This window comes from Bradyrhizobium sp. ma5 (genome assembly GCF_042258955.1).
GTDB lineage: Bacteria > Pseudomonadota > Alphaproteobacteria > Rhizobiales > Xanthobacteraceae > Bradyrhizobium.
In genome coordinates this window covers 5,439,765-5,495,371 of the sequence record NZ_CP170156.1, presented here as the reverse complement: position 1 = coordinate 5,495,371, position 55,607 = coordinate 5,439,765, and the positions used below count along the sequence as shown (strand labels likewise).

General features: G+C 61.1%; 55 protein-coding genes, 2 tRNA genes and 1 pseudogene (2 of these 58 cut by a window edge). 29 read left to right on the top strand and 29 right to left on the bottom strand.

All coding sequences use genetic code 11. The features are described 5' to 3' along the window. The 3 genes from ACE103_RS25690 to ACE103_RS25680 form a co-directional block, all read left to right on the top strand. Nucleotides 1-110, top strand: partial view of a hypothetical protein gene (locus ACE103_RS25690; protein WP_223976563.1) — the final stretch only. It extends 331 nt beyond the left edge of the window; the window shows 110 of its 441 coding nt (coding positions 332-441); its start codon lies off the left edge, out of view; the stop codon is at nt 108-110. Nucleotides 111-387: 277 nt separating this feature from the next. Next, nucleotides 388-1,104 carry an outer membrane protein gene (locus tag ACE103_RS25685; RefSeq protein WP_375775364.1) on the top strand — a complete coding sequence of 239 codons (717 nt, stop codon included), beginning with the start codon at nt 388-390 and terminating at the stop codon, nt 1,102-1,104. Nucleotides 1,105-1,300: 196 nt separating this feature from the next. Further along, on the top strand, nt 1,301-1,540 hold the full coding sequence (locus ACE103_RS25680) for a DUF6719 family protein (protein ID WP_050402822.1): 240 nt from the start codon (nt 1,301-1,303) through the stop codon (nt 1,538-1,540). Nucleotides 1,541-1,603: 63 nt separating this feature from the next. On the opposite strand, the gene ACE103_RS25675 is transcribed toward ACE103_RS25680, so the two are convergent. Next, nucleotides 1,604-1,855: a hypothetical protein gene (locus ACE103_RS25675; protein ID WP_375775363.1), complete on the bottom strand. Its 252-nt coding sequence runs from the start codon at nt 1,853-1,855 to the stop codon at nt 1,604-1,606. Between the two features lie 502 nt (nt 1,856-2,357). On the opposite strand from ACE103_RS25675, the gene ACE103_RS25670 reads away from it, so the two are divergent. The 3 genes from ACE103_RS25670 to ACE103_RS25660 all read left to right on the top strand — a co-directional run bounded on the left by ACE103_RS25670 (nt 2,358) and on the right by ACE103_RS25660 (nt 4,862). After that, nucleotides 2,358-2,726: a hypothetical protein gene (locus tag ACE103_RS25670; RefSeq protein ID WP_375775362.1), complete on the top strand. Its 369-nt coding sequence runs from the start codon at nt 2,358-2,360 to the stop codon at nt 2,724-2,726. Then, nucleotides 2,723-3,571, top strand: a complete 849-nt coding sequence (locus tag ACE103_RS25665; RefSeq protein WP_375775361.1) for an alpha/beta fold hydrolase — start codon at nt 2,723-2,725, stop codon at nt 3,569-3,571. The genes ACE103_RS25670 and ACE103_RS25665 overlap by 4 nt, the downstream gene beginning before the upstream one ends. Nucleotides 3,572-3,704: 133 nt before the next feature. After that, nucleotides 3,705-4,862 carry a DUF2652 domain-containing protein gene (locus tag ACE103_RS25660; protein ID WP_375775360.1) on the top strand — a complete coding sequence of 386 codons (1,158 nt, stop codon included), beginning with the start codon at nt 3,705-3,707 and terminating at the stop codon, nt 4,860-4,862. A 32-nt stretch (nt 4,863-4,894) separates the two neighbouring features. Here ACE103_RS25660 and ACE103_RS25655 read toward each other — a convergent pair whose 3' ends face one another. The 4 genes from ACE103_RS25655 to ACE103_RS25640 form a co-directional block, all read right to left on the bottom strand. After that, nucleotides 4,895-5,440 (bottom strand): hypothetical protein, encoded by a 546-nt coding sequence (locus ACE103_RS25655; protein ID WP_375775359.1) that lies wholly within the window; start codon nt 5,438-5,440, stop codon nt 4,895-4,897. Between the two features lie 134 nt (nt 5,441-5,574). Next, nucleotides 5,575-5,805 carry a hypothetical protein gene (locus tag ACE103_RS25650; protein ID WP_223976577.1) on the bottom strand — a complete coding sequence of 77 codons (231 nt, stop codon included), beginning with the start codon at nt 5,803-5,805 and terminating at the stop codon, nt 5,575-5,577. 183 nt (nt 5,806-5,988) lie between these two features. Beyond that, nucleotides 5,989-6,168: a hypothetical protein gene (locus ACE103_RS25645; protein ID WP_212309788.1), complete on the bottom strand. Its 180-nt coding sequence runs from the start codon at nt 6,166-6,168 to the stop codon at nt 5,989-5,991. Nucleotides 6,169-6,254: 86 nt separating this feature from the next. After that, nucleotides 6,255-6,443 (bottom strand): hypothetical protein, encoded by a 189-nt coding sequence (locus tag ACE103_RS25640; RefSeq protein WP_212309787.1) that lies wholly within the window; start codon nt 6,441-6,443, stop codon nt 6,255-6,257. A 422-nt stretch (nt 6,444-6,865) separates the two neighbouring features. On the opposite strand from ACE103_RS25640, the gene ACE103_RS25635 reads away from it, so the two are divergent. Further along, nucleotides 6,866-7,150 (top strand): hypothetical protein, encoded by a 285-nt coding sequence (locus tag ACE103_RS25635; protein ID WP_375775358.1) that lies wholly within the window; start codon nt 6,866-6,868, stop codon nt 7,148-7,150. Nucleotides 7,151-7,161: 11 nt separating this feature from the next. On the opposite strand, the gene ACE103_RS25630 is transcribed toward ACE103_RS25635, so the two are convergent. The 4 genes from ACE103_RS25630 to ACE103_RS25615 form a co-directional block, all read right to left on the bottom strand. After that, nucleotides 7,162-7,344: a hypothetical protein gene (locus ACE103_RS25630; protein ID WP_375775357.1), complete on the bottom strand. Its 183-nt coding sequence runs from the start codon at nt 7,342-7,344 to the stop codon at nt 7,162-7,164. A gap of 103 nt (nt 7,345-7,447) precedes the next feature. Then, complete coding sequence (locus ACE103_RS25625; RefSeq protein WP_375775356.1) at nt 7,448-7,762, bottom strand: DUF5658 family protein; 315 nt, start codon at nt 7,760-7,762, stop codon at nt 7,448-7,450. A 239-nt stretch (nt 7,763-8,001) separates the two neighbouring features. After that, nucleotides 8,002-8,286: a tyrosine-type recombinase/integrase gene (locus ACE103_RS25620; protein WP_375775355.1), complete on the bottom strand. Its 285-nt coding sequence runs from the start codon at nt 8,284-8,286 to the stop codon at nt 8,002-8,004. A gap of 1,711 nt (nt 8,287-9,997) precedes the next feature. Further along, on the bottom strand, nt 9,998-10,261 hold the full coding sequence (locus ACE103_RS25615) for a hypothetical protein (protein ID WP_375775354.1): 264 nt from the start codon (nt 10,259-10,261) through the stop codon (nt 9,998-10,000). Nucleotides 10,262-10,759: 498 nt separating this feature from the next. Here ACE103_RS25615 and ACE103_RS25610 point away from each other — a divergent pair, with 498 nt between their 5' ends. Then, entirely contained in the window at nt 10,760-10,912 is a 153-nt protein-coding gene (locus tag ACE103_RS25610; RefSeq protein WP_375775353.1) for a zinc finger domain-containing protein, read from the top strand. On the opposite strand, the gene ACE103_RS25605 is transcribed toward ACE103_RS25610, so the two are convergent. The 5 genes from ACE103_RS25605 to ACE103_RS25585 form a co-directional block, all read right to left on the bottom strand. Further along, nucleotides 10,852-11,157, bottom strand: coding sequence for a hypothetical protein (locus ACE103_RS25605; protein WP_375781315.1), 306 nt, complete (start codon nt 11,155-11,157; stop codon nt 10,852-10,854). The genes ACE103_RS25610 and ACE103_RS25605 overlap by 61 nt on opposite strands. 114 nt (nt 11,158-11,271) lie before the next feature. Next, the gene (locus ACE103_RS25600) at nt 11,272-11,559 is read right to left on the bottom strand and encodes a hypothetical protein (RefSeq protein WP_375775352.1); all 288 of its coding nucleotides are present in this window, start codon (nt 11,557-11,559) and stop codon (nt 11,272-11,274) included. Nucleotides 11,560-11,592: 33 nt separating this feature from the next. Beyond that, a complete protein-coding gene (locus tag ACE103_RS25595) occupies nt 11,593-11,727 on the bottom strand; it encodes a hypothetical protein (protein WP_263010083.1) in 135 nt (44 codons plus the stop codon). A gap of 1,469 nt (nt 11,728-13,196) precedes the next feature. Next, nucleotides 13,197-13,271 (bottom strand) — tRNA-Thr (locus ACE103_RS25590). A 164-nt stretch (nt 13,272-13,435) separates the two neighbouring features. Beyond that, nucleotides 13,436-13,879 (bottom strand): hypothetical protein, encoded by a 444-nt coding sequence (locus ACE103_RS25585; protein ID WP_375775351.1) that lies wholly within the window; start codon nt 13,877-13,879, stop codon nt 13,436-13,438. Nucleotides 13,880-14,028: 149 nt separating this feature from the next. Here ACE103_RS25585 and ACE103_RS25580 point away from each other — a divergent pair, with 149 nt between their 5' ends. From ACE103_RS25580 to ACE103_RS25565, 4 genes are all read left to right on the top strand, one after another. Continuing rightward, entirely contained in the window at nt 14,029-14,664 is a 636-nt protein-coding gene (locus tag ACE103_RS25580) for a dienelactone hydrolase family protein (RefSeq protein ID WP_375775350.1), read from the top strand. Nucleotides 14,665-14,814: 150 nt separating this feature from the next. Next, nucleotides 14,815-15,510: an urease accessory protein gene (locus ACE103_RS25575; RefSeq protein WP_375775349.1), complete on the top strand. Its 696-nt coding sequence runs from the start codon at nt 14,815-14,817 to the stop codon at nt 15,508-15,510. A gap of 163 nt (nt 15,511-15,673) precedes the next feature. Then, nucleotides 15,674-16,147, top strand: a complete 474-nt coding sequence (locus ACE103_RS25570; protein ID WP_375775348.1) for a hypothetical protein — start codon at nt 15,674-15,676, stop codon at nt 16,145-16,147. Nucleotides 16,148-16,237: 90 nt separating this feature from the next. After that, nucleotides 16,238-16,681, top strand: a complete 444-nt coding sequence (locus ACE103_RS25565) for a hypothetical protein (protein WP_223976607.1) — start codon at nt 16,238-16,240, stop codon at nt 16,679-16,681. A gap of 60 nt (nt 16,682-16,741) precedes the next feature. Here ACE103_RS25565 and rlmB read toward each other — a convergent pair whose 3' ends face one another. Beyond that, nucleotides 16,742-17,566: a 23S rRNA (guanosine(2251)-2'-O)-methyltransferase RlmB gene (rlmB, locus tag ACE103_RS25560; protein WP_375775347.1), complete on the bottom strand. Its 825-nt coding sequence runs from the start codon at nt 17,564-17,566 to the stop codon at nt 16,742-16,744. A 194-nt stretch (nt 17,567-17,760) separates the two neighbouring features. Here rlmB and ACE103_RS25555 point away from each other — a divergent pair. Continuing rightward, nucleotides 17,761-17,846: transfer RNA gene (locus ACE103_RS25555), tRNA-Tyr, on the top strand. A gap of 22 nt (nt 17,847-17,868) precedes the next feature. Here the strand turns inward: ACE103_RS25555 and ACE103_RS25550 are convergent. The 5 genes and pseudogenes from ACE103_RS25550 to ACE103_RS25530 all read right to left on the bottom strand — a co-directional run bounded on the left by ACE103_RS25550 (nt 17,869) and on the right by ACE103_RS25530 (nt 24,280). Further along, nucleotides 17,869-18,948, bottom strand: a complete 1,080-nt coding sequence (locus ACE103_RS25550; RefSeq protein ID WP_375781178.1) for a tyrosine-type recombinase/integrase — start codon at nt 18,946-18,948, stop codon at nt 17,869-17,871. A gap of 186 nt (nt 18,949-19,134) precedes the next feature. After that, nucleotides 19,135-19,707: a hypothetical protein gene (locus tag ACE103_RS25545; RefSeq protein ID WP_375781314.1), complete on the bottom strand. Its 573-nt coding sequence runs from the start codon at nt 19,705-19,707 to the stop codon at nt 19,135-19,137. Nucleotides 19,708-19,860: 153 nt separating this feature from the next. Further along, nucleotides 19,861-19,962, bottom strand: a pseudogene (locus tag ACE103_RS25540) (hypothetical protein); the annotation flags it as partial. Between the two features lie 147 nt (nt 19,963-20,109). Beyond that, nucleotides 20,110-21,495, bottom strand: coding sequence for an AAA family ATPase (locus tag ACE103_RS25535; protein ID WP_375775346.1), 1,386 nt, complete (start codon nt 21,493-21,495; stop codon nt 20,110-20,112). A gap of 1,213 nt (nt 21,496-22,708) precedes the next feature. Continuing rightward, entirely contained in the window at nt 22,709-24,280 is a 1,572-nt protein-coding gene (locus ACE103_RS25530; RefSeq protein ID WP_375775345.1) for an anti-phage dCTP deaminase, read from the bottom strand. 551 nt (nt 24,281-24,831) lie between these two features. On the opposite strand from ACE103_RS25530, the gene ACE103_RS25525 reads away from it, so the two are divergent. From ACE103_RS25525 to ACE103_RS25515, 3 genes are all read left to right on the top strand, one after another. Then, nucleotides 24,832-25,455 carry a recombinase family protein gene (locus ACE103_RS25525; RefSeq protein ID WP_375775344.1) on the top strand — a complete coding sequence of 208 codons (624 nt, stop codon included), beginning with the start codon at nt 24,832-24,834 and terminating at the stop codon, nt 25,453-25,455. 112 nt (nt 25,456-25,567) lie between these two features. After that, entirely contained in the window at nt 25,568-26,080 is a 513-nt protein-coding gene (locus tag ACE103_RS25520; RefSeq protein WP_375775343.1) for a hypothetical protein, read from the top strand. Nucleotides 26,081-27,166: 1,086 nt separating this feature from the next. After that, complete coding sequence (locus tag ACE103_RS25515) at nt 27,167-36,103, top strand: Ig-like domain-containing protein (RefSeq protein WP_375775342.1); 8,937 nt, start codon at nt 27,167-27,169, stop codon at nt 36,101-36,103. Nucleotides 36,104-36,393: 290 nt separating this feature from the next. Here ACE103_RS25515 and ACE103_RS25510 read toward each other — a convergent pair whose 3' ends face one another. Next, the gene (locus tag ACE103_RS25510) at nt 36,394-36,534 is read right to left on the bottom strand and encodes a hypothetical protein (protein ID WP_375775341.1); all 141 of its coding nucleotides are present in this window, start codon (nt 36,532-36,534) and stop codon (nt 36,394-36,396) included. A gap of 490 nt (nt 36,535-37,024) precedes the next feature. Between ACE103_RS25510 and ACE103_RS25505 the strand changes: the two genes are divergently transcribed. Both ACE103_RS25505 and ACE103_RS25500 read left to right on the top strand, forming a co-directional pair. Further along, nucleotides 37,025-37,429 (top strand): hypothetical protein, encoded by a 405-nt coding sequence (locus ACE103_RS25505; protein ID WP_375775340.1) that lies wholly within the window; start codon nt 37,025-37,027, stop codon nt 37,427-37,429. Nucleotides 37,430-37,922: 493 nt separating this feature from the next. Then, nucleotides 37,923-38,105, top strand: a complete 183-nt coding sequence (locus ACE103_RS25500) for a hypothetical protein (RefSeq protein ID WP_375775339.1) — start codon at nt 37,923-37,925, stop codon at nt 38,103-38,105. 386 nt (nt 38,106-38,491) lie between these two features. Here ACE103_RS25500 and ACE103_RS25495 read toward each other — a convergent pair whose 3' ends face one another. Together ACE103_RS25495 and ACE103_RS25490 are read right to left on the bottom strand one after the other, a co-directional pair. Then, nucleotides 38,492-38,788: a DUF1330 domain-containing protein gene (locus ACE103_RS25495; RefSeq protein WP_375775338.1), complete on the bottom strand. Its 297-nt coding sequence runs from the start codon at nt 38,786-38,788 to the stop codon at nt 38,492-38,494. Between the two features lie 364 nt (nt 38,789-39,152). After that, nucleotides 39,153-39,671: a GNAT family N-acetyltransferase gene (locus ACE103_RS25490; protein ID WP_375775337.1), complete on the bottom strand. Its 519-nt coding sequence runs from the start codon at nt 39,669-39,671 to the stop codon at nt 39,153-39,155. A gap of 115 nt (nt 39,672-39,786) precedes the next feature. Between ACE103_RS25490 and ACE103_RS25485 the strand changes: the two genes are divergently transcribed. From ACE103_RS25485 to fabI, 4 genes are read left to right on the top strand one after another with little or no spacing between them, the layout of a single operon-like run. After that, nucleotides 39,787-41,997 carry a DUF3141 domain-containing protein gene (locus tag ACE103_RS25485; RefSeq protein WP_375775336.1) on the top strand — a complete coding sequence of 737 codons (2,211 nt, stop codon included), beginning with the start codon at nt 39,787-39,789 and terminating at the stop codon, nt 41,995-41,997. A gap of 26 nt (nt 41,998-42,023) precedes the next feature. Beyond that, entirely contained in the window at nt 42,024-42,989 is a 966-nt protein-coding gene (locus tag ACE103_RS25480) for a phosphate acetyltransferase (RefSeq protein WP_375775335.1), read from the top strand. Nucleotides 42,990-42,994: 5 nt separating this feature from the next. Then, nucleotides 42,995-44,209: an acetate/propionate family kinase gene (locus ACE103_RS25475; protein ID WP_375775334.1), complete on the top strand. Its 1,215-nt coding sequence runs from the start codon at nt 42,995-42,997 to the stop codon at nt 44,207-44,209. Continuing rightward, nucleotides 44,206-44,997 (top strand): enoyl-ACP reductase FabI, encoded by a 792-nt coding sequence (gene fabI, locus ACE103_RS25470; RefSeq protein WP_375775333.1) that lies wholly within the window; start codon nt 44,206-44,208, stop codon nt 44,995-44,997. Before ACE103_RS25475 ends, fabI begins: the two co-directional genes overlap by 4 nt. Before the next feature lie 16 nt (nt 44,998-45,013). On the opposite strand, the gene ACE103_RS25465 is transcribed toward fabI, so the two are convergent. The 3 genes from ACE103_RS25465 to ACE103_RS25455 are packed head-to-tail and all read right to left on the bottom strand — an operon-like array spanning nt 45,014 to nt 46,792. Beyond that, on the bottom strand, nt 45,014-45,472 hold the full coding sequence (locus tag ACE103_RS25465; protein ID WP_375775332.1) for a MaoC family dehydratase: 459 nt from the start codon (nt 45,470-45,472) through the stop codon (nt 45,014-45,016). A gap of 18 nt (nt 45,473-45,490) precedes the next feature. Beyond that, nucleotides 45,491-46,141: a 3-oxoacid CoA-transferase subunit B gene (locus ACE103_RS25460; RefSeq protein ID WP_375775331.1), complete on the bottom strand. Its 651-nt coding sequence runs from the start codon at nt 46,139-46,141 to the stop codon at nt 45,491-45,493. A 3-nt stretch (nt 46,142-46,144) separates the two neighbouring features. Next, nucleotides 46,145-46,792, bottom strand: a complete 648-nt coding sequence (locus tag ACE103_RS25455) for a CoA transferase subunit A (RefSeq protein WP_375775330.1) — start codon at nt 46,790-46,792, stop codon at nt 46,145-46,147. Between ACE103_RS25455 and ACE103_RS25450 the strand changes: the two genes are divergently transcribed. From ACE103_RS25450 to ACE103_RS25435, 4 genes are all read left to right on the top strand, one after another. Then, nucleotides 46,719-47,564, top strand: a complete 846-nt coding sequence (locus tag ACE103_RS25450; protein ID WP_375775329.1) for an alpha/beta fold hydrolase — start codon at nt 46,719-46,721, stop codon at nt 47,562-47,564. The genes ACE103_RS25455 and ACE103_RS25450 overlap by 74 nt on opposite strands. Before the next feature lie 689 nt (nt 47,565-48,253). Then, the gene (locus ACE103_RS25445) at nt 48,254-48,430 is read left to right on the top strand and encodes a hypothetical protein (RefSeq protein ID WP_375775328.1); all 177 of its coding nucleotides are present in this window, start codon (nt 48,254-48,256) and stop codon (nt 48,428-48,430) included. 307 nt (nt 48,431-48,737) lie between these two features. Beyond that, nucleotides 48,738-49,421, top strand: coding sequence for a MarC family protein (locus tag ACE103_RS25440; RefSeq protein ID WP_375775327.1), 684 nt, complete (start codon nt 48,738-48,740; stop codon nt 49,419-49,421). A gap of 150 nt (nt 49,422-49,571) precedes the next feature. Then, nucleotides 49,572-50,261: a hypothetical protein gene (locus ACE103_RS25435; protein ID WP_375775326.1), complete on the top strand. Its 690-nt coding sequence runs from the start codon at nt 49,572-49,574 to the stop codon at nt 50,259-50,261. A 506-nt stretch (nt 50,262-50,767) separates the two neighbouring features. On the opposite strand, the gene ACE103_RS25430 is transcribed toward ACE103_RS25435, so the two are convergent. After that, entirely contained in the window at nt 50,768-51,643 is an 876-nt protein-coding gene (locus tag ACE103_RS25430) for a LysR family transcriptional regulator (RefSeq protein WP_375775325.1), read from the bottom strand. A gap of 103 nt (nt 51,644-51,746) precedes the next feature. Here ACE103_RS25430 and ACE103_RS25425 point away from each other — a divergent pair, with 103 nt between their 5' ends. Further along, nucleotides 51,747-52,358 (top strand): DUF1989 domain-containing protein, encoded by a 612-nt coding sequence (locus ACE103_RS25425; protein ID WP_375775324.1) that lies wholly within the window; start codon nt 51,747-51,749, stop codon nt 52,356-52,358. A gap of 24 nt (nt 52,359-52,382) precedes the next feature. Beyond that, nucleotides 52,383-53,312: a LysR substrate-binding domain-containing protein gene (locus ACE103_RS25420; protein WP_375775323.1), complete on the top strand. Its 930-nt coding sequence runs from the start codon at nt 52,383-52,385 to the stop codon at nt 53,310-53,312. Here the strand turns inward: ACE103_RS25420 and ACE103_RS25415 are convergent. Then, nucleotides 53,293-54,177 (bottom strand): polysaccharide deacetylase, encoded by an 885-nt coding sequence (locus tag ACE103_RS25415; protein WP_375775322.1) that lies wholly within the window; start codon nt 54,175-54,177, stop codon nt 53,293-53,295. The two genes, ACE103_RS25420 and ACE103_RS25415, sit on opposite strands and share 20 nt — an antisense overlap. 36 nt (nt 54,178-54,213) lie before the next feature. Next, nucleotides 54,214-54,885 carry an FMN-dependent NADH-azoreductase gene (locus ACE103_RS25410; RefSeq protein WP_375775321.1) on the bottom strand — a complete coding sequence of 224 codons (672 nt, stop codon included), beginning with the start codon at nt 54,883-54,885 and terminating at the stop codon, nt 54,214-54,216. Between the two features lie 296 nt (nt 54,886-55,181). Here ACE103_RS25410 and ACE103_RS25405 point away from each other — a divergent pair, with 296 nt between their 5' ends. Continuing rightward, nucleotides 55,182-55,607 carry the beginning of a purine-cytosine permease family protein gene (locus tag ACE103_RS25405; protein WP_375775320.1) on the top strand. The gene runs 1,032 nt beyond the window's last position, so only the first 426 of its 1,458 coding nucleotides appear in the window; it begins with the start codon at nt 55,182-55,184; its stop codon lies off the right edge, out of view.

Genomic DNA, 55,607 nt, shown 5'->3' with positions numbered 1-55,607 from the left:
GCGTCCTGTTCGTCGACGGCCGGCTCGACCGCATCCTCGACAATGCCGCCGAGGCCTGCGCCGGCGCGTCCTACGCGGCATTTCCCGATCTCGAAAAGATGTCGCGCTGACACGCGGCGGGTTGTCGCAAGCCTCACCGGATCGTTAGCGAGCTCCGATCACTTTTCGGGGAGGGCTGAACTTCACCTTAGCCGTTTGCGACTTACATACAGCCGAAATACGGCTGCTTAACCGGTGAAAAAAACCTTCTGTGCCAAGGAACAAACGGGCGTTGTTGCGACCCTGTCACAGCTCGGAAACATCACAGGTCAGGCATTGCCCCAAAGCAACCTAATTGGCGTCACGTTGTTTGGCTTAACAGCGCAGCGTTCGTAACGGGGATTAGAAATGAAGAAGGTTTTGCTCGGCACAGTCGCGCTGGCCGCTCTTGCGGGCCCGGCATTTGCGGCTGACATGCCGGCCCGCACCTACACCAAGGCACCGCCGCCCTATACCGCCCCGGCGCTCGTCTACAACTGGACCGGATTCTATATCGGCGGCCATGTCGGCGGCGCGTTCACCGACGGCACCAATCTGATGGGCAGCGACGCGCGCTTCATGGGTGGCGTGCAGGGCGGCTTCGACTATCAGTTCGCGCCCAACTGGGTGATGGGTATCGAGGCGCAGTACTCCTGGCTGCCGAGCTCCTCGAACAATGGCCTGACGTTCCCCGCCGGAACGGTTGTGACCGGCAATACCGACCAGCTCGGTTCGGTGACCGGCCGTCTCGGCTACACCTGGGGTCCGGCGCTGCTCTACGCCAAGGGCGGTTATGCCTGGCGCGACAACAACAACATCACGGCGTCGGTCGGCGGCGTGCCGGCGGCCTTCACCACCGATGGCGGTCACAAGGACGGCTACACGGTCGGCGCAGGCCTCGAATACATGTTCGCCCCGAACTGGTCGGCGAAGGCCGAGTACCAGTACTACAATTTCGGCAAGACCACCCTCACCAGCGGTCCGGCCGACGTTGTCGGCGCGAGCTTCCGGAACGACGAACACACCGTCAAGCTCGGGGTCAACTACCGCTTCGGCTGGGGCGGTCCAGTGGGCTCCCGCTACTGATTACATCGTCGTCGCATCGAGATCGAAAGGCCGGCCCTCGGGTCGGCCTTTTTTGTTGGCCGGCCGCTTGCTCGCGCCCCCATATTCACCCGATGTTCAGGCCTGATCGTGCAATGCAAAAAATAATTCCTGCATTGCACGGAACTTTCATCGTGATGCGCTATTGTGGGATCGCCGGGCTGGTGGACAAACAAACATGCGTAGCTTTGCGTTAGGGCTGATCATCTCTGCGGTCTCTGTGCCGTGCTTTGCCCAGACCATCCTCAAATCCGAACCCTTGGCGCTTGCGCCCTATGAGGTCGTGTTCGTGCAGGACGCCTCCTGTACGGCCGGCAAGGTGCTCAAGGTGACCGGGTCGATCCGCGGTCTGCATCGGCGGAAAATCTGCGTGTCGCTCGCCGCCGAACAGGCGTCGCTGGCGACGGCGACGCCGTAACGGCAGCACGACGGCCGCATCGGCATCCGGTCCGCCCCCGCGCACCGGACGATCCGCTGTTCCTCAGTTCAACCGCGGCTCCAGGCGTGCCTCGCGATCGGCATCGGCCTTGTTCTTGACCGGGTCCTCGTTCGGCTCGGGCTGGCACGGCCGGATCTCGTAGTCATTGTCCAGCACCGGGCGAGGCGAGGACTTCTCCTCCTCGGAGACGGCATCCACCACCAGGCCCGATTTCCGGGCAAGCTTCCAGACATCGGCCTCGGTCGGATAGGCCTTGCTCAGCTTGGCGTCTTGATAAAACAGCGCGTACGGCATTCGTCGTTTCCCCAAACAACCGACAACAACGCCAAGGCCCGTCCCGGGTTTCAGGCCAGATCGCCGTTCCGATCACGGAACCGTGAGCGGGGATCCAGGCAAGCATCTGAAAACATGAGTCATTTCGGACCTTTCGCCGGAGGGGCCTGAGTCCTTAATGAGCGGTAAACCCCGGAAAAAAGAATCCCCGGGACTCCTCAGGTAGAATCGCCGGATGTTCCGAGCCATGAGAGCGATCCACCAGCCCCCCTACGAACGCGTACAGCTCGCGCTTGCGGTTGTGCTGCTCGCAGCCTGCGCCGCCAACGTGGCGCTGGTCTGGTCGTGGCTTTAGGGAAAATCTGGCTTTAGCCAAAACCTGTATGTAGCGGCCCACGCGAAAACGCCGTGGCCGCGCGACGCCTCTACCGATTGACGGCCCCGCCATTCCTTCCATCATTGCCGGCCGAACAAGTGCCCGCTGCGGCCTGCGCGGACGGGCCGCGATCGGGGTGGAGCTGACATGATCGAGATGCTGAAGGAACGGGTCAATGGCGACGCCGGCCTGGTGCGGCGCGGCCGCTACCTCACCACGACCTTCCTGCTCGAGATCGGCAAGGCCGCCTGGCTGATCGCGATCCATGAGGGGCGGATCGTGGCGGTGACCAAGGGCCCGTTCGTGATGCCGTCGTCGTCGTTTGCGCTGCGCACCTCGGACGAGGAATGGGACAGGTTCTGCGAAAAGCGGCCGCCGCCGGGCTCGAACGACCTGATGGCGCTGATCAAGCGCCGCGTGCTGAAGGCCGAGGGCGAGCTGCAGGTCTTCATGGCCAACCTGCGTTACTTCAAGGAGGCGCTCGGCAAGCTGCGCCGCGAGGGAGCGGCCGCATGAGCGCCAAATTCGAACCGATCGTCGGTCGTTACATGCATCTCGAGCTGTCCGGCCGGCCGCACCGCGTCTATGTCGAGGAGGCCGGCGAGGGCACGCCGCTGCTCTGCCTGCACACCGCGGGCGCCGACGGACGGCAATATCGCGGCCTGATGAACGATGTCAGCGTCACGCGCAATCATCGCGTCATCGCCTTCGACATGCCCTGGCACGGCAAGTCGTCGCCGCCCCAGGGCTGGCACGACGAGGAGTACCAGCTCACTTCGGCGCAATACACGGCGATGATCCTCGCCGTGATGGAGGCGCTCGAGCTCGACCGGCCGATCGTGATCGGCTGCTCGATCGGCGGCCGGATCGCGCTGCATCTCGCGCTCGAGCATCCCGAACGCTTCCGTGCGATCATCGGCCTGCAGGCCGGCGCGCATGTCGATCCCTATTACGACCTGAATTTCCTGCACCGGCCGGACGTGCATGGCGGCGAGGTCGCGGCCGCGATCGTCTCGGGCCTCGTCGGCCCCGATGCGCCGGACAAAGAGAGGTGGGAGACGCTGTGGCACTACATGCAGGGCGGGCCCGGCGTGTTCAAAGGCGACCTCTATTTCTACAAGATCGACGGCGATATCCGCGCCCGCATAGCCGAGATCGACACCAGACGCTGCCCGCTGTTCCTGCTGTCGGGCGAATACGACTATTCCTGCACGCCGGAGGAGACGCTGGCGGTGGCGAACAGCATTGCCGGCAGTGAGGCCACCATCATGAAGGGCCTCGGGCATTTCCCGATGAGCGAGAACCCAAGCGAGTTCTTGAAGCATCTGCTGCCGGTGCTGGAGAAGATCGGCGGCCGCTAGAGCGCTTTCAAGCGAAGTGGATACCGGTTCGCGCTCAGAGAACGCGTCAGAACGAGGGGCGCCGCTCTCGACCGCGTATGGCGCGGTGTGACAGACTGCGTCATTACACGAAAAGGTTACGCGGGAGGTTTCCATGCTTCCGAAGGCTGAAGCGGCATATTTCGCGATTGCCGACATTTCCGGCTATACCAACTTCCTCGCGGCGGTCGAACTCGACCATGCGCAGGACATCATCGCCGATTTCATGGACGTGGTGGTGAAAGGGCTGCGTCCGCCATTTCGCCTCGCCAAGTTCGAAGGCGACGCCGCCTTCGTCTACTCGACCGGGACAATCGACGGCTCGCTGCTGCAGGACGCGATCGAGGGCGCCTATCTCAAATTCCGCAGGCGGTTGCGTGACGTTCGCCAGGCCTCGACCTGCGAGTGCAAGGCCTGCGTCGCGATGGGCGATCTCGATTTCAAGTTCGTCGTCCATCACGGCGAGATGGTGAAGCAGAAGATGGGCGGCATGGAAGAGCTCGCCGGGCGCGACGTCATCCTGGTCCACCGGCTGCTCAAGAACACGGTCGGCGAGAAGCTCGGCGGGCGTGCCTACGCGCTCTACAGCGACGCGGCGATCCGCGCCATGGGCGTCGATCCGGTGGCGCAAGGTCTCGTCCCGCATCAGGAAACCATCGACATCATCGGCGACGTTACGCTGTGGGCGCGCGATCTCGAAGCGGCGTGGCAGCAGGACGACGCGCAAACGCGGATGGAGGTGACGCGCGAAGACGCCTACGCGATCCTGGAGTTCGACATCGCCGCGCCGCGGCAAACGGTGTGGGAGTTCATCACCGTGCCCGGGCAATGGATGAAATGGTGGGACGCCGACGACATCATCGAGGAGTCAGGCAAGGGGCGACGCGGTGTCGGCACCAAAAATCATTGCGCGCACGGCAACCATACCAACGTCGAGGAAACGCTCGACTGGCGTCCGGACGATTACTTCACGGTCGGGATCACGCTGCCGGTGCCCGGAGCGCCGCGCATCATCATGACCCGCGCCGTTCTCGACGGCCCGGGCGGAACGTCCCGTTTCGAGTTGCGGATCGCCAAGCCGAAGCCGAAGGACAGGGCGTTCCTCGATGGCGCCGCGGCCAAATTCGCCGAGCGCATGACCCAGGTGGTGGCCGGCCTGCGATCGATGCTGGAAGACAAGCAGCCTGCCGATGACGCCATGGAAGAGCCGGCACCGACGCGATCGAGCGGACGCTTCCTGACCGAGCCGGTGAAATCGGGCGCGCGGGGCTGAAGGTCAGCAAACGTTTGGAGAAAAGGCGCCGGTTACTTGCCGGAGCGCGGCAGGTCGCTGTTGTCGCGGATCGCGGCGCGGACCTTGGCCATGGTCGTCGTGCAATATTCCTCGCGCTCCCTGAGGAAACGCTGCTGCTGCGCGCGGAAATTGGCCACCCGCTCGCGCACTTCGGATCCGAAGTCGCCGCTGATGTCGAGCTTGGCAAATTGCGGCGGCTGCGCCGGCGGCGGGGGGACCTCGACGACGGTCACCGTCAAAGGCGGCGGCGCGGGGGACAGGCCCTCGAGCACGGTCGGCACCGGCAGCGGCGGCGGCATGACCACCCTTTCGACCTCGGCCGTAGGCTCGATCTCCAGGGCGGGCTTTGCCTCCACGGCGGGCTTTGCGTCAAAGGCTAGCTCTGCGTCAAACGCTGCCTCGATCACGGCAGCCGCGGTGGCGGGCAGCGGGGCAGGTGCCGCGGCGGTCCGCCGGGCATGCGCCGGCTCCTCGGCGTCGGGCAGCTTGCCCTTCACCGACTGTACGAAAGCCATTGTCTGCGCGATCAGGAGATCGCGTTCCTTCATCCACTTCATGGCGCACCTTGGGCGCGCGGATTGCAGCAGAGCAACCCCGCGGAATCAAGCACTCGCCATCATGATGGTTGATGAAGACGCCTGTTTTGCAGGCACGGTGACAAAATTGTGACGTGAGCTGTACGCGAGGAGGGTCAGCGCTGGTGCGGATTGGTGTTCGGGACGAACGGGGTACCGACGATCCGGACCGGCGTCTGGGCCAGTGCCCGGCTTGGGGCCGGCGCCTGATTCGCGGCCGGCCGGGGCGCGGCGCTCGCCGGCGCGGGGGACGGATCGAGCAGGGCGACGATGCCGGCAGCGGCAACGCTCAGCAGCGTGAAGCCGCCCAGAAGCATCAAATTGCGGTTGGTTTCGCGGACCCTCATGCGGGGAAAATCGCGTGAGAGGGCATAATGTTCCGAACAAATCCTCAGACGCTTTCGCGCGGTTTGGCGGCAGGCTTCAGAAAGTGCGTCAGGAGCAGACCTGGAAGCTTGGGCCGTCGGCCTCGCGAGGTGCTTCCTGGCCGCGATCGGCCCGGTGTGCGGGCGGGAGCGGGCGGGTTGAGCCTAGTGAGCCATCGCCTGGGCGGGTGCTGGTTCGATGCTGCGGGCCTCGATCTGGTCGGCATAGCGGCCATACTCCTCGGCCATTTCGAGCAGCTTTTCGCGCACTGCGGCGTCGGTGACCTGGCGGGCCAGCCGTCGCGCCTGATCGGACTGGAAGCGATAATGGGCTGTGTCGGACATCGTAGGCTCCTCACACATGTGTAAGGGCCGTCCGGCAAAGGTTCATCAAGCCGTCATGGAAGGGAAGGCGGCATTGAAGGGAAGCGTTATTGAAGGGTGTTGGGCCGATCGGTCACCGTAGCCGTGACCGGGTGGCCGGCCTTGTCCTCGCGGACCTCGACCTCGAACCAACCCATCTCCTTCAGCTCGCGCGCCTTCTTCTCGGCCGCGTCTTCGCTGTCGCGCTTCAGCACGATCTGACTGGTGCCGTCCCGGGCAAGGATCAAATAGGTCATTGGCTGAGTCCCATCCCACATTCTGCATACCGCGTTTCGGGCTGCAAGGACAGAAACAAGGCAAGGGATGGGGGATGCTACGGGGATGACCCCACGATTCCTGCCAATGACAGGGCGTCCGGCTGTTCCCAGCTGCTGTCGATATCGACCGGCTAGGTCGGATGCTCGCCGACATCCGCGGCGCGCTTGGGTTGCGTTTCGCGAAGCATGCTGAGATGACGGTCATCATCCAACCTTACTGGCGAGCGAGCGAGGCTCCTTCGACGAGTCACCCGTGCCTTGCGTACTCCCGTGCGTGCCGTCGACGGTGTGAGCCATCTCGTGGAGACCGGAAGACTACGGCCTCCGTTAAACGTTGTGGGTAATCCAAGCGAGTCTCTTTGATTGAACCGCGAATACATGCTCGGCTTGGTCCAAGGACAATGCGCGGCGCAAGCCGTGTCGATATGGATGGAGGACTCGATGCCCAGGCACTTCGGTTTGAAGGCAACACCGGTGGCGGCACGGTCGGCATTCACGGGATCATCAAGAGATTTGCAGCAGCGGACTGCGTCGGCATCTGCGTCGAAGAACCGTGCTGCGGTCAGTTCGCCGCCGTCAAAGTCCGCTTCGCCATGCTCGGAGCTGCCGTATTCTCCCACGAGCTGGCGGGGCTGCTGCGGACGACGGTCGATCTCGGCCGAATGATCTGCGCGCGACGTGGCTGACCGGCCGCTCTTCATAGCTCTGACGGCTCGTGCGTCTTGTCGCGCTTCAGGTCCAGGCGATCGATGCGTTCGTCGATCAGCCGATTCAATCGCTCGTCCCGCAGCCTATCCTTCCTGTACAGCCCGCCGTGCAGGCGATAGGCGACGAGCAGCAGGACAACAGCAACGCCGACGAGATAGTAGGACCAGTTCATCATTGGAACCGCGCTTGGCTGTGTCCATTGTGAAACAAGTGAGCTTCGGCAACTCTGCCAGGCAGCGCGACCGGCGGCTCGTCAGCACAATCGCAGGGTCAGCTCAATTGGCGCCTGCGAGGATGAACAGATTATTGTAGACGGGCAGTGCAATGAGGGCGACCACATAAACCATCTGGCGCTCGCTGTTGCCGTGCCAAAGCAACCATATCACAAGGTAGGTCAAACCCAGTTTGGCAATGAGCCACCATTCACCCAGCCACTCCTGGGTGAGCCACATGAACGGGTTCAGTTCGCTCATTCCCCGCTGCAGGATCTCGTTGGTGGTGATGAGATCCGAGTAGCCCATCAGCAGGGCACAGACCAACAGCATTGCCTTCAGCAAAGACGTCCTTGCCCGCAACTGCTTTTCCGTCATCCGGTGCCTGCCCGAAATCCGCTTGTGGCTCCCCGTCGGACAATTTTGCGGAATGTTTTCAGCGAGTGCAAGCCTCCACGACCTGGTTGTCCAACACTCCGCTCGCCAGGGCGACCATGTTGGGTACCCCGTACAGAGGCACGGCCCACCGATCCGTCTGATTGATTTCGTGAAAAGATGGTGCCGGCTGAGGGGATTGAACCCCTGACCTTCAGTTTACAAAACCGCTTTTGTATCAATCAATACAGCGCCCTAAGCGATCCGTGTTGCGCCCGTGTTGCGTTTAGCTTCCAAGCAGCCGCGCCTGGATGTCCTCGGCCGCGCGCCGACCGGCATCGCTGTCCTTGAAAAAGGTGGCCGTATCGGTCGAACGTCAGTTGGATGGTTGAATGTCCCATCAGCTTCTGAATGCGCTTGGGATTCATTCCCCGTTCGATCCAGAGCGAGGCGCAGGCGTGACGAAGCGCGTGAATCCCGTAGTTGGCCATAGCGATGATCTGCGGCTTGCCTGCATCATCCAGCACGGGCTTATCCCCGTCCAGCACGGGTTTTGCTCGGTGACGCTGGCGGCCATTTGCAGGGGCTCGAAACCGCGGGACATCATGTTGCTGTGGGACTCGACGCCGCCGACGCCGGTCGGGAAGACCAGCCCCAGTTCGCCCTTGGGGCAAGTAAGCTTCCACTCCCGCGGACTATTTAGGACGATCGGTGCCATCGGGATCGACCTATGGGCGCTCTTGGATTTCAGGCGCCCGATCTTGTGAAACTCGTCGGCGCGCTGGCTGATGCTGATCTCTCTCGTCTCGAAGTCGACGTCCGTCCATCGTATGGGTTGAGCTTTTTCGTGATCTTGCCGAGATCGATGATGATGTGACCTTCGGCATCAGACGTTTTCAGCAGGCCCGCCAGTCCTGCCGGTTCGGAGAATTGGGTTGAGTAGCCGCCAATGTCATGTGGCGACTGATCGATCAGGCGCTGACTTCTTATTCGAACGCCACGCCCCCCGCATTCGCGTAGCCGGACTATTTCTGCGGCGTCTCGGGCAGGGCTGCACCGAAACCCCCGCCAGGTGGCTGGCTGCCTACCTGTTGCAACGACACATCAGCTGTCGAGCGATGTATTGATGCCAAGGAAATCCCTTTGACTGATCGCCGACGGCTCGGTTTTCTGTGCGGATTATGTTTGACGCACTGATTGCATTACTTCTCATTTTGAGCGTTGGCGTGATTGTCGCTCACGCGATCGATGCATTGAGATCGCGGCATCGGGGGTGACCGTGTATTGCGCTCGCAACGGGGCATGAACGCCTGCTGCGAACATATCCCGGCTTCGCCGTCTGGCGGCATAACCGCAGACGGAAAGGGAAACGGCCCCGCTCGGGGCGATCGACCGGGGCCGTTACCGGGATGCGTGGCTTTTTGGCCTAAACTCACCCCACTAGAATTACAGTGGGAATAATTGTTCCAATGATGATGTGCCTGTGTCCCAATCCGCTCTTGCGAATGTCGTAACTTGGACAGCGGCGCCAGATTGAGGCCAAGGCCGAAATTGGGCTGCGTCTTTCGGATTGAAGGCATCAGTCGCTTGCGCGGGTAGGCGATCGAGTACTTATCGAAGCCGTGGCGATGTGTCGTCGAAATTTCTCACGATCAATAAAGCTGCTGACGAGCGCCATACCCTTAATACCACCAATGGGGATTCAACGCACGGTAGTTCCATGCTATAGAGCATCCGCTGAATTAGAGCTTCAGCATAGGAAACTATCCCGCCCGGTGGCTTCGGTCACCGGGCTTTTTTCTAGCCGCTACTCACGTTTCAGATAGCCTTTTTTCTTCAGATGGTCTGTCAGCAGCTTTTGGATGAATGAGGAGAGAGAACGAGAGTCTGCAGCGGCCGCCTTAGTGGTGGCCCTCTTGACCTCTGGCAGGAGCCTGATTGAGACAGGGCGTGTTTTCGGGTTTTTGACGGGAGGCCTTCCCATATTGCACACTGATCGAAGTTGGACGAGGCGAACGCTCTACCATTGCTGTGCAATCTCTTCAGCGGGAAATTTTCCCGGCATGTTCCGGGACGGATTGGCGAGTTCCGCATAGACCAAAGATGCATTGTCTAGCGCGGGCTGGTTTTCGGAAACTAGCTGTACGCAGCGGTGCACGCTACACGCATGCGGAACTACAGCACCAGCGTCGGGTAGGGGCGCTGGTGTTTTTTATGGACTCTGGTCGCTGACGCTATTCAGCCCGAAACACCCCTGGCGAAATTGATGATCTCGCCCCAGTCCATTCGAGTATCGACCCAGCCGACCTTGCCGCAGGCGGTGCATTTCAGATGCGCTGAGATATCGTACCAATCCCAGTCCGGAAGGTCGGTGAGCTTCAGCCGGCCGTTGTGATGCTCACAGCCGACGCAGCAGACCAGCACCGTTTTGAAGCCGGCGTTGCGATCGACCGGAGCAGTCCAGTAGCGATGGAAATTTGCGGGCTTGCGGCGCCAGGGCATGCCCCAATGAATCGCGCAAATCCAGCATCAGGTGAAGCCGCTACGCCTCGCGGGACAGGAGGCGACGATCACAACGGATTGGTCAAGGCGCGCCAGGACACGAAACAAAGAACGCCCGGCAACCTTGCGGCAGCCGGGCGGTAACGAGTTTCCATGTTGCAGTCCGTGTATCTAAACATTTCTGGCTGACGCCAACCTTACGAACCGAACATGCTTGGTGCGGGAACACCGTGCTCTCCCGGAGTCCTCAATCCCTGTGCATAAGCGTAGCTTGCCGTTGCCGGGGCAGTCCTGTTTTCACCGCACGAGGCTTTTCGAGAATTCCCCTCGGCTGGGGGCCGCACGACGCGAGGCGGCCCCTTTCTGTTCGGCGGACGGGTGAGGCGGCCTCAGCGTTCGTTCCAACGCGCTGGGGCCGTTTCTCTAAGCGTCCAGCGTTTGCGCGTTCGGCCGACTTGGCTGAGCGCCAACTGAGGCAGCCAGAAGGGCTTAGTCACCATGCAGCCGAAGATCAAAGAGCGCATCTGCCCAGCCTGCAAAGGGACGGGCGTCCAGCCGATTGCGCAGGCGGTCCAGCCGGGTCACAGAATCTATCCGGTTAAATGCGCGGCCTGCGAAGGCAAAGGCAAGATCAGGGACAGGGCCAACTGAGGGGGCCTTAATGTTTCGCGCCGTTTTTGCGAGAGATCAGGGACACGCAAAACAGCCGCTCGGTTGCGGAGCGAACCTCGATCGCCATATCGGGCCGTTCGTTTGAAAAAATTGAGTCTTTCGCCATTCCGATGAGCGCTTGCATCGCGTCGATCTCTGCGGATTTTTGGTCGGGGAAAATCTAGCCCTTCTTCATCTGCAAAGAACTCGCCTCCACATTGAATGTCGAAGAAATAGCGGTCCATGTTGGGCACTCCACCGTCCATGAAAGGCGGGAGCGCATAGAAACTCTCAGCCACCGACGCCTGAAGATCGCGTACCGGTGATTCGGGATAACGTGGGTGTGAAGGAGATGGTTGCTAAACGGGCGGCTTTAATCCTGGTGACATCAGCCACTCTGTCAAATGGGCGGCCACCTCGTCATGCCGGGCCTTCCTCAGCATGGCTTCTTTTTTCGCGGATGGTGGAAGCGTCTTGGCTTCCTCGCGCAGGCTCTGCGCCTCCTCAGTGAGGCGCTCCTCCAGTGACTGGGTTTGGGCGGGGCGGTGATGGGACGTTAAAGCACCACCGATGCCTTTGGTTCTGTCCACCTGTGAACACAACGGCAAATAAAGGTCCGCTGTCGCGCCGGAACGCCGGTCACCCACGGAAACCTCGGAAAATTCAAACTGAGAACCCTTTTAATCAGCGCCCATCGAGCGCATGGCGTTATCGGTCATTTGCTTCCGATAGGCCGCGCGCACTTTGAGGCGCGCTTTCGCGAACATGGTCACGCCGAGAAGTACGAGAAAAGCTACGGTGCCGATAGCTGCCATCGTCGTCTAGCTCCCGGTGATCTCTTCCGAAATTCTGAATCAACCCGAGGCTGCTATCAAGGGAAAAATTACCTGAAGTCGCGGCTCCCCCATTCTCAGAGGCGGCGCTCCGACAAGAGAAGAAAGAGACAGACGATCGGCTAGAGCTGGTGCAGTGGAAGATTGAGCCATCAGACGAGCTTCGCCAACGCGGCGCTGAAATCGTCGCGGCATTCGACGAATGGTACGCCCGGAAGCCCCGCGGATACAGGAAGTTGGAGCGGGAAGAGAAGAGGGCCTCGAGAGAGAGCTTCGAGTTTGAACAGAGGGTCCTCAGTATGCCGGCGAAGACGTTAGAGGGTCTCAGGGCGAAGATCCGTTGTGCTGATGCCTGGGCGCAGGGGAAAAGGTCACCAGTATAGATGGCGCCGCCGAGGCGATCGCACTCTCCATCTTTGAGGACATCGAGAACATGATGGTGGCCGGTGCCACCTAAGCTGCGCACAAAGTACGCCGCCGGGCTCGAAATACATTGTCCCGGCGGCGTCATTGTTTTCCAGCGCTGGGCCCTGAATTCCCAGTGCCGTTAGCTTAGCAAATGCGAGGGCAAATGACTGTTGCCCGACCCACACAGGATTAAGAAAGAGGAGCCGGCAAGTTATGGGGCAGGGCGCCGGCTCCTCCGAAACGGAACCGCCAAGACGTTCAAAAACCGGTCCCGTCCCTCCGAGAAGCCTGCGCCGGCCTGCTTGCTGATTTGCTAACGGCCTCACGCGGCGGGCGGATAATGGATATCGTTTTCCGGCGAGCCGGATGGTCTTCATGAACGCTTCACAAGCAGCCCGGCTTTAGCCGCATCGATCGGAGAAGACCATCCATGCCGCCCCCGGTGCAGTCGACGGTGCGAGTTGGTTTTTCTTCCTGGACGGCTTGATCTTGTTTGGCACTAGCGGAGTGCTTTCTCTTTTTTGGATTAGGATCGGTCGCTTCATGCCGGTGTCGGGCGAAAATAGGAGGGGGCTCGGGGGCAGATATCGTTTCGGGAGCTGGCGGCGCCGCTGACAACGCGATCGGTGGCGTCGGTGCCTCGGGAGGGGCCGCATTGACGACGGTATCGCGCTCGGGAATGAGTGACAGCCTGTCGGCCTTCCCGACGCTCTCGGTCACCGGATACTCAACGAGCGGCGTCGGCGCGGATCTCCCAAGTGCCGCAACCGCACCCACCCCGACCAAACCAACTATTCCAACCACTAAAATGCGGATCCACATTAAATGGCTCCTGACCAACGCAAACGAAGCGCAATCACTTCCGAAAAACCGCAGCCTTCTGTCGAAGTTTGCCGAGAATAAGGCTCCTTGCTGGATGGCCTGTCGTGGAAACCAGAAGGCCATCGTTATTCCAGAACAAAGCCTCAACCGCCATGTTGCTCCGTGTTGCGTGGAGTGGTTGGTGATAACTGTCTATCAGATTGATTTCATTAATGAAAAACTGGTGCCGGCTGAGGGGATTGAACCCCCGACCTTCAGTTTACAAAACTGCTGCTCTACCGCTGAGCTAAGCCGGCGAAATGGGCGTGATTTGCGCGCTCGCATAGCAGACTTGGCGGGGCAGGACCAGAACTTGAAGGCCAGAACCCGGAAAGCCCGGATCGGCCGCTTCGCCGCCGCCAGCCCGGCCGCAAAAAGGCGGCCCGAAGGCCGCCTTTTGCGCATGTGTGTTTCGTAAGAGCTACTGGCAGGGATGCTGGAGACCGTCGCTGCCGCGGAACCAGGTGCCGGGGGTGCAGACAAAGCCGTTCTGCCGGGCATACTCCTCGCCGCCGATCGGGGTGCGGGCATAGTCGGGGCCGCCGAACGGGGCGGTCGCGATCGCAGCCGCGGTGCCGACCGCGCCGCCGACCACACCGGCCGCGGCGTCGACGGGCCCGAACGGGCCGGGGTCAACCCGGTTGTAGCTGTCTTGCCAGCCTGGATTCTGCCAGTCGTGGTCCCGCCGATAGATATGATGGCGATAGGTCGTGTCTGATCCCATCGCCCGGCATCGGGCGTTTGGTGTGGCATCGGAGCAGCGCGCGGTGCCGATCGTCTGTTGCGCCATCGTGGGGCTGGCCAGCGCTGATGCGAGCAAGGCTGCTGCGCCAAGGACAGCACCATGGATTTTGAGTTGCGTCATGCGAGATTCTCCTCTTGTCGTCGTCGTGAGCTAATCTCGCTGTGCCGCGACCGTTCCGGCGCGGCCTTGCCCTGCGTTCAAACCAGTGTGAAGTTCCGCAACACTCGCGCATGATCCGTTCCGGATGATGCTGTCTTGACGAGAATTGCATGCACACTGGTGACATCGACTACGCCGCCGGCGACGCCAATTTGCGCGGCTATCTTGCGTTCAAGGACCGCGGCGTAAAGCGTCCCGGCGTGCTGGTGTTCCACGAAGGACTCGGGCTCGGCGATTTCGCGATGGAGCGGGCACGCAGGCTTGCCGAGCGTGGCTATGTGGCGCTTGCCGCCGACATGTTCGGCGAGCGGCGGCAGGCCGCCGATCTGCAGCAGGCGATGGCGCTGATCGGTCACTTGCGCACCAATCCTGCCACGCTCCGCGCACGGGCGCGCGCCGCGCTCGCGACGCTCACGGCATTGCCCGAGGTCGATGTGACCCGTTGCGCAGCGATCGGCTTCTGCTTCGGCGGCACGGTCGTGCTCGAGCTCGCGCGCGACGGCGCCGACCTCAAGGCCGTCGTCAGCTTCCATGGCGTGCTCTCGACCACGCAGCCTGCGGCAGCGGGTGCGGTGAGGGCGAGCGTGCTGGTCTTGACCGGGGCCGACGATCCGCTGGCGCCTTCCGACCAGGTCGCGGCGTTCGAGAACGAGATGCGCGCCGGCAAGGTTGCCGACTGGCAGGTGGTCAGCTACGGCAAACGCTGCACGGCTTTACCAACCCGACCGCCGACGGCTCGATCATGAAGTCGGCGCTCTACGACGCGCGGGCCGACCGCCGCTCATGGGTGGCGATGCAAGGCCTGTTCGACGAGGTGCTGGTTTGACGAGTTGCCGGCCTGACAAGATCGGCGATGTGGTGTTTGATCTGCCGTCACGCGCCGGCGCGGGGGATTGATGTTCGGAATCTTGAGTCTTGGTTTTCTGCTCGGCATGCAGCATGCGCTGGAGCCGGATCACATCGCGGCGGTATCGAGCATCGCGGCGCGCCGTACCCATGTCGGTGACATCGTCAAGCACGGCCTGACCTGGGGCCTCGGTCACACGCTCACGCTGTTCGTGTTCGCCGGCGCCGCGATCCTGCTCGGGCACGCGATCCCCGAGACGGTGGCGCAGCCGATCGAGACCGCGGTCGGCGTCATGCTGGTCGGCCTCGGTGCGCATGTGTGGTGGCGGCTGTGGCGCGATCGCGTGCACTTCCACACCCATTCGCACGGCGACGGCAAGACGCATTTCCACGCCCACAGCCACGCGGGCGACATCCTGCCGCACGTCCGTGCCGCACACAGCCATGCCCACGGCTTCCGCTGGCGCACGCTGCTGGTCGGCCTGATGCACGGTATGGCGGGCTCGGCGGCGCTGTTGGTGCTGACGGTGTCGCAGGCGCCAAACCCGGTGATCGGGCTCGGCTATGTCGCGCTGTTCGGCGTCGGCTCGATGATCGGGATGGGCGTGCTGTCCAGCGTGATCGCGGTGCCGCTCGCGGCCTCCGCGCGCTGGCTGACCTGGGCCAATCGCGGCCTGCAAATGGCGGTCGGCGCGGTCACGATCGCGATCGGCATCCACGCGATCATCGAGAACGCCTTCACCTGAAGCACAGGCGCGCCGTTAACGATTTCTGATCCCGCACGGCCGCATTGACCGGATGCGGATGCTTACGCGTTAGGCTTACCGCCAGTTTGGCCCGCGCCCTTAACCCTTCCGCCAAACCGTTGGATTAGGCTGCGGGTGGAACAATTTGGGACGCTGGGTGAACATGCGCGGAAGTCTTGCGCTGACGATATTGGCTGCGATGACCTCGACGGCGCTGGCTGGCGGCGGCTTCGACATCGTCGTGCCCAACCGCCCCGGCGTACCCATCATCATCAATGGCGTCGACGCGTCCTACGCCGTGGTCGAAAGCGCGATGGGCTTGGCCCGCAACGACTCGATGGTGCCGACCGTCTATGGCGGCCGCCCGATCGCTCCCGAGCCGAATGTCGGCCATTATTATCCGAGCCTCGGCCGCATGCCGGGTTACGGCCGCCTCGAGATCGAGCCGCCGGCCAACCGCCGCCTGCCGCAGCCGGCCGAGAGCTATCATGAATCGTGGGGGGCGCAATCCGCGCCGCTGCCGGCACAGTCCAGCGTGCCGGTCGATCCGCCGCCGGTGATCTACGCGCCGCAGTTCAACGGTCCGCGGCCGCTGCCCGGACCTGTCCCGCGGCCACCGCGTTCCCGAGGCCCCTAAACCAACTGCCCAAATCAACAGCCCCTCGCGGGGCGCCTTCATAGCCACCAAGAGCTACGCGACCAACAGAGAGACCATCAGGAGAGAGTAATGCGTCAAATGATCAAAGGACTGATTGCGGCCGTGGCCGTCATGGTGACCGCGCCCGCAATGGCGTGCGGCTTCAACCCTTGCGGCTATTCCGCGCCCGTCGTGAATTACGGCTGCGGCGGCTGCGGTGGCTACGGCTATGGCTATGGCGGTTACGGCGCGGTCGAACGTCTGCCCGACCCGGATGCGGCCTATCCCGGCGCAGCGCAGCAGTACTATTACGTCAACCAGGGACCGGCCTACACCGGCCCGGGCAATTGGGCGCCGCGTCCGTACTACCGCGAAGGCTATGGCCGCCCGTATTACGGCTATCGCCACTACGGCTACCGCCATCACTATCGGCCGTACCGTCCGCACTACGGCTATCGCTACGGCTACGCGCCGCACCGCTACGGTTACGCGCCGCATCGCTACGGCCATCCGGTGCTGCGCCGCTACTACTGATCCGACGATCGGTGAACAGAGATCAGCGCCCGTTCGCGTCAAGCGAGCGGGCGTTCTCGCTTACATCAGCCCGAGCCGGCTGGCGCCGATATAGAGCGCGAGCACGCAGGCGTTCGAGACGTTGAGGCTCTTGATTTCGCCCGGCACGTCGAGGCGGGCGACGACGCGGCAGGTCTCGCGCGTCAATTGCCGCAACCCCTTGCCTTCGGCGCCGAGCACCAGCGCGAGCGGTTGCTGCAGCGGAACCTTGCCGAGATCTTCCGAGCCCTCGCTGTCGAGGCCGACGGTCTGGAAGCCGTGATCGTTCAGTTCGTTGAGCGCGCGCGCCAGATTCTGCACCGTGACCATGGGCACCAGCTCGAGCGCGCCTGAGGCGGACTTCGCCAGCACGCCGGTGGCCTCCGGGCTGTGGCGGGCGGTGGTGACGATCGCCTTCACCGCAAATGCCGCGGCTGAGCGCAGGATGGCGCCGACATTGTGCGGATCGGTGATCTGGTCGAGCACCAGCACGATGCCCTCCTGCGCCAGCGTGTCGATGCCGGGCGAGGGCAGGGGTTCGGCCTCCGCCAACAGGCCCTGATGCACGGCATCGGGGGTGAGGCGCCGGTCGATGTCACCGGGCCGGACAATCTCCGGGGTGACGCGGGTCGCGATGTTTTCGTCGGCGAGGCGCTTGGCGGCGTTCTCCGTGAGGTAAAGCTTGCGGATCTGGCGGTCCGGGTTGGCAAGCGCCGCCGCCACCGTGTGCCAGCCATACAGAATCACCGGTCCGTCGGAACCGGATTCACGCTCCCGCCGGGCCGGCGGGCGGCCGAATTTCGGCCCTTTTTGGAAGGGTTTACCGCCCTTGCCTCGGAAATTGGGTTTGCGGTCGCGGTCGCTCATGTGAGGCTTGTGTCACGGGTGTCGCAGAATGGCAATTTAACCGGCAAATTGCGCGCCGGCTTGGTTGACTTTGGGGACCGCCTTCGCCCATAAACGCGCCCGACCGCGCACCCGTTTCGGGTCGGCCGGTTATCAGCGTCATTTCGATGACCCGGTCCGCCGCCACTCGCGCGGCCGGTTCGACGCTGTTGGACGGGGGAGTGTCCCGAGTGGCAAAGGGAGCTGACTGTAAATCAGCCGCCTCATGGCTTCGCAGGTTCGAGTCCTGCCTCCCCCACCATCCAAAAATTAAGTATCTAGACTTACTGCTCTTTTTCACCTGATGCCCGCACCTGCTCTTGAGGTGCGGGAATAGAGGTTTCCGTTTCGGTCCTACCGAGCGTGTTCATGGCACCGGTCGCGAGCTTCTGACGGTTGGCTGTCCGCGTGTAGAGCGCGGCCATCTTACCACCCTCCCAACCGAAGATTGCCTCGAGCTGCGCCTCGGTCGCGCCATTGTTCGCCGCCCTGGTCGCGGCTGCTTTGCGAAGGCCATGAGCCGACTTCTTGATGCCAGCGGCGCGACAGGCATCGCGAAAGGCGTTGCCGACGCTCTCCTTCGTCATCCGGTGACCTTTGGCCGTGGCGATGAAGGCGAGATCGCCGGTCGGGCCGGCGTCCAAAGTCTTCTGCAAAACCTCGAGCACCGGGATCGTGACGCGGGTGCCGGTCTTCTCAGTGTCGATGCTGATCACACAGTTCTTGATGTGCTGCTTGCCGAGCGCGGCGGCGTCACCGCGCCGCAGCCCGGTGTAGCAATAGATATCGAACATGACGCGCTCGCGGGTGCCGCGGGGCCAGCGCTGCTCGAACTGAATGATCTCGTCTTCTTCCCAAACCGGGAATCCCTTGGTCTTGGGCTTCGCAACGGATTTGCCGGCCGTTGGGTCCGCCTTGACGTGCTCAGCATCTAGCGCCCATTTGAAAAGTCCTTTCATCGTGTCGAGGAAGTGCCGGGCAGCATGGCCCTTGCGCCGATCGATGCCGGCTTTGATGGCTTTCCCCGTGATCTTAGACAAAGGCTGATCGCCTCCCGTCTTGAGCACGCCACGCATGATGTTCTCGCGCTGCCGGCGCGTTGCCATGGATAGATCGGTCCATGCATTCGTTTGGCGGTATAGTAGCCACAACCATTCTAGCGAACCTTTGCTAGCCTTTCCGGTCGATTTCGGAACCTCACCGCTAACGGCTGCCTGATAGGCTTCCTGAAACTCTTCGGTGCCGTATTCGGCCTTGATCCGGATCCTCGAGCCCCTGTTGACGCGCACGTACCAAATCGGGTTTCCGTGCCGATTGATCTCGCGGTGGAGATGAGGCGGGCGGGGGCGAGGCATGGCAATCATCAAAGGACAACCTCCTCGCCATCTTCAACAAGAATTTCCCGATTATCCCAGCCGTTTCCCGATTGCGGCCGGATCGCAATTGTGCCGTCGGGAAGTACCCGGACCTCGCCTGCATGGCATTGCTGCGCCGCTCGGATTGCTCGAGCTATGTCAGCTTGAGTGAAACGGGCCCGGGTACGGCTCATATTATCGATCCATGCTGCCGGCCCGGGATTGAACTGCACCGACGATTGCTTGGCCGCCCTCGTGAACATGGACGTGCTCAACGCGGATGTTCTGTTCACCTCCGCCGCGCACGCGCCGGTATGTCTCGATCTGAGTGCAATATGCCCGCAGGAGCTTGGCCGATGCAGATGCCAAGCCGGGCAGCCGCTGAGAACCACCACCCGCGCCACCTATCCTAGACATCACGGCCATCGCGGCCATGTGTGTGCAGGCCGCTTGCAGCGCCAGGGCCGATTCCACCTCGTTTTTTGGGCCGAAAGCGGTAATCATCGCAATAGCGCCGTTGATGGCCAAATCGGACGCGGCCTCGCTAGGCATGCGGGCAGCCCGCTCCAGATGCTGGAGGGCCATGTCGACAAATTCGTCTGAAGCTGTCCCAAAAGCCGCCTTTAGTTGGTTGCGCCAGGTCACCTCGGGTGGACCGGGCGAACCAAACGAAACGACGTTGCCTCGGATATCTTCGATCCTGACTGTCGCGGGCCGCGTCCGGCGACGCCGGGGCGATTTCGCGGGAAGATTTTCAAGTTTGCTCATACTTCTGTCCATCAACGTACTTTTCACCAAAGACCGAACGAATCTGCGCTCCTCCACAGCCTCCCTCGTCCAGAATCCGTCGCGGTAATTGGGGTTCGCCGCCGCTCTCGGCGCGCCGGGCGAAGCACCGCCGTGAATGCGGCATCGGCCGTTCGGCATTGCGGGGGCAGCACAGACCCCGTGGGGGCGGGTTCGGGCTCCACAAGATTGTGTGCCACTCGCCTGTGCCACAGCGTGGGACGGGTCACGGCTCATGAGGTTGACCTCGAGAATTTGTGGACCCCCCGTCTGGGGCGGACACCGGACAACAGGACATGCCTAAAGGCATTTGTCCCTGTCTGTCCGGGCGAGATGTCGCCGGACAGAGTCTCGGTGTCCGGGCAATGTCCGGGTTGTCCGGATCTATGCGATCCATACGAGATCTCCGCATTTTCCAATGAGTTGCTTCTCCTGAAGCGCTTTCGCGGCCCTGACAAAAGCCTTCTGCTTTGACGCCTGGTCGACGTCCTCAGCGAACATTTTGGCGTAGCAGTCGGTGCGCCAAGTGGAATTGAGAATTGTCCGGGTTCCGGCTGGGATTTGAGGGACGGTGCTGATCTTGCCGCCAGTTTCCAGCGCGTCGGTAAGGATTCCGAGCGCGATTGCGGCCTGGCCGGTGACTTTGCCCTTGGCTCCGCTAAAAAAAAGTTCGGCAGGCCGTATTACGCAGGATGTGATTTCCTCACCATCGTCATCTATTCCGACGACGACCTTTTCAAGAGAACTAATGATCTTGGCTCCTTCCGGCCCATCCTTCATGAACTCAACGGTTGCGACCACGTTGTCTTTTCCGTCGCGCTTAACGGCAATTTGGGCGTCGGCCGCGCCAGTCAGGCTCGTGTGGCCGCGGGGCCGTGAACCCTCGACGCCGCAATGGTGGATGACAATCACGACGCAATTGAATGCCGAACGGATCATGTCGGCCGCGCGAATGTATTGCCCCATGTCCGTCGCATCGTTTTCAGAACCGCCGATTGAACGATTCAAAGTGTCAAGTACGACAACGCCGGGACAGATACCGGGAAATTGGTTCGTGATCGATTGTACGACGGCTTTTCCATCATTCGGGAGCTCAAGACGATCAGCACTCAGGAAGAATTCAATATCCGATATACTGTGTGCCCGACGGAACGCCTCAACGCGCGCGACGAAGCCCTCCTGGCCTTCAAGTGCGAAGTAAATCACGGGCGACTGTTTCACTTTATTCCCGCGGTATTCCCACCCAGCGGCGATATGAGCCACCAAATCGAAGACGAGGAAACTCTTGCCGCATTTCGGCGGACCCCAAACGACAACAAGACCCTCGTTAGGAATGATACCTTTCACCAAATACCGCGCAGTGGTCGAAAGCAGGATCTTCTGAAAGCGCGTGAATTTGAATCGGTCTCTTGTCGGTGATGCCGTCGCATATTCGGCGATCTCCTCAAGAACGGGGTGGGGCGACAACCCGTATTCAGCGAGGCTTCTCGGCGCTGGCGCATCGCCGATCACTAGGTTTCGGCTAGCGAGCGCGTCCATCGGTCTGGCTGGTTGCTGAAACTCAAATGCGCGGGCAATAATTGCTTGAACGGCGTCCTGTCCGATCGCGTCGACTAGATCGGTGGCGAGAGCGAAGTTCTGCAAACCATCAACCGCCTTTTGACGGGATATCGCTCCGTCTCGGACCAATCGAGCGCGCTCCACGCACCGTCCCTGAAATGCCTCACTTAACGTGTTGTCCGTCGCGATAACCCTGGACGACTTGCTCACCGGTCAATCCCCTCGGCGAGCATTCGCCTCCACTTCGCACCAGGAACGCGGCTTTTTCCGCCAAATCGGATAAGAGGGATTTGACCGCGTTTCGCGGCAGCATAGCTGGCGTTCCTCGCTAACCCGGCCATCTTGCCGGCCTCGAGTATGGAGTACGTATCAGGCCGGAGCGGCGCCTCCGCTACGACGCTTAGCGCCGGATCAACCGGCTGGCGCTCGATCGCCCGCACGTCCTGTCCCGAAGGGGTGGGAGATCGTGCGGTTCTCGCTAAATTGCCGTCAGCAGTAACAGCGGCGTTTTGCGTCGGGCTGACGTTAGCTGTATCCACGGGCGGCACCATTCGTTGCGACTGGTGCCGTTTTGCCCCTTGTTGTGCCAAATTGTAACCGGTAGAAATAATATCGGTCACACATCGGTTACATCGTTATGAGTGGATTAGAGATCAGCCTAAAGTGGTTCAGGGACTCGAAGGGCTATAAAATTGTTGGATCTGATGCATCGCGAAAGATTGTCGGAAATGGGGGTAAGCTCGTTGAAACGCAGCCTCTCCGCAACGACTCGCTGTTTCTCGCGTTCGCGAAGGTTGAAACGGATAATGATCTGCAACGTTTCGTTGGACACTATGGGCTCTTAGATGAGCCCAGCTATGACGGGCAGTTCGCAGCTGCTTTCGATTCCGAGACAAGGAGACTAGTTCCCTCTCGGGTTGTTGCGTGCGGCGAGGACGTCGAGGGTCACCTTCAAACTGCCGGAATGTTCCACGACCTGCTGATGCTCAGACCCCGTGGCCGCGCTTCTGCCGGTCTTTCGAGGTGGATCCAAAACCGAATGCTCGATGAAAGACTCGGCGAATTTGGCTTGGACTTTGTGTCGGGTTCTGGGTTCAAAGTGCAGCTTCAGGCGAACACTTTGATGAACGGAATGTTGATGCAACTGGCACGGAGCATATCCGGTCAACCGACTTTCCGCCTCTGCGAACTGTGTGGTGATCTTTTTGAGGTGGGGCCTGGGAAACGACGCGCTGATGCGATCTTTTGCTCGCCCGAGCATAAGATAGAGTTTCACAGCAAAAAACGATCGGCAGCCACAAGGCGGTCTAGTATACCCCGACGGTGAGGCGTCCATGGTGAAATAGAGCGACGCATTGTGCAGACTAGGCGTTTCTAAAGAAAGAAGTCTATCTCACCGCCGATTCAGCCGTTTGCGACTACTTCACCCTCGGATACGCTTGTTCAGCTCACTCAGGCGCGGCTCGAGCAAGCTTACGACATGTGTCTCAGCTTGAAAGTACGATGGGTAGATGACGTCAATCATTGGTTTTCGAACACCTCGATTCCATCGTTGAGCTTCGCCGGTCGAGTACTTGCGTTTCCCCTTTTCAAAGAGCTCTCGATAGCGAAAAGGTGAAATTCCCAAGAAACGTTGAAAACTCACCCGATTGCCTTTGCCATCGCCATCAACCTGGATTGAGTCTGAATGCAGCTCCTCCGCGTAGCTTTTCGGATAAGGTTCGATTGAGACAACCCGCCTGATGCCAGCGGCCACGATATGCTTGGCGCATAAATGGCAGGGAAAGGTGGTGCTGTACAACGTCGCCCCCGCGATGGGCACTCCCTTTCGAGCGGCGTCAGTTATAGCGGACATTTCCGCATGGATGTCGCGCCCGAACTCAATGAGATCCATCACTTTTGAATCTTTTAAGCCCGACGCAGAGTCGTCTGCCAACCACTCATCCGCCAGGGTGAGGGAGTCCTTGTTCCCGCATTTATCTTTTGACAGGCGGCCAGCCTTGAGCATTCGGTCGATAAAGTCCGCCACGAGTTCGCGCTTTTTTTCATCGTTTGGATCATGCCCGGTCACGAAGTCCCTATGATCAGATGGATCGCCGCTCCAATATGTGCCGCCGCTTGCTTTTGGCACTTCGTTACAGCCGAGCGAAACAATCTCGCCGGTGGACCGAAAGATCGCAGCACCGACCTGCCGGGTTAGTGCGGATGATCTCAATGATGCTGTTTTTGCAAGATACATCCCATATTCGTCGTGCGTCGGAGACACATGATTGTCGCCAAAAAGCGCGTGAATGAAGCGACCAACGGTTTCCTTTGATGACTTGCGGTCCGGCGCTTCAACGAATACGTCCGCCAACGGAAAGGCATCACGGACGTTTTGGCCATGTTTTGTGTCGCCCTCCATTTCGTCCTGTTTGACAAGGGAGTTCGCGGCGTTTTCAGCGTCCGCGTTTGATCCGAGCCGTCTCTTCGACTGGGTTTCCTTAACGGCGATCCGGCGCTTTCGGTAGAATTGTGGCTCGTAAGCAGAAACCTGAATGAACTGGCGTCCGTAAACCGCACGCATCAGCTTTATCTCTTCGGGGCGCTTGAACTGTCGGATTATGTATGCCCGCTTTGAAAGCGGCTGCTCAACGCTGCCACCCGTCGTTTCTCTGAACTGTCTTATTGCGCTGATGGCCAAAATAGCTAGTGCATCGTTTCGACCTAATTGTTCTCTCACTTTGTTTGCGTAGGCGATCCGTTGTTGGTACGACTCAATGTATCCAGTAGCATCGAGCAGAAGACCAACCTTCACTTCGCGCATGAGATCGGTGATGCGAAATACCTGTGAATCGTATCCGACCTGGCGTAGTGCGTCGATGAGTTCATCAGTTACAGCTTCCAAATCGACACCAACCGGGCCGACCAAGCCAAATATCAGTTCGGGATGGTCATCGAATGGAAGATCGTTCCCGGAATTGGAACTGGGCGTAGCCTCGCTACCTTGATTCACTTTCGCATCCTGTTTCACACATCACGAGCAATGCGCTTTTGAGCTTTGTTTTGAAGTTTCAGATCGGTCCCGACACAGGGAGAGGGTCATGGGAAATGTAAAACTAGAGCCGGGATGGCTTGAAAGAGATGTCGTTCAGGCTGTGCGCCGTACGCAAGAATTGGACGAAGAGAAATCTCAAGCACGCACGGCACGCGGGAATCGCAAGGACGATGATCGTCCCAGTAAGCCCGATTTGGCAACCAAGAGCTAATCGTTTCTCGCTCTGACATTTCAAATTTCGCCGCCGGTCTTGGTACTCAATCGAGCGGAAAATACCTAAGCGCCGGGTATGGCGATTTCGTCGCCGTGCTTGCTGGCGCATGGAAGCGATTCTAGCGGCTCATAGTCGGTGCGATCACCTGTCGCTGCCTCATTCCGTCAAGCCGGCGCCTAGTTCAATTTGAGTATGCCGCACGTGAACCAGCAACTCGACCTCTAAAAATTTATCTTGCACTAGTTAAAATGAACCAATATGGTGTAAACCATTCAAATTGAACCGAGGGGGTCCTATGCCGTTCGTCCGCGCCTATCTCCGGGCTTCCACTGACGAACAGGACGCAACGCGCGCCCGCGATCAACTCAAACTATTTGCCGCAGAGCGAAGCCTCAGTGTCGCCGCGTGGTACGTCGAGAATGAAAGCGGTGCGAAGCTGACGCGACCGGAGCTATTCAGGCTTCTCAGTGACGCACAGCCCGGCGACGTCCTGCTCGTTGAGCAGGTCGACCGGCTCTCGCGCCTCTCAGCGACCGATTGGGAACGTCTCAAGGCAGAACTGACCGTCCGCCGGATCCGCGTGGTCGCGCTCGACCTCCCAACGTCATGGATGATGGCGACGACGAGTGCCGACGATTTCACCACTCGCATGTTTGAAGCCATCAACGCGATGATGCTGGACATGCTCGCCGCGGTCGCCAGAAAGGATTACGACGACCGTAGGCGTCGGCAATTGCAAGGGCAGGCCAAAGCAAGGGCGGAAGGCCGCTACAAGGGACGGCAAGAAGACCGAGAGCGAAATGAAGGTATTCGCCGCATGATTACCGCCGGCCAATCGTGGACGTCCATACAGGCCACGACGGGCTGCAGTCGCGCCACAATCGCCAAGATAGCAAAACGGGCGAGGGCTGCCGCATGAGACCCGATTGCACAGCAGGGCGATCAGGCGAGCCGGCCGCTAAACACTGATTGCTGTATGCTTTGGCGGAGCGTCACCGCGGCGCAAGCCGGTGTAACAGTAGATATCAAACATGACGCAATCGCGAGTGCCGCGCGGCCAGCGTTGTTCGAACTGGATGATCTCATCTTTCGCGCAGACCGGGGAACCTTTGGTCTTCGGCTTGTTGCTCACGGCTTCGGGATTCATGATGTTCACTGCGCCACCGTGGTCGACCAAGATGATGCCCCTTCACCTCAACATGGTTTGTAGCCACTGTCACGCCGAAGTGAGCTTCGGCGGCGGCGTCGCGAGTTCGCTTGCGACGATCAGGCTTTCTCCATGGCAGGGAAGGGAAGCGATGCTGAAGACGACGCTTTCAGAAGGTCTACACGATCTCTCTTCGAAGCCGGGTCTTACCAGTGCCCATTTGCTGATCACAGACACTCCAAAGACGAACTCGCCGACTACTGAGCAGCAGATCCGAGGTGCGGACGGCGCTGCCGATTGGATCGTTCTCCCTGCGGGATATGATCCCGACGTCGTTCGTGACGTCGTGTCAAAGTCTTTCTCGTCTTCCCAGCTTCCTCTCATTGGTGCCGAGTAAAACTGCGTCCTGGGTCGCTATTAATTCGCTTTTGCGATGACGCCTACGGATGTGATCACAACCTAAGTGGCGCCACTGACGAGAGGTTGCCCGTCTAGGGAACGGATCTGTTGAGGCCGTTAGGCGGGTGCGCCGGCATATGGAGTGATGCGCTCGCGCTGCCAGCAGCCACGGCGCTGTACTTGGGTTACTTCGCGTTGCACCTGCCGATTCCCGGTACGGTTCTGCGTTGGGTAGACGAATAGCGATCGTAGGATGTTTGTGCGCAAATCAGCCGCTGCACAGCGAGGGATGCGTTGGCTCGACCGCCCACGGCCCACGGCCGGGTTGGCCGAGCACTCAATTGGGCTAGAGTGGCGCAAATAGCTCGCTCGCTTGCGGAGCTAACTCACCTTGCTAGCTCCAGTAGCGGATTTTGACGGCTGGACGATCGTACTCCGTGTGATCAAGGTCGGAAGGACAGGTTGCGGGTCGCGCGTTTGAGCCGAGGCAGTCGCCCACCGAAGCGATCCGAGCGAGGCTGATGACAATAAAGCTGCTTGGCCTTGGATTCGTCTCAACGGCCATCTGCTCTTTGGAGGTACCGGAGTCATACGGGGATCAAAGACATGACATCGTCCTGTGGGGGGGACGGGTTTGTGCTGAAGCCTCCCGACGACTGAAGCAACACATCCCACCTTGTTTTACCGAGTGGCATTGTTCGTTTCAGGTCTGCACATCGCTTTGCAACTGAAGTCGGTAAGTCAATCTCGCGCCTATCTAGGAGATCGCGAAAAAATGGCAGTCAGAATTGACAGCCGAACTCTCACGCAGTCATAATCAGCAATATTGACCCAGGGAATTGAGTGATCATCTCTTTTGTGGGGCAGTTGGTAGTTCGTTCTTATTTCGATTTCAATTGCAATCCAGTTTTTATCGTTGCTTCGGCAATCTCAAGTCACGTCCCAGAACGAATAGTCGAAGGGTGATCGGTGCCGCGTCGTTCGCGCTCGCGCGAGCTCGTTTGCTAGGTGTTGGTAGTTGAGCGCCGTCGGCGCGGCCTTCAGCTAAGCGACGATGCTTGAGTTCTCATCATCGGAGGGTGTCATGGCAATCTACAACCTCACAACATCGAACGACACCATCGTGGGTACGAGCGGTGCTGATACCTTCAATACAACGGCATCCACGCTGAATCCTGGTGACAGTTTAAATGGCGGCGGTGGTTCAGACACGCTCAATCTGCTGGGTTCGGGCACATTCCGCATTGATCAATTGGCGCAATTCACGGGCATTTCGACCGTTAGCGTAAACAATAGCTCTGGATCCACAGCGTATGTTTATCTTGGATCGCAGTCCCTCAACGTGAACGAGATTGCTGGGCCTAGTGGTGTCTATCTCGGCAGCGGAACTGTAACGATCAACAACCAAAGCTCATATGGTAACTCCGTCTATAGTCAGTCGAACACCAGCTGGAATGCGACGGATGCATTCACAGGCGTCGCTCAGTACATTTATCTCTACGGTTCCAACTATGATCTGACGTCGAACTCTTTTTCGAACGACTATGTCTATGCTTACGGCAGCAACGAGACGATCAAGATCAACAGCTCGGCAGCTGCAGGCGTTCTGCAATTTTATGGGAATGGGTCGAATACCATTCTCACGACATCGGACGCGGCGCTCGATCTTAGTCATACCAGTGTCAGTAACCTTGCTGTCACGAGCACCAACGCTGCAGGGACCACGTTCACGGTGCACGATGCGACCACCGCATTGTCGATCCAGGGTGGGCCTGGCACCGATACGATCGTCGCGTCAGGGTTCAATTTTAGCCAAGCTCAACGCGACCAGATCTTCGGCTTCACTTCCGTCGAGGTACTTAAAGATTCAACGGGTACCTATACGCCCACGTCAAGTCCGCACACTATTTATCTCACAACCTCGAATGACTCTATCGTTGGTACGTCCGGCAACGACACGTTCAACACACTAGCCGGAACATTGAACAGTGGTGACAGTTTAAATGGCGGCGGTGGTTCAGACACACTCAGTCTGCTGGGTTCGGGCACATTCCGCATTGATCAATTGGCGCAATTCACGGGCATTTCGACCGTCAGCGTAAACAATAGCTCTGGATCCACAGCGTATGTTTATCTTGGATCGCAGTCCCTCAACGTGAACGAGGTTGCTGGGTCTAGTGGTGTCTATCTCGGCAGCGGAACTGTAACGATCAACAACCAAAGCTCATATGGTAACTCCGTCTATAGTCAGTCGAACACCAGCTGGAATGCGACGGATGCGTTCACAGGCGTCGCTCAGTACATTTATCTCTACGGTTCCAACTATGATCTGACGTCGAACTCTTTTTCGAGCGACTATGTCTATGCTTACGGCAGCAACGAGACGATCAAGATCAACAGCTCGGCAGCTGCAGGCGTTCTGCAATTTTATGGGAATGGGTCAAGCACCATTCTCACGACATCGGACGCGGCGCTCGATCTTAGTCATACCAGTGTCAGTAATCTTACTATCACGAGCACCAACGCTGCAGGGACCACGTTCACGGTGCGCGATGCGACCACCGCATTGTCGATCCAGGGTGGGCCTGGCACCGATACGATCGTCGCGTCAGGGTTCAATTTTAGCCAAGCCCAACGCGACCAGACCTTCGGCTTCACTTCCGTCGAGGTACTTAAAGATTCAACCGGTACCTACACTGCGCCAGCAGCAAGTCCACATACTATTTACCTCACAACCTCGAATGACTCTATCGTTGGTACGTCCGGCAACGACACGTTCAACACACTAGCCGGAACATTGAACAGTGGTGACAGTTTAAATGGCGGCGGTGGTTCAGACACGCTCAATCTGCTGGGTTCGGGCACATTCCGCATTGATCAATTGGCGCAATTCACGGGCATTTCGACCGTTAGCGTAAACAATAGCTCTGGATCCACAGCGTATGTTTATCTTGGATCGCAGTCCCTCAACGTGAACGAGGTTGCTGGGTCTAGTGGTGTCTATCTCGGCAGCGGAACTGTAACGATCAACAACCAAAGCTCATATGGTAACTCCGTCTATAGTCAGTCGAACACCAGCTGGAATGCGACGGATGCGTTCACAGGCGTCGCTCAGTACATTTATCTCTACGGTTCCAACTATGATCTGACGTCGAACTCTTTTTCGAACGACTATGTCTATGCTTACGGCAGCAACGAGACGATCAAGATCAACAGCTCGGCAGCTGCAGGCGTTCTGCAATTTTATGGGAATGGGTCGAATACCATTCTCACGACATCGGACGCGGCGCTCGATCTTAGTCATACCAGTGTCAGTAACCTTGCTGTCACGAGCACCAACGCTGCAGGGACCACGTTCACGGTGCACGATGCGACCACCGCATTGTCGATCCAGGGTGGGCTTGGCACCGATACGATCGTCGCGTCAGGGTTCAATTTTAGCCAAGCTCAACGCGACCAGATCTTCGGCTTCACTTCCGTCGAGATACTTAAAGATTCAACCGGTACCTATACATCGCCTTATCCATCTCTTGGGTTCGCCTTGGCCAGCGATACGGGACTGTCCTCCACCGATCGATACACGTCGAATCCGGCTGTTGCGGGGAGTGGAGATCCAAATGCGACAGTTACGGTTACGATCGACGGTGCGACTGTCTCTCAGCCCATAATTGCTGACTCATCCGGGCATTGGTCTTATCTGCCGACCGGGCTGGCAGATGGCTCTCATGCTGTGACAGCAAGCGAAACAAATTCTGGCGGCTACACACGGATTGTGTCTCTCAATTTCACGCTTGATACAAGAGCCCCGTCAGCGCCGACATCTGTTTCAGACTCCGCAGTAATCAATGGTTACGTCAACAGCGCGCATGACACTTCAAGTCAGGTGTTGACAGGGAGAGCCGAGGCCAATGCTATCGTCACGATCTACGATGGCCAGAGCAATCTTGGAACAGCTACGGCGGACGGGTCTGGCAACTGGAGCTTTACTTTAGGCTCTCTCGCCGACGGCAGCAGCCACAGCCTGACGGCAACCGCCACCGATGCGGCGGGTAATACCGGGGTGGCGAGCGCCGCGCTCGCGTTCACCGTGGATACTCGGGCGCCGGTCGCGCCAACTAGCCTAGCTGATGCCTCGATCGCCAGCGGCTATGTCAACGCAGCCAACGACACGGCGACGCAGAAGCTGACGGGCTCGGCGGAAGCCGGCAGCACCGTCACGGTCTATGACGGGAGCACTTTGCTCGGAACGGTGGCCGCCGATGCCACCACCGGCGCCTGGAGCTTCACGCTGGGTCATCTTGCCGACGGCAGCCACAGCCTGACGGCGACCGCCACCGATGCGGCGGGCAACACCGGGGTGGCGAGCAGTGCGCTAGCCTTCAACGTCGACACGCAGGCGCCGGTCGCACCGACCGGCCTGGCCGATGCGTCGATCGCCAGCGGCTATGTCAACGCAGCCAACGACACGGCAACGCAGAAGCTGACGGGCTCGGCGGAAGCCGGCAGCACCGTCACGGTCTATGACGGGAGCACTTTGCTCGGAACGGTGGCCGCCGATGCCACCACCGGCGCCTGGAGCTTCACGCTGGGTCATCTTGCCGACGGCAGCCACAGTTTGACAGCCACTGCCTCGGACAGCATCGGCAACGCGAGCGTGGCGAGCAGTGCGCTAGCCTTCAACGTCGACACGCAGGCGCCGGTCGCACCGACCGGCCTGGCCGATGCGTCGATCGCCAGCGGCTATGTCAACGCAGCCAACGACACGGCGACGCAGAAGCTGACGGGCTCGGCAGAGGCCGGCAGCACCGTCACGGTCTATGACGGGAGCACTTTGCTCGGCACGGCGGCTGCCGACGCCACCACCGGCGCCTGGAGCTTCACGCTGGGTCATCTTGCCGACGGCAGCCACAGCCTGACGGCGACCGCCACCGATGCGGCGGGCAACACCGGGATAGCGAGTAGCGCGTTGGCGTTCAACGTGGACACGCAGGCACCGGTTGCACCGACTGGTTTGGCCGATGCCTCGATCGTCAATGGCTATGTCAATGCAGCCAACGACACGGCAACGCAGAAGCTGACGGGCTCGGCAGAGGCCGGCAGCACCGTCACGGTCTATGACGGAGCTACAAAGCTCGGCACGGCGGCCGCCGATGCCACCACCGGCGCCTGGAGCTTCACGCTGGGTCATCTTGCCGACGGCAGCCACAGCCTGACGGCGACCGCCACCGATGCGGCGGGCAACACCGGGGTGGCGAGCAGTGCGCTAGCCTTCAACGTCGACACGCAGGCGCCGGTCGCACCGACCGGCCTGGCCGATGCGTCGATCGCCAGCGGCTATGTCAACGCGGCCAACGACACGGCGACGCAGAAGCTGACGGGCTCGGCAGAGGCCGGCAGCACCGTCACGGTCTATGACGGGAGCACTTTGCTCGGAACGGTGGCCGCCGATGCCACCACCGGCGCCTGGAGCTTCACGCTGGGTCATCTTGCCGACGGCAGCCACAGCCTGACGGCGACCGCCACCGATGCGGCGGGCAACACCGGGGTGGCGAGCAGTGCGCTAGCCTTCAACGTCGACACGCAGGCGCCGGTCGCACCGACCGGCCTGGCCGATGCGTCGATCGCTAACGGCTATGTCAACGCGGCCAACGACACGGCGACGCAGAAGCTGACGGGCTCGGCAGAGGCCGCCAGCACCGTCACGGTCTATGACGGAGCTACAAAGCTCGGCACGGCGGCTGCCGACGCCACCACCGGCGCCTGGAGCTTCACGCTGGGTCATCTTGCCGACGGCAGCCACAGCCTGACGGCGACCGCCACCGATGCGGCGGGCAACACCGGGGTGGCGAGCAGTGCGCTAGCCTTCAACGTCGACACGCAGGCGCCGGTCGCACCGACCGGCCTGGCCGATGCGTCGATCGCCAACGGCTATGTCAACGCAGCCAACGACACGGCGACGCAGAAGCTGACGGGCTCGGCAGAGGCCGGCAGCACCGTCACGGTCTATGACGGGAGCACTTTGCTCGGAACGGTGGCCGCCGATGCCACCACCGGCGCCTGGAGCTTCACGCTGGGTCATCTTGCCGACGGCAGCCACAGCCTGACGGCGACCGCCACCGATGCGGCGGGCAACACCGGGGTGGCGAGCAGTGCGCTAGCCTTCAACGTCGACACGCAGGCGCCGGTCGCACCGACCGGCCTGGCCGATGCGTCGATCGCCAGCGGCTATGTCAACGCGGCCAACGACACGGCTACGCAGAAGCTGACGGGCTCGGCAGAGGCCGGCAGCACCGTCACGGTCTATGACGGGAGCACTTTGCTCGGCACGGCGGCTGCCGACGCCACCACCGGCGCCTGGAGCTTCACGCTGGGTCATCTTGCCGACGGCAGCCACAGCCTGACGGCGACCGCCACCGATGCGGCGGGCAACACCGGGGTGGCGAGCAGTGCGCTAGCCTTCAACGTCGACACGCAGGCGCCGGTCGCACCGACCGGCCTGGCCGATGCGTCGATCGCCAACGGCTATGTCAACGCAGCCAACGACACGGCGACGCAGAAGCTGACGGGCTCGGCAGAGGCCGGCAGCACCGTCACGGTCTATGACGGGAGCACTTTGCTCGGAACGGTGGCCGCCGATGCCACCACCGGCGCCTGGAGCTTCACGCTGGGTCATCTTGCCGACGGCAGCCACAGCCTGACGGCGACCGCCACCGATGCGGCGGGCAACACCGGGGTGGCGAGCAGTGCGCTAGCCTTCAACGTCGACACGCAGGCGCCGGTCGCACCGACCGGCCTGGCCGATGCGTCGATCGCCAGCGGCTATGTCAACGCGGCCAACGACACGGCGACGCAGAAGCTGACGGGCTCGGCAGAGGCCGGCAGCACCGTCACGGTCTATGACGGGAGCACTTTGCTCGGCACGGCGGCTGCCGACGCCACCACCGGCGCCTGGAGCTTCACGCTGGGTCATCTTGCCGACGGCAGCCACAGCCTGACGGCGACCGCCACCGATGCGGCGGGCAACACCGGGGTGGCGAGCAGTGCGCTAGCCTTCAACGTCGACACGCAGGCGCCGGTCGCACCGACCGGCCTGGCCGATGCGTCGATCGCCAACGGCTATGTCAACGCAGCCAACGACACGGCGACGCAGAAGCTGACGGGCTCGGCAGAGGCCGGCAGCACCGTCACGGTCTATGACGGGAGCACTTTGCTCGGAACGGTGGCCGCCGATGCCACCACCGGCGCCTGGAGCTTCACGCTGGGTCATCTTGCCGACGGCAGCCACAGCCTGACGGCGACCGCCACCGATGCGGCGGGCAACACCGGGGTGGCGAGCAGTGCGCTAGCCTTCAACGTCGACACGCAGGCGCCGGTCGCACCGACCGGCCTGGCCGATGCGTCGATCGCCAGCGGCTATGTCAACGCGGCCAACGACACGGCGACGCAGAAGCTGACGGGCTCGGCAGAGGCCGGCAGCACCGTCACGGTCTATGACGGGAGCACTTTGCTCGGCACGGCGGCTGCCGACGCCACCACCGGCGCCTGGAGCTTCACGCTGGGTCATCTTGCCGACGGCAGCCACAGCCTGAGGGCGACCGCCACCGATGCGGCGGGCAACACCGGGGTGGCGAGCAGTGCGCTAGCCTTCAACGTCGACACGCAGGCGCCGGTCGCACCGACTGGCCTGGCCGATGCGTCGATCGCCAACGGCTATGTCAACGCAGCCAACGACACGGCGACGCAGAAGCTGACGGGCTCGGCAGAGGCCGGCAGCACCGTCACGGTCTATGACGGGAGCACTTTGCTCGGAACGGTGGCCGCCGATGCCACCACCGGCGCCTGGAGCTTCACGCTGGGTCATCTTGCCGACGGCAGCCACAGCCTGACGGCGACCGCCACCGATGCGGCGGGCAACACCGGGGTGGCGAGCAGTGCGCTAGCCTTCAACGTCGACACGCAGGCGCCGGTCGCACCGACCGGCCTGGCCGATGCGTCGATCGCTAACGGCTATGTCAACGCAGCCAACGACACGGCGACGCAGAAGCTGACGGGCTCGGCAGAGGCCGGCAGCACCGTCACGGTCTATGACGGGAGCACTTTGCTCGGAACGGTGGCCGCCGATGCCACCACCGGCGCCTGGAGCTTCACGCTGGGTCATCTTGCCGACGGCAGCCACAGCCTGACGGCGACCGCCACCGATGCGGCGGGCAACACCGGGGTGGCGAGCAGTGCGCTAGCCTTCAACGTCGACACGCAGGCGCCGGTCGCACCGACCGGCCTGGCCGATGCGTCGATCGCCAACGGCTATGTCAACGCAGCCAACGACACGGCGACGCAGAAGCTGACGGGCTCGGCAGAGGCCGGCAGCACCGTCACGGTCTATGACGGGAGCACTTTGCTCGGAACGGTGGCCGCCGATGCCACCACCGGCGCCTGGAGCTTCACGCTGGGTCATCTTGCCGACGGCAGCCACAGCCTGACGGCGACCGCCACCGATGCGGCGGGCAACACCGGGGTGGCGAGCAGTGCGCTAGCCTTCAACGTCGACACGCAGGCGCCGGTTGCACCGACCGGTCTGGCCGATGCGTCGATCGCCAACGGCTATGTCAACGCGGCCAACGACACGGCGACGCAGAAGCTGACGGGCTCGGCAGAGGCCGGCAGCACCGTCACGGTCTATGACGGAGCTACAAAGCTCGGCACGGCGGCTGCCGACGCCACCACCGGCGCCTGGAACTTCACACTGGGCCACCTTGCCGACGGCAGCCACAGCCTGACGGCGACTGCCACCGATGCGGCGGGCAACACCGGGATAGCGAGTAGCGCGTTGGCGTTCAACGTGGACACGCAGGCACCGGTTGCACCGACTGGTTTGGCCGATGCCTCGATCGTCAATGGCTATGTCAATGCAGCCAACGACACGGCAACGCAGAAGCTGACGGGCTCGGCAGAGGCCGGCAGCACCGTCACGGTCTATGACGGAGCTACAAAGCTCGGCACGGCGGCTGCCGACGCCACCACCGGCGCCTGGAGCTTCGCACTCGGGGCGCTGGCCGATGGTAGCAGCCACAGCCTGACCGCGACGGCGACGGATGCGGCGGGTAATACCAGTGTCGCGAGCAGTGTGCTGGCATTCAAGGTCGATACCCATCCGCCGGTTGCACCGACTGGCCTGGCCGATGCGTCGATCGTCAACGGCTATGTCAACGCAGCTAACGACACGGCGACGCAGAAGCTGACGGGCTCGGCGGAGGCCGATAGCACCGTGACCGTCTATGACGGGAGCACAATGCTCGGCACTGCGGTGGCTAGCCACGGGGGGACCTGGAGCTTCACGCTGGGTCATCTTGCCGACGGCAGCCACAGCCTGACGGCGACCGCCACCGATGCGGCGGGCAACACCGGGGTGGCGAGCAGTGCGCTAGCCTTCAACGTCGACACGAAGGCGCCGGTGCCGGCAATTGTAAACATTACACCGAACATTTCGAACAATCTCACGACGTTGACGGGAACTTCAGAAGCAAATAGCAGCGTTCAAATTCTCGACGGAAAAACACTGCTTGGCACGGTTTTGTCTGACGCAAACGGACACTGGGTCTTCCAAACAAATGTGACAGGCGGGGCCGTTCACACATTTAGCGAGGTTGCGAAAGATGCATCCGGAAATGTGGGATCTTCCGCGGGGGTCGCGCTCTACAGCCCCAGTGCAAATCTGAGCTTAAATGGCGGTACTGGGAACGACGTTTTGATCGGTCGGTCTAACGACAGTCTGACCGGAGGCGGCGGCAGCGACACGTTCGTCTTCAATGCTGGATTTGGAAAGGAAATTATAAAAGATTTTAGTGTGACGTCGGACTTCATCGAATTCGCTCACGGTCTTTTTTCGAGTGCCCAGGATGTGCTGGCACATACTCACGACGTTGGTGGAACTGCCGTAATAACTCTCGACGCAAACGACACGCTTACCTTAACGGGAGTGAAGTCGGCACAACTTCTTGCGTCAGACTTTCATTTGTTGTGAGGAGCGGCACATCTAGCATTGGCTAGAAGTCGATTTCCGCGGCAGGGCACTACAATCTCTGTCGCATCCGTAAGGCAATAGGCGCGCTCCCTGGTCGGCTGCTTGAGAGCCTTCGCCTTGGCTCGGTCGAGCGGCGAAAGCATCTCGTCAAAATTGATCTGCTTGTCGCCCTTCGAGCGGTGCGCCTTGGTATCGTACTTGCTGCTCAGGTAGGTGCGGCGGGCCTTCAGCCACGCCTTCTAGGCCCAGCCGCTGCGCATCTGGGAACGGGTAGCCCTCCTGGAGGGCCTTTACCCGATCCTCATGCGCTGCGCATCTGGGAACGGGTAGCCCTCCTGGAGGGCCTTTACCCGATCCTCATAGGTGGCGTCGGCCAGCAGTCTGACGTGGATCTGGTCGATGTATCCGGCAGCAGTGTCGTACCAGCTCATGGCTTTGCCCCGATCGCTACTGATCACTCGCCAACGATCTCGAGGCGCCCCACGGTAGGGTAAAGAACGTCCTCGAGTTCCTTCAGATCGCCGTTGCTCATCGCGACCACCTACTTGTTGATCGTGCGGCCCATGCGCTTTTTGCGCTCTGCCAGCATGCGACGCTAGCCGGCCGCCATCCGTTGGAGCAATGCTTCAGTCTTTCGGCCCCTAGCCATACTCAGCCCTCCTGCGCCTGCTCGTGACCCGGCAAATGGTCTCGGGTGGTCGTTATGACGATCGCGCCCTCTACGATATTGACGAGGTCGCGTTCGCTCGCGATATCGAAGCAGCTTGGCCGGCTTCCGATTGTCGTTGGCAGCTACGGGTGACGTCAAAATTGACTCCTCTGAAAAATAAAATCCGCTCGCGCTAAATCGCACGAGCGGGGCGTGTAAGTAGCAGACATTCAGTTCGTCCAAGCTGGCTTAAGGTCGGAGTTGAGCCAGGTTTGCGAACGGACGAAGCCCGGCCATTTGACCAGCGAAGTTCTGTCGCCAGCTTCAACAACGATGCCCGTAACGCATTCGTCATTGCCGGCCTCAACAACACCTTCACCGAACTGCGGTGCCCACCGGGACAACTCATCGACGCGATAGAAGGCTTCCTCGGCTCGCGTGATCCGCGCGACCATGTAGCCATCTTCACCCCCACCGATGATCGAAACGACTCCATCTGTGGTTCTGGCGTAGGCGCCCGCCTCGAAAGGGCATGGGTTATCAGCGCCGGAATGACCCGGCTGATGATCGTATTCATGTCTGCTTATTTGTCTTGCGCTGCTTCGATCTCGGGGCAGCCAAACGCATCACAGATCGGCAATGTGGGCACTGCAGAACCAGTGCTTCATAGCTTGTAGTAAGCGGCTCAGCGTAGATTGAACGCCGCGGGACGTCGCACGCCGTGCAAAGCAAGTCCGAGTCTTCCATACCGTCGTCTCCGAATCATGCAGTTATGCACGTTGTCGTTCACATACCGGCAGGTGACGCGAGGCTCATCACCCAAACGGGCTAGATTTGAGACGGGAAAGCTGGGACCTTGTGGAGTGTAGTCCGCTGGCGCAGTTTCTTGTTGCCACTTTTACCCAGTACCGTGCATAGCGCTCGGATGGGCCGCCGGAGAACGGCTCCGGGGCTGTTGGGCCTGCTACCCCCAGGTGGTGCGCCGAGGCCGTTCCAAGGCGACCGCATGCGCTCCGGTGCACCGCGGCTTGACCGACCTCTTGCGCTGAAAACAGCGCCGACGCGCTATCTGTCGTGGGATTGCAGCGGGCCTCAGCGGGCGCTGTAATCGCGCCCATGCAAGACTATCCAATCAAGATTACATTCGGCCAACTACGCGAAACCGGCGCTATGCGCATCATCGTCTTCTGCAAAGACTACCGGTGCTCGCACAACGTCCAGATGGACACGTCGCGATGGCCTGACGACGTGCGCATTTCCAATGTCGAGCCGCGGTTCATCTGCACGGTTTGCGGCAAGCGCGGCTCAAACATTCGGGCGGTGGATGTACCGCCCAAGATGGGCACCGGATAGGCTTACTTGCTTCGCACTTGAATGGCCCACCTTTACAGATGGGAGCCTCGATCGCGCTGACCTGCTAGTGCTAAGCACTAATACAGGGGTCTCGGTCCAGAATTACTGCAGACCTCTACTTGTCCGACGTTTCGATGGGCTTCGACTTTGCAGCCGGGTTTGACTGGCCGGCACCCTCCCGAATTACATATCATCTGTCCTTGCACTTGAGCTTTTGGTTTCGCTTTTGCGCTCTGCCCTTGAGCGCTCAATGTCGTTGATAAGATGAACCCAAGCAATCCAGCGGCCAATACAATTCGCATAATGCGCCTCCTGAAATGTCGTCGTTCAAGTTCAATTCCCTATCCGGTGTTGATGTTCACAGCGCTGGCTGCACGGCAAACCGACTATATTCCTTCAAGCGTAATCAGCATATCCAGTTTGCTGGTGCACGACTTTCGGAGCGCTATGAGCGGTTGGTACTCAGGCGATGTGTACCAAGCGTTCAGCGCGTCCATGCTAGGAAATTCGATGATTACGACCCGCTCGGGAAGCCAGTGACCACCCTCGGGAAATTTGTGGCTTCCGCCCTTGGTGAGGTAGCGGCCTCCATGCTTCGCAATCATTGGGCCTACGGCAACCCTGTATTCATCGAATTTCGCGGCATCGGTGATCTGATGCTCCACAATCAAAAATGCGGGCAAATCAACCTCCTTAAACTGTGGCTCACGCCCAACCGCAATGCGGCCGATTGGCGTTTGCAGTGTCTTGACTTAGATCAAAAGACCGGATGCGATCTCCTTCGGCCATCCACGGCCTACGGAACGGGACCACGATGCCGTCCGCCGCGCAAATTGCGACCTTGGCTAATTCGAGCGCCTCAAACCTGAGGTCCACAAGTGTATCGGCGACGCCCTGATGGTCGAGCTCCCGGACGAGCGCCTCTGAACTAGCGATCACAAAAAAATGCAGGCAATTTCTTCATGACAGATTCCTCCAAGGCGATGGCGGATCGTTCCGACCAGTAATCTTCCACCTCGAAGTGCGGGGCGGAGAATTCCACCGCCATCACAAGGGTAGCGCCAGGCAAATGACCTGCGGATCCTTTCCGCGGCGGACCTGAAAGCCAAATTTGGCGAAAACCTTCCGCATCGCCGTGTTCTCGGGCAGGACATCGGCGACGAGCTGCTTGAGCAAGGCCGCGTGCGCCAGAATGATGAGGTGGCGCATGAGCAAAGTGGCAACGCCCTGTCCCTGATAGTCGTCGATAGTCACGAAGGCGATCTCGGCCATTCCTTGGTCCGTGACAACGTAGCGGCCGCCGCCGATGATCACCTCGTGGTCGTCTTCATCGGCAAGCGCAATCAAGGCGACGTGACTGGCGAAATCGATGTTCATGAAGAAATCGACCTCCCTCTTCGAGAAGCTTCGCTTGGGACCGAAGAAGCGGCGTTGCAGCGACTGGCTGCTCGTGCGGCCGATCGCAGCCAACATATCTTGCTGGTCGTCGGCCCGTAACAAGCGGATCTTGACGCCCCGGCCGTCGCGCAGACTTTCGCTCGCTGCATAATTCTCAGGCACAGGCATCAACCTGTCCTCCCGGCGCCAGAAGGGCGCACGGCCGCGCTCATGGCTTGACCTAAGTCAACAATCCAGGCGCGCAGATGTTTTCAATCGGGGCGTTGGCGGAAGGATCGAAACGATGTCGCTGGACAATCCGCAACTCCCGGGCGGCCCAATGTCAGGGGTCGTCGCCAAGGCCGTGGAGTACATGGTAGATGCCGGCCAGCGTAGCGTGCTGCTTCTGGATATTTTGCGCCAACGCGGCGATCAGTATCGTGAGCATGTTGCACAGACGGCGCCCCATGTCCTGAGCTACGCGGCTGAGCTCATCCTGGACGGCCGCACGCTCGAGCAGCCCGTCAATTATGCGTTGGTGCGCATCATCCCGCCCAAGGGCGTGGAAATCGACCGCGACCGCCGGCCGTTCATTGTCGTCGACCCGCGTGCGGGTCATGGACCGGGGATCGGCGGCTTCAAGGCCGACAGTGAGATCGGCGTTGCGATGAAGGCAGGCCATCCCTGCTATTTCATCGGCTTCCTGCCTGAGCCAATGCCGGGCCAGACCATCGAGCGCATTGCGCGCGCCGAAGCCATCTTCATTGAAAAGGTCATCGAGCGGCATCCGGAGGCTGATGGCAAACCGTGCGTGATCGGCAACTGCCAGGCCGGATGGGCGATCATGATCCTGGCCTCATTACGGCCGGAGCTGTTCGGGCCAGTAATTGTGGCGGGCGCGCCGCTCGCTTATTGGGCCGGCGTCCACGGCAAGTATCCGATGCGCTACTCCGGCGGACTGCTTGGCGGAAGCTGGCTGACCGCGCTCTCCAGTGACCTCGGTGCCGGTAAGTTCGACGGTGCCTGGCTGGTGCAGAACTTCGAAAATCAGAATCCATCGAATACATTGTGGACCAAGCAGTACAATGTCTACTCCAAGGTCGATACGGAGGCGGATCGCTATCTCGAATTCGAACGGTGGTGGGGCGGGCACGTCAACCTTAATGCCGAGGAGATCCAGTTCATTGTCGATGAACTCTTCATCGGCAACAACTTGGCCGCGGGGCGCGTCAAGATGTCCGACGGGACCCCAGTCGATCTGCGTAATATTCGTTCGCCGATCGTGGTGTTCTGCTCAAAGGGTGACAACATCACGCCTCCGCAGCAGGCGCTGAACTGGATTTTGGATCTCTATGCGGATGTCGACGAGATCAGGGCGCATGGGCAGACCATCGTCTACACGGTCCACGAGACGGTCGGTCATCTCGGCATTTTTGTTTCCGGCGGCGTCGCCAAGAAAGAGCATGCGGAATTCTCGAGCAACATCGATTTAATCGACGTGCTGCCTCCCGGCCTTTACGAGGCGACGTTCGAGGCGAGGGGATCCGTCACGCTCAATGATGAGCTTGCGGTTGGGCAGTGGGTGATGCGCTGCGAGGCCCGCACGCTCGAAGACATTCGTGCGATGGGTGGAAATTCGCCCGAAGATGAGCGGCGGTTCGAGACTGCCAAGCGTGTCTCCGAAATGAATCTCGCCGCCTATCAGAAATTCGTGCAGCCATGGATCAAATCGATGGTGACGCCACAGATGGCGGAGATGATGCGCAACTGGCATCCGCTCCGCCTGCAATACGAGGCGTTCAGCAGCGAGAACCCCTGGATGAAGATGGTGGAGAACGCCGCGGACAAGGCTCGCGAAGCGCGCAAGCCGGTGGCCAAGGACAATCCCTTCCTGGCGTTCCAGGAGCGGGTATCGAAGCAGATCGTCAGTTCGCTCGATCAGTGGCGCGACTCGCAGGAGGCGCTGAGCGAGGCGATGTTCCTCGCCATTTACGGCTCGCCGACGTTGCAGGCCGCGGTCGGGGTTGATCCGCAGTCGACCCCCTCCCAACGCCGCGACATGGAGCCAAAGCATCGAGAGCTCTTGCAAGCTCGCATTGCGGAGCTGACATCCCGGATCAGGTCCGGCGGTATGCGAGAGGCCGGCATTCGGGCCTTGCTTTATGTCGGATCGGCCCGGGGCATGGTGGACGAGCGCAGTCTCGAGGCGCTGCGGCGGCTTCGCCAAGCCGATGAGGCCGCGCGCGTGACACTCGCGGAATTTAAGATGCTGGTCCGCGAGCAATTCTTCATGCTGCTGCTCAATCGAGAGACCGCACTGGCGGCCATTCCAAAGCTCCTGCCGGACAACATGGACGAGCGCCGCAGAGCGTTTGCCGTCATTCAGGACGTGCTGTCGGCAAGCGCGGAGATATCCGGCGAGGTGGCCAGGCGATTGAACCAGGTCGCCGAGCTGTTCGGGCTCGACGGTCATAACAACACCGTCCCCTTCGATCCGAAGGCCCGGGCGTTATAGCAATTCGGAGCGGAGTAGTGGGTGTCATGGCAACCGGACCGAACCAAGCCCAGCCGGGATCAAAATACGATCGTCTCATCATCGCCGCGAAAGGCGTTCCGTCGGTATCCACGATCGTCGTGCATCCCTGCGATGAGAGCTCACTGCGAGGTGCGATCGAATCCGCCGAGGCTGGCATCATCAAGCCGATTCTCGTTGGTCCGGCTGGGCGGATCCGAGATACCGCGGTGAAGCACAATATTGATATTGCCGGCTATGAGGTCGTCGATACGCCGCCAACTGAAGCTGCTGCCGCGGCCAGGGGCGTCGAGTTGATTCATGAGGGTCAAGGCGAAGTCCTGATGAAGGGCAGCCTCCACACCGATGAACTAATGCGCAGTGTGACGGCAAAGGTCGGCGGGCTACGCACCGACCGGCGCATCAGCCACGTGTTCGTGATGGACGTGCCGGCCTACACCGAAACGGTGTTCGTCACCGATGCCGCCATCAACATCTTCCCCGACCTCGACGACAAGCGCGATATCATCCAGAATGCCGTCGACCTCTACAATCAGGCCGGCTTCGGCACGACACCTCGGGTGGCGATCCTGTCGGCAGTCGAGACAGTGACGGCAAAGATTCCGTCGACGATTGAAGCGGCGGCGCTCTGCAAGATGGCGGACCGCAAGCAGATCACGGGCGCGCTGCTCGATGGTCCGCTTGCCTTCGACAATGCGATCGACATGGAGGCGGCGCGTATCAAGGGCATCAGGTCCGAGGTCGCCGGCCGGGCGCAGATCCTGGTCGTGCCCGACCTCGAGTCAGGCAACATGCTGGCGAAGAACCTGGCCTATTTCGCCAAGGCGGATGGCGCCGGCATCGTGCTCGGCGCACGGGTGCCGGTCGTGCTGACGTCGCGCGCCGATTCGGCGCGATCACGGATGGCATCCGCTGCGGTGGCCTGCCTGTACGCGGCGGCCCGGCGTCGTGGTGCTCCCATCGCCGCCGCGTGATTACCATGGATACGATCCTCGTCGTCAATGCCGGCTCATCCAGCGTGAAGTTCCAGGTCTTCGCGGTGGACGGCGAGGGCCGGCTGGCGCGGCAGCTGAAGGGCCAGATCGATGGCATCGGCAACCGGCCACGGATGCGTGCCGGCGGCCCCAGCGGCGAACCGCTGGTCGACCGGGCCTATCCGATCGAAGCAGTTGCCGACGTTCCTGCCGCCATGTCGGTCGCGCGCGCCTGGCTGAGAGACGAACTCAACATCAACCCTGTGGCCGTCGGCCACCGGGTTGTTCACGGCGGCCCGGATTACGGGCACCCGGTGCTGATCGACCCCGTGGTCGTGTCGCGGCTGGAACGCTACGCGCCGCTGGCGCCGCTGCACCAGCCACACAATCTGGCGCCCATTAAATCCTTGCTAGCCAATTTTCCGGCCCTGCCGCAGGTGGCCTGCTTCGATACGGCGTTCCACCGCGATCATGATCCGCTGGCGGACCATTATGCCATTCCGCTCCAACTGTACGCCGAAGGCGTCCGCCGCTACGGCTTCCACGGCCTGTCCTACGAATATGTGGCCAAGCGGCTGCCGCAGGTGGCGCCGGAGGTTGCGATCGGCCGTGTGATCGTCGCTCATCTCGGCAGCGGCGCCTCAATGTGTGCGATGCGGGCAGGGAAGAGTGTCGAGAGCACGATGGGATTCACGGCGCTCGATGGCCTCGCGATGGGAACGCGGCCCGGCCAGATCGATCCCGGTGTCGTCCTGTATCTGCTCAGCGAGAAGGGAATGTCCGCGCCCAAGGTACAGGACTTCCTGTACCGCGATTGCGGCCTGAAAGGTCTGTCCGGCGTCAGCAACGACATGCGCGAGCTTGAGAACAGCGCCGACCCGCGGGCTGTATTTGCGATCGACTATTTCATTTATCGCGTTGGCCTCAACGCCGGTATGCTGGCGGCGGCGCTGGAGGGGCTAGACGGCTTCGTCTTCACCGCGGGGATCGGCGAAAACTCGGTTTCGATCCGTGCCCGCATCTCGGAACGGCTGGCATGGCTCGGGATCGAGCTCGATCCAGTCGAGAACGCACGGCATGCCACCAGGATATCTCGATCGGACAGTCGAATCCCCGTCTACATCGTGCCGACCGACGAGGAACTGATGATCGCGCAGCATACGCTGACGCTGCTCATGAACCAGCCATCGCCAAATCCAAAACGCGAGAGAGTGTCATGAACATCCCGGTTTATCCCGAGACCAATGTCGCGCTGAAAGGCAAGAAAGGCTTGATCGTCGGCATAGCCAATGACCAATCGATCGCCTGGGGCTGTGCCAAGGCGTTTCGCGCGCTCGGTGCCGAGCTCGCTGTAACCTATCTGAACGAGAAGGCCAGGAAGCACGTCGAACCGCTCGCCAAGGCGCTGGAATCGCCGATCTTCATGCCGCTCGACGTGATGGCCGAAGGCGAGACCGAAAAAGTCTTCGAGCGGATCGGAAAGGAGTGGGGGCAGCTCGATTTCCTGCTTCACTCGATCGCGTTCTCACCGAAAGAAGCCTTGCACGGCCGTGTGGTCGACGTCGATCGGGCGGGCTTCCAGAAGACCATGGATGTGTCCTGCTGGTCGTTCATGCGCATGGCCCATCTCGCCGAACCGCTGATGAAGAACGGCGGCACGATATTCACGATGACCTACTACGGCAGCCAGATGGTGGTGAAGAATTACAATGTCATGGGCGTCGCGAAGGCGGCGCTGGAGGCGGCGGTGCGCTACATCGCCGCCGAGCTCGGACCGAAGGGCATTCGGGTCCATGCCATCTCGCCGGGGCCACTTGCCACGCGCGCAGCATCCGGCATTCCGGAATTCGACGAACTGATGGACAAGGCGCAGTCGCAGGCGCCGACGCGCAGCCTCGTCAGTATCGACGACGTCGGCAAGGCTACAGCGTTCCTTGCTCTTGACGGCGCAAAGCTGATCACGGGAGACGTACTCTATGTCGATGGGGGTTATCACATCATCGATTAGAGCACGGAAGGTCCGGCTAGCGGTAATGCAGGCCGATGACGTCGGCGACGCAGGCTGGGCGCGTGCCGCCCTCCATCTCGATCGCTACGCGGTAGCTGACCCTCAGCCCGTTCGGCGGCACGTCGACGGCCTCGACAATGCTGACGCGACCGCGCAGCCTTGATCCGGCCGGGACCGGCGCTAGATATCGGATCCGATCCGCCCCGTAATTGAGCGTGTTCTTCAGTCCTTTCAGGCCCATTACCGAGCGGATGAACATCGGTGTCAAGCTGAGCGACAGAAGGCCATGCGCGATCGTCATGCCTCCGGGCATTTCGACCTTCGCGCGCTCTTGATCGACATGAATCCACTGCTCGTCGCAAGTGGCATCCGCGAATTTGCTAATGCGCTCCTGCGTTACGTCGAGCCATTCACTGACGCCGATTTCGGTGCCTACCGCTACCTTGAGCTCCTCAAAGCCGTTGAAAATCCGCATGGCGTCGGCTTGCTCCCTTCAGAGGATCATTTCCGGAACAGCATCGGGAATTGCGAGCTCGGCGCCTGTCACCGCCAGGACCTCGGCGACGGTCACTCCTGGCGCCGTTTCCAGAAGGGTCGCCTTGCCGCCCGGGAACGCGATTACGGCGATATCGGTTACTACCAGATCGACGGAGCGCGCGGATGTCAGAGGCAAGTTGCACTTGGCGACGATCTTCGACTTTCCCTTTGCCGCATGCTGCATGGCGACGATAACGCGCTTGGCGCCGCTGACGAGATCCATGGCACCGCCCATGCCCGGCACCATCTTGCCCGGGATCATCCAGTTGGCGAGATGGCCGGCGGCGTCGACCTGCAGGCCGCCCAGCACCGTGATGTCGACATGGCCGCCACGGATCAGGCCGAACGACATTGCGCTATCGAAGGTGGCCGCGCCGGGCAGCGCGCTGATCGGATTGCCGCCAGCATCGGTCAAGAGCGGATGGGCCATACCTTGTTCGGGAATAGGGCCGGTGCCGATCAAGCCGTTCTCGGACTGGAAGAACACCCTGAGCTCAGCGGGAACGTAGTTCGCAACCAAGGTCGGAATCCCGATGCCGAGATTGACGAGGTTACCGGGGCGTAGTTCCTTCGCCACACGGCGCGCGATGATGGTTTGGGCATCCATGGCTCACCCGTTCGCGACGAGATAGTCGACCAATGGTCCTGGTGTGACGACGTGATCGGGAGCAATGACACCGACCGGAACGATATGTTCGGCGGTCACGATTACGGTGTTGGCCGCCATCGCCATTACCGGATTGAAATTCCGCGCGGTGAGAGCATAGGACAGGTTGCCTGCGTAGTCGGCTAGGAAGGCGTGTACGAGCGCGAAATCGGCGCGTAGTGCGGTCTCCAGCAGATAGGGCCTGCCGTCGACTTCGATCTTCTGTTTGCCTTCCTCGACCAGCGTACCGACGCCGGTGGGGGTCAGGACGCCGCCAAGACCGCAGCCGCCTGCGCGGATGCGTTCAACGAAGGTGCCCTGCGGAATCAGGTCGACCGTGATCTGTTTACCCAGCATTTGCTTCTGCGCCGTCGGATTCAGCCCGATATGGGTGCTGATCATGCCCGACACCTGCGAGCCTTCGAACAGTTTTCCGACACCCTTGCCGGGCGTTGCCGCATCGTTGCTGATCAGCAAGAGGCCCGATTTGTTCTGTCGGACTAGTTCGTCAAGCAAGCGCTCCGGCGTGCCCACGCCCATGAAGCCGCCGACCATGATGCGCGCGTTGTTCGGGATCATCGCAACAGCTTCTTCGGCGGATACGGCCTTCATGACTGGGCTCCGGCAATCGATCCGAGGCGGAATGTTTCAGCAAACACTGTCGGTTGGCGTGGTCCTCACGTTGATCTGGGTCAATGCCCGCGTCATTCGTCGTCTGCGTGACGATCAATCCCAAAGTTCGCCAGCAACAGTTGGCTATACCAATTGCTCGATGCAGCAACATGCGCTCGATATGCTGGCGGCCCTCGACGCGCTCCAAATCCCGTTCTGTCATCTCGCGACTCATTCCACCGGTGGCATCATCGCAGCGCGCATGCTGCTGATGCAGCCGGAGCGGTTTGGCCAGGTATTTGCGCTCGATCCCGTGACGCCACTTGGACTCGCATTCAGCGCTGAGCAGATCGGGCTATTCCGCGCAATGATGGCGAGCCGCGAGGTCACGCGCGCGATGACGGCGACGGCCGCATCATCTTTGTTTCTTCCGGACAGCATTGGGCCCGGTGCCATGCCGGTGTTCCGCGAGGGGCTAGGCGCGATCCAGGCCCTGTTCGAGCGGATTTTGGATCAGACGTTTGGCGTCTCCGAGGGAGTTTGGATCGGCACTCCGGTCAATCTCACACGCGAGCGGGAAAACCGCGAGCTCGAGCGGCGGATGTCCGAAATCCGGCATCCCCATCTCGTGGTCTGGGGCGAGCGCGACGGCTGGATCGCGCCCGATGATTTGCGGACCATGGAGGCGCCGATGCCGAACTGCCGCTTGGTGATCGTGCCGGGCGTCGGCCACTCGATGAACCTGGAAAAGCCGCCGCTCTACGCCGGCTAGTTTGGCGCGTGGTTTGGCGGTTTGAAAGACCACCGATTGTGACGCATATGCGTGGCAACGTCTTGCGCTTGTGGGGTGAGACGCTCCACATCGTATTTTCGCAAAGCTTGATCCAGGTCAATGGTTCACGAGCCCATGGGTTCAAACCTGCCTCGTTGGGAACGTCGGATCGGAGAACAACTTATGAAGATAAATGCGAAGAGAGTTGCATTGGCGACGTGCGTTTTCGGATGTGCCATGCTGTTGTCCTTCGACTGGTCGGAACAACGCGGCCTGTCAATATCTGTCGATAGCGTACAAGCCCGGGTAGGCCGTCCCCTGACGCCCGTGAGCGTTGCGGGTGTTGGCCGCCGTCAGACGCGAAGGGCTGTTTACGGCAGCGCGGCTGTTGGTGCAGCAGCGGCGGCCGGCGCTTACGGATATTATCACTATCCATCCAACGGTCAGGGCTTTGTATGTCAACCTGGCACGTATTTCCGCGGGGAGGATGGCCGCCAGCACCTCTGTCAGTAAGCCGATTATCGGGGCGAGGAGGGCGTAAACCGTTGCCGATTACTTTTTGGGAGAAGAGGAGCGTAACGCGGCACCCAGATCGTTGTCCAAATGCCGCAAGCAAAGGGAGTTCGTTCCACCCCGGTAACACCGCCGCCAGCCGCCTTGGACGACGATTAGATTGCTTCGGAGGACCAATGGCCGAAACCCCAAAGCTCTCGGTCGAGAGAGCGCTCGAAAAGTTACGCAATAGCGACAAACCAAAATCGAAGGACGAGCGCCATGCGGAGAAAATGAGCGTGCTCGACGAAGAAATGAAGCGCATGAGAGCGCAGAGGCTCCGCCTGGATCGGCCCAAACGTAACCGCGACTAGGTGATTTGTCGTTGCCAAAATCGGACCATGTGATCCAGGCGGCACTATATGCAGCGTCATGGCGAAACTCGCATAGATGAGCACGCCCTTACGCCGGTCAAAGACCGAGCTGGACTGATCTGAAGTCGCGCGGCATTTCCTGAAAAGTAGAATTTGACAGGTCATTTCCTGCTAGCAAGGCCCGCTACCGATGAACCCCTTCGCTAGCTTGGATTAAGATGGCTCGACTAGCCTGGTATCGTGTGTATCGATCGAACGCCGGTGGTCATCCCCGGCGGGCAATTGATCGGGCGATGGTCACAGCGGCATGACGGATCTTCTGGCATCGCGATGGATCGGTGAATTCCTGTTCGGCTTTGGTGCGCTCTTCTCGATAATCAATCCTTATGGCTTGGCCTTCATCTTCCTCGACAGGACGATGGGACTGTCGGAGGCGGAGCGCGCCGGGATTGCTCTGCGAGTCGCTGCTTACGCATTCTGCGTTCTGCTGACATCGCTGTTTCTCGGCACCCAGATACTAAATTTCTTCGGCATCACCATGCCGGCGCTGCGCATCGCGGGGGGCCTCGTGGTTGCTGCGACCGGATGGTCGATGCTTCATGCCGCGCCCGCGGCAATCGGGACCCACGCGACGTCGACGGTCGGCTTTGAGACTGTCCAGAAGATGGCCTTCTTTCCGCTGACTATCCCGCTGACGACCGGACCGGGGACGATTGCGACGGCAATCGCCATCGGGACCGCCCGACCGTCAGACCTGGACGGCCGCTTTTCGTCGTACGTCGTCTCGTTCCTCATCGCATCCGTCGTGACGGCTGCAATCTACCATGCGTATCGCAAGTCGAGTGCGATGGCGCGACTATTCGGCGAGGAAGGAACCAGCGTGGTGACACGGTTGTCTGCGTTCCTCCTGCTTTGCATCGGCGTGCAGATCATCGTCATTGGTGTCACGGAGGTCGCGCGATCGATCGCCGTCGTGGGGCTGACCATCTGATTTCCCGTCGATCAATCCCGGTTGAGAACGGCAGCCGCGCGGTTGACCTAAGTCAAGCGTCATGTCCGCTCCTCCGATCACGCTGACAGCCGTCGATGGCTTAGCGTCAATCAGGGTAATACCTGCGTCGCCAGGATCGGTTGGATTGGCATGGCTCGGATCGTAGAAGCGGCCAAAGCCGGACTGAGCGCCGCGATGCTGCTGATGTCAACCGGCTGTCTTGCGATGGACATCGTGCGAGTGCCCGATTGCACGGGAGATGTCCTAAAGCTGAGCGGCGACATCGGGCCCGGCGATTTCGTCCGCTTTCGCGGGTTTGTGGGCACGGAGAGGCGCGTCCGTGGGGTCGATCTCGACTCAGGCGGCGGCTCACTCGATGAGGGCTTCCAGATTGCCATGCTTGCATATCGACGGCAGCTCACAACCTACGTTTCCGGAGAATGCGACTCAGCCTGCGCATTCATTTTTCTGACAAGCAGGAAACGCTATGTGTCGCCGGGCGCGAGGATTGGCGTTCATTCCGTCTCCAACGAGCACGGCAACGAAGATAACGAGACCATTCGCGACACGATCAAGCTGGCGCGGTTGATGGCCAAGCACGGGATTTCCCCCTCGACGATTGGCAAGATGGTGACGACCCCACCGGGCAAGATGTCTTACTTGAATAAAGACGATCTCGCAGCGCTCAAGGTCATCGTGCGTAATCCCTTCGATCGGATCATCCGTACGTCAACGGCGCAAGCGATCAAAGGCTCCTCGAGGTGTGACAAGGGAGCTTCGGACACCGTGTCGAAAGAGGGAAGTCCATCGTTGGCTGGCAGCGGCGGAAAGAAAAGCTAGGCGTCGATACGCAGGTAAGTGGAGCACTCACATTATGCCTCGTTAGAAGGCACTTGCGAGCGGGCCCTATGCAAGCGATTGCGCACCGTTAATTGCGTGGAAGCCTGGAGCGTTTGTCCCCGTCCCAAACGAAATTAAATCCCTTGAACGGGGCCAAGGTGCTTAAAGCGATTGGTCCGCGGTCCATCCAAATCGTAGTTCCAGCTTAGTTTTCAGGTGCGGGCGTCGCTCAAAATTCATTTTAAGATTCAAAGGCGTAGAATTACCCGCACCTTTCCGTAACTTATTGGCAAACCTGGGGAGTCCTACTTCTGCCTCCCCCACCAGCCTTCGCTCGCTTCGCGAGCTACGGCTAGGCAAGCCAGCAAAACTCCATCGTAGCGAAGCGAGCGAAGACTGCCGCGCCGAAGCCCAAGGGGCGAAGGCGGGCTGCATCTGACGCGCACCAATTCCCACTCCATCCGCGCGCACACCTCGACCAGCGTTGCGTCGCCGCCCACCACGTCTCACCCCCGCAACCCACGCCGCAGTAGCTTGGCGAAATCCTGCGCCATCTGCGACGGCGCCTCGTGCGTCGGGGAGAGGATTGCGATCTGGTACTGGATCTTCGGCTTGAACGGCCGGATAGCCAGCCCCTCGGTGAAGGGCTTGCTCACCACGGGATCGACGATGCCGACGCCGCGGCCCTCGGCGACGAGCTGGCACGCGGTCGAGAAGAACTCGGTCTCCGCCACCACGTTCCAGCGCGCGCCATATTCGGAGAAGGCGGATGCCAGCTGCTGGTAGATCGGATCGCCGCGAAACAGCGTGACGAACGGGACGCCGTCGAGGTCATCAGGGGTGATCTGCTTCAGCTTCGCCAGCGGATGCGCATGCGGCAGCATGCACACGCACTCATACGAGAACACCTCCATGTGCGAGGTCGGATAATCCAGCGGCAGCTCGGCGACCGCGAGATCGAATTGCTGCGTCGAGATCAGCTCGCGGACGGTCGCCGAATTGCGCGTGATGATCTTGATCTGCAGCTCGGGCTTGTTCCTGGCGAACTGCGACAGCAGGCGCGGCAGCAGGCTGATCGAAATGCTCGGATAGGCCGCGATCGCGAGGTGACCGCGCCGGCCGGACTTGATCTCGGCCGCAACGCGCGATGCGTTCTCGGCGGCTTCGAGGGCGCGCGCTGCCTCGACATAGAACAGCCTGGCTTCCGGGGTCGGTTGCAGGCGGCCGCCGCGGCGCAGGAAGAGATTGAGGCCGGTCTCGTGCTCGAGGCCCGCGATCATCGTGCTGATGCCGGGCTGCGACATGCCGAGCAGCTCGGCCGCCCTGGTCATGGTGCCGTGGAGCATGAGGGCGCGGAAGCATTCGAGCTGTCTGAGGCGCATCGGGCGACTATACGAATCTGCTATAATGGACACAATTAATATTATTAGGATTACATGACGGGCGGTGCTTCAATGGCGCAACGAGCCATTGAGGAGACACCAAATGACCGCAGCACCCATCGATCTGACCCGCGCCCGTTTGATTCCGGCTCGCAATGGCGTGGCGGCGCGCCTCGATGCGGGAGAGACGGTCATGGTCGTCAACACACATGGCAAACAGGTGGTCGATACCTGGGCCTTCAATGCCCGCGACACCGGTGAGTTCATGTCGATGGAGCACAGCCGTGCATCGATGCTGCGGCTCATTCCGCGCGTCGGCGACACGCTGACCACCAACCGGCGCCGCGCGATCCTCACCTTCGTCGCCGACACCACGCCGGGAATCCACGACACGCTGATCGCGGCCTGCGACATTCACCGCTATCGCCAGCTCGGTGCCGTCGGCCATCACGATAATTGCACGCAGAACCTGGCGCACGCGCTCGAGGCGGTCGGCCTGTCGGCTGCGGTGACGCCGGCGCCGCTCAATCTGTTCATGAATGTACCGGTCACCGACAGCGGACAACTGGACTTCAAGTCGCCCGTCAGCGAAGCCGGACAGTATGTGGCGCTGCGCGCCGAGATGGACCTGGTCATCGTGTTTTCGGCCTGTCCGCAGGACATGGTGCCGGTGAACGACATGCGGCCGACCGACGCCCATTTCCTCATCGCCTGATACTGTCAGCGTGGAGAACCGATCATGCGCAAGCTGCCGCCGCTCAATGCCGTCCGCGCGTTCGAAGCCGCGGCGCGTCACGAGAGCTTCACCGCCGCCGCTAATGAACTCTGCGTCACGGTGACGGCGATCAGCCACCAGGTTCGGCAACTCGAGGCGATCCTCGGACACAAGCTGTTCGAACGCTCCGGCCGCGCGGTCGTGCTGACCGCGGAGGGCCATGCGGTGTTTCCCATGCTGCGCGACGGCTTCGACCGCATGGCGAGCGCCTTCGCCGCGATCCGGCCGCCGGCGGATGGCGATGCGATCACGGTATCGACCACGCGCGCCTTCGCCGAGCGCTGGCTGATGCCGCGGCTCGCGCGCTTCAACGCGGCATTTCCGCACCTCGTCGTCCACATCGATGCGACCGAGGAGGTGAGGGCGCCGGGCGCCGACGGCGTCGATCTGGCGATCCGCTACGGCCGCGTTGATCGCGCCGGCGAGACATCGGTGCTGTTCAGCGATCGCTACATTGCGGTTGCGGCGAGCGCAATCTGTCCGCCCGGTGCCCGTCTCGGCATTGACGACGTCCGCTCGCGCTCGCTGCTGGCGTTCCGCTGGAAGAACGCCGCGCTGGATTCGCCGGCGTGGTCGGCCTGGCTCGCGGCGGCCGACCACGATCCCGGCCGGGACTTCCGCATCTCATGGTACAGCGAGGAGCCGCTGGCGTTGCACGCCGCCGAGCGCGGGCTCGGACCGCTGTTGTGCAGCGATGCGCTGGTGGACGAGCAATTGCGTCAGGGCACGCTGCGCCGACTCGACGGTCCGGCGCTTGCGGGCTTTGCCTATCGCCTCGTCGATGCGCCGAGTGCTACCCGGCGCAAAGCGGTGACGGCGTTCATCGACTGGCTGCGGGCCGAGGCGGCCACCTTTCGTGCAGCTCCCGAACAGGTCATGACACGGGCTGCGTGAAATAGGGCAGGGGCTCGACGCGGACCTGGTAGGTGCCTGCCTTGACCAGGCCGTCGAGATGCGCGGCGATGTCCTCGAGCGATGCGAACCAGACCTTGCGTTCGGCAACGATCCGCTCGAGCCAGCGCTCCACGACGCGCCAGCGGGCGAGCCGGCCGGTGAGGAACGGGTGCCAGATCCCCATCCAGAATCCGCCGGCCTCATAGGCCGCCTCGAACTCCTCGAACGAGGCGGCAAGGCCGTCGCTCGGCGATTTGACCGGCATCATGTAGCCGATCTCCGCATAATGGGCGAAGGGCGGCCAATCGTCCGATCCCCAGTGCGGCGGCATCTCGTAGAGCGATCCGCGCGCGGTGCGCATCTGGTACGGGATGTCGTCGGCCATCAGCGACGAATCGTAGACAAAGCTGTGCTCGATCAGCAGGTCGATCGTGGTCTGGTTGGCGTTGTAGACCGGTGCGCGGTAGCCGCGCGGCTTGCGCCCGGTCATCGCGACATGAATGCCGAGCGCGCGTTCGAAGGCCTCGCGCTGCTGCGCCGAGGAAATCTCCGTCGGATCCTCGTGGATGTAGCCGTGATGGCCGATCTCGTGGCCCCCCTTAAGGATCGCCTCGACCGCATCCGGATAGCGCTGCATGGTCCAGGCCGGCATGAAGAACGATTGCTTGAGGCCCAGGCGGCGATAGGTCTCAAGGATACGCGGCACGCCGACGGTCGGCCCGTAGCGTCCCATCGTGATCGGATAGAGCCGGTCGAACGAATCCTTGGGCCGGGCGATGTGGATCAGACTGTCGGCGTCGACGTCGAATGTGATCGCACAGGCGCAACGCGCGCCGTTCGGCCAGGGGATGGGATTACGGATCATCGGATCATCCTCGTGCAGCCGGCGGGCGTGGGCGCATCATTCCGCCGCGACATTAACAGGCCCGTCGATTCCAAGACACTGCCGGACCAGCACGGGGATCGCGGCAAAGGCGTCGGCGAGCGATCGCCGGTAGCGCTCGTCGTTGAACTCCTGGTAGTCGACCGCGATCAGATGGCTCTCCTGCACCCCGAGATAGTGGGCGCAGGTGAAGATGTGGGTCTCCAGGTGGTTCATGCTTTCCCGCACCCCGCCGGGGCCGAAGCCGAATTCGCCGCGCGAGCTCAGCACCACCAGCGTCTTGCCGCGCATGATCGGCTCGAGCGGAAAGTCGCCGCGGGCGAGATCGAAGCTGAAGGTCTTGTCGATGCGGATCACCTTGTCGAACCATGACTTCAGCGCCGCCGGCATGCCGTAATTGTGCATCGGCGCCCCGATCACGATCACATTGGCGCGTTCAAGCTCGTCGATCAGCTCGTCGGAGAGACGAAGTTCGTCATGCTGCTCCGCCGCGCGGTCGCCGGGCGCGGTGAAGGCGGCGGCCACCCATGCCTCCGTGATCAGCGGCGGCGGGTTGCGGCCGACGTCGCGCGGGATGACCGTGGCGCCTGGCTCGTGCGTCAGCCAGTGCTCGACAAACGATCTGGAGAGTTTCCGGCTGACCGAACGGTCGCCGCGCGGGCTGGCATCAATGTGCAGAAGTGTCGTCATTCCTGGCCTCGGCTGATTGGGGGCAATGCGTCGGCTCCACAATGACCGAGTGCCTGGGGCAGCGTGATTGACGAATCCGGCAGCCGAGTTGAGAAAATCTCAACAGTGAAGCAGCGCGCCACGGTGACGCGGTGTGCGAGCCTGATCGCGGCCGATTTGCCGACACTCGGGTCGACAAACTTCACTCTCGACGTCGTCTCAACCCGGTTTGAGGATTTCTCATTATCGCCTCAACGCTGCCTGCTGCTCAGATACCCCATCCGGCCCAAACCAATGCGCCGGACAACGGGGGAAACATGTTGCTCAAGCAGACACAGCTTCCGGCGCAGGATGCGGCCGGCTTCGATGCCCACGGAATCGAGCCGGTGCCGGCGGCGCACCGCACATCGTCATCGTTCGATCAGTTCTGGATCTGGACCGGCGCGAATATCGCGCCGATCAACTGGGTGCTGGGCGCGCTCGGCATCCAGCTCGGCCTCAGCCTGCTGCAAACGCTTGCCGTCATCGTTGTCGGCAATCTGTTCGGCGCGGCGTTGTTCGCCGCCTTCTGCCTGATGGGACATCGCACCGGCGTGCCGCAGATGGTGCTGGGCCGGCTGGCGTTCGGCCGCCGCGGCGCCTATCTGCCGGCACTGGCGCAGGTGCTGATGCCGATGGGGTGGGTCGCAATCAACACCTGGATCGTGCTCGACCTCTGCATGGCGGCGCTGGAGCGGATGGGG

What these genes read in the sequence shown, in the direction of transcription:
- ACE103_RS25615 (WP_375775354.1), bottom strand. Translation starts at nt 10,261, where the DNA reads ATGCCCTGGCGCCGCAAGCCCGCAAATTTCCATCGCTACTGGACTGCT.
- ACE103_RS25625 (WP_375775356.1), bottom strand. Translation starts at nt 7,762, where the DNA reads ATGACGGAAAAGCAGTTGCGGGCAAGGACGTCTTTGCTGAAGGCAATG.
- ACE103_RS25415 (WP_375775322.1), bottom strand. Translation starts at nt 54,177, where the DNA reads ATGATCCGTAATCCCATCCCCTGGCCGAACGGCGCGCGTTGCGCCTGT.
- ACE103_RS25490 (WP_375775337.1), bottom strand. Translation starts at nt 39,671, where the DNA reads ATGCCTGTGCCTGAGAATTATGCAGCGAGCGAAAGTCTGCGCGACGGC.
- ACE103_RS25460 (WP_375775331.1), bottom strand. Translation starts at nt 46,141, where the DNA reads ATGGATGCCCAAACCATCATCGCGCGCCGTGTGGCGAAGGAACTACGC.
- ACE103_RS25605 (WP_375781315.1), bottom strand. Translation starts at nt 11,157, where the DNA reads ATGGACCGCTATTTCTTCGACATTCAATGTGGAGGCGAGTTCTTTGCA.
- ACE103_RS25500 (WP_375775339.1), top strand. Translation starts at nt 37,923, where the DNA reads ATGCGCATCATCGTCTTCTGCAAAGACTACCGGTGCTCGCACAACGTC.
- ACE103_RS25455 (WP_375775330.1), bottom strand. Translation starts at nt 46,792, where the DNA reads ATGAAGGCCGTATCCGCCGAAGAAGCTGTTGCGATGATCCCGAACAAC.
- ACE103_RS25680 (WP_050402822.1), top strand. Translation starts at nt 1,301, where the DNA reads ATGCGTAGCTTTGCGTTAGGGCTGATCATCTCTGCGGTCTCTGTGCCG.
- ACE103_RS25670 (WP_375775362.1), top strand. Translation starts at nt 2,358, where the DNA reads ATGATCGAGATGCTGAAGGAACGGGTCAATGGCGACGCCGGCCTGGTG.
- ACE103_RS25610 (WP_375775353.1), top strand. Translation starts at nt 10,760, where the DNA reads ATGCAGCCGAAGATCAAAGAGCGCATCTGCCCAGCCTGCAAAGGGACG.
- ACE103_RS25485 (WP_375775336.1), top strand. Translation starts at nt 39,787, where the DNA reads ATGTCGCTGGACAATCCGCAACTCCCGGGCGGCCCAATGTCAGGGGTC.
- ACE103_RS25520 (WP_375775343.1), top strand. Translation starts at nt 25,568, where the DNA reads ATGACGCAATCGCGAGTGCCGCGCGGCCAGCGTTGTTCGAACTGGATG.
- ACE103_RS25525 (WP_375775344.1), top strand. Translation starts at nt 24,832, where the DNA reads ATGCCGTTCGTCCGCGCCTATCTCCGGGCTTCCACTGACGAACAGGAC.
- ACE103_RS25660 (WP_375775360.1), top strand. Translation starts at nt 3,705, where the DNA reads ATGCTTCCGAAGGCTGAAGCGGCATATTTCGCGATTGCCGACATTTCC.
- ACE103_RS25545 (WP_375781314.1), bottom strand. Translation starts at nt 19,707, where the DNA reads ATGAGCAAACTTGAAAATCTTCCCGCGAAATCGCCCCGGCGTCGCCGG.
- ACE103_RS25685 (WP_375775364.1), top strand. Translation starts at nt 388, where the DNA reads ATGAAGAAGGTTTTGCTCGGCACAGTCGCGCTGGCCGCTCTTGCGGGC.
- ACE103_RS25665 (WP_375775361.1), top strand. Translation starts at nt 2,723, where the DNA reads ATGAGCGCCAAATTCGAACCGATCGTCGGTCGTTACATGCATCTCGAG.
- ACE103_RS25585 (WP_375775351.1), bottom strand. Translation starts at nt 13,879, where the DNA reads ATGACGCAACTCAAAATCCATGGTGCTGTCCTTGGCGCAGCAGCCTTG.
- ACE103_RS25675 (WP_375775363.1), bottom strand. Translation starts at nt 1,855, where the DNA reads ATGCCGTACGCGCTGTTTTATCAAGACGCCAAGCTGAGCAAGGCCTAT.
- ACE103_RS25420 (WP_375775323.1), top strand. Translation starts at nt 52,383, where the DNA reads ATGCGCAAGCTGCCGCCGCTCAATGCCGTCCGCGCGTTCGAAGCCGCG.
- ACE103_RS25510 (WP_375775341.1), bottom strand. Translation starts at nt 36,534, where the DNA reads ATGAGCTGGTACGACACTGCTGCCGGATACATCGACCAGATCCACGTC.
- ACE103_RS25550 (WP_375781178.1), bottom strand. Translation starts at nt 18,948, where the DNA reads ATGATTGCCATGCCTCGCCCCCGCCCGCCTCATCTCCACCGCGAGATC.
- rlmB (WP_375775347.1), bottom strand. Translation starts at nt 17,566, where the DNA reads ATGAGCGACCGCGACCGCAAACCCAATTTCCGAGGCAAGGGCGGTAAA.
- ACE103_RS25475 (WP_375775334.1), top strand. Translation starts at nt 42,995, where the DNA reads ATGGATACGATCCTCGTCGTCAATGCCGGCTCATCCAGCGTGAAGTTC.
- ACE103_RS25435 (WP_375775326.1), top strand. Translation starts at nt 49,572, where the DNA reads ATGGCTCGGATCGTAGAAGCGGCCAAAGCCGGACTGAGCGCCGCGATG.
- ACE103_RS25635 (WP_375775358.1), top strand. Translation starts at nt 6,866, where the DNA reads ATGCGCGGCGCAAGCCGTGTCGATATGGATGGAGGACTCGATGCCCAG.
- ACE103_RS25445 (WP_375775328.1), top strand. Translation starts at nt 48,254, where the DNA reads ATGGCCGAAACCCCAAAGCTCTCGGTCGAGAGAGCGCTCGAAAAGTTA.
- ACE103_RS25425 (WP_375775324.1), top strand. Translation starts at nt 51,747, where the DNA reads ATGACCGCAGCACCCATCGATCTGACCCGCGCCCGTTTGATTCCGGCT.
- ACE103_RS25480 (WP_375775335.1), top strand. Translation starts at nt 42,024, where the DNA reads ATGGCAACCGGACCGAACCAAGCCCAGCCGGGATCAAAATACGATCGT.
- ACE103_RS25645 (WP_212309788.1), bottom strand. Translation starts at nt 6,168, where the DNA reads ATGTCCGACACAGCCCATTATCGCTTCCAGTCCGATCAGGCGCGACGG.
- ACE103_RS25630 (WP_375775357.1), bottom strand. Translation starts at nt 7,344, where the DNA reads ATGAACTGGTCCTACTATCTCGTCGGCGTTGCTGTTGTCCTGCTGCTC.
- ACE103_RS25430 (WP_375775325.1), bottom strand. Translation starts at nt 51,643, where the DNA reads ATGCGCCTCAGACAGCTCGAATGCTTCCGCGCCCTCATGCTCCACGGC.
- ACE103_RS25440 (WP_375775327.1), top strand. Translation starts at nt 48,738, where the DNA reads ATGACGGATCTTCTGGCATCGCGATGGATCGGTGAATTCCTGTTCGGC.
- ACE103_RS25515 (WP_375775342.1), top strand. Translation starts at nt 27,167, where the DNA reads ATGGCAATCTACAACCTCACAACATCGAACGACACCATCGTGGGTACG.
- fabI (WP_375775333.1), top strand. Translation starts at nt 44,206, where the DNA reads ATGAACATCCCGGTTTATCCCGAGACCAATGTCGCGCTGAAAGGCAAG.
- ACE103_RS25450 (WP_375775329.1), top strand. Translation starts at nt 46,719, where the DNA reads ATGAAGCCGCCGACCATGATGCGCGCGTTGTTCGGGATCATCGCAACA.
- ACE103_RS25650 (WP_223976577.1), bottom strand. Translation starts at nt 5,805, where the DNA reads ATGAGGGTCCGCGAAACCAACCGCAATTTGATGCTTCTGGGCGGCTTC.
- ACE103_RS25410 (WP_375775321.1), bottom strand. Translation starts at nt 54,885, where the DNA reads ATGACGACACTTCTGCACATTGATGCCAGCCCGCGCGGCGACCGTTCG.
- ACE103_RS25570 (WP_375775348.1), top strand. Translation starts at nt 15,674, where the DNA reads ATGCGCGGAAGTCTTGCGCTGACGATATTGGCTGCGATGACCTCGACG.
- ACE103_RS25465 (WP_375775332.1), bottom strand. Translation starts at nt 45,472, where the DNA reads ATGCGGATTTTCAACGGCTTTGAGGAGCTCAAGGTAGCGGTAGGCACC.
- ACE103_RS25565 (WP_223976607.1), top strand. Translation starts at nt 16,238, where the DNA reads ATGCGTCAAATGATCAAAGGACTGATTGCGGCCGTGGCCGTCATGGTG.
- ACE103_RS25655 (WP_375775359.1), bottom strand. Translation starts at nt 5,440, where the DNA reads ATGAAGTGGATGAAGGAACGCGATCTCCTGATCGCGCAGACAATGGCT.
- ACE103_RS25640 (WP_212309787.1), bottom strand. Translation starts at nt 6,443, where the DNA reads ATGACCTATTTGATCCTTGCCCGGGACGGCACCAGTCAGATCGTGCTG.
- ACE103_RS25575 (WP_375775349.1), top strand. Translation starts at nt 14,815, where the DNA reads ATGTTCGGAATCTTGAGTCTTGGTTTTCTGCTCGGCATGCAGCATGCG.
- ACE103_RS25580 (WP_375775350.1), top strand. Translation starts at nt 14,029, where the DNA reads ATGCACACTGGTGACATCGACTACGCCGCCGGCGACGCCAATTTGCGC.
- ACE103_RS25595 (WP_263010083.1), bottom strand. Translation starts at nt 11,727, where the DNA reads ATGGCAGCTATCGGCACCGTAGCTTTTCTCGTACTTCTCGGCGTGACC.